The following is a 42388-nucleotide window of genomic DNA, read 5'->3' as shown; positions in this document are numbered from 1 at the left end:
CCGAGGAATCTTCGGGGAAGAACTGAAAACATCCATTCCTAAAGATTCCTCGGCACGGGCCGCCCCGCTTCGTCGGAATGACAAAAAATCATTATTTATATCCTTTCGCTTCGCGGATCAGTGATTTATACTGGCCAATAGCCAGGGCTTTCTTGTAATTTATTCTGGCCTTGTTCCGGTCATTCGTGCGGGCGGCAATACGCGCCAGACCCGCATAGGCAAAGGCGTGATATTCTTTTGTATAAGGGTCATTGAAGGGTAACCGAAGGGCCACTTCGTACGCTTCTTCCGCTTCTTTATCATCCTTATCGGCATATTCGGCCAGCATTCCCGTGAACGTATGTATGGCCATCGGCAGCAGTTTATTGGGCATCTGCTTCAACCGTTGTACGTAGGGTCGGGCTTCGGCATAGCGTCCCGCCAACAGGAGCGACTCGGCGCAGGTCATGCCGAATAACGGATTTTTCGGGTACTTGTCCGCCAGATATTTCGCGTAAACAACGGCCTTGGCCGGATCCATTTCGTGTTTCAGCAAAATGTGAGCCAGGTAATAATTGGCGACGGGCCGCATGAAAAGCCCTTTTTTAGTCGCGATCTCCATTTGTTTGAGTCCCTTCGGCATGTCGCCATCTTCGAAAAAAAGCATAAACGGCTTCACAATCGAATGGTCCATTGGGTAACGTTCGATATAGTAGTTGTACAGACCGGTGGTGAAATAAAAATCAGGGTTTTTCCCCATCAACACAAAGCCATCCCGAAGGTAATTGTACGCCTTTTTCGACTCCCCAACCGCTTTTAGCGACTCCCCTTTGTTGTTGTACAGCGAAGCCAGGTAGCTATGGGCCGTTAGTGCAAAAAACACCCCTTCGGGGTCATCTTCATCCTTCTCGAGCATCTTCCTGGCCAACGCTAATCCTTGATCTGCCGCCTGTATGAACTGCGCCGTAGCCGCCTTATTCTCGTGCAGTGGTAGGTACTGAAGTTCCAGTTGGGTGGCGCGCAAAATGGGACCAATCGGGTGCTGGGGATACTGAGTCTGAAGCTGCCGTATTTGCGTATCGGCATCCGGAAAATCCATGTTATAAATAGCGTCCAGTGTTTTCAGAACGGTTTGCTGAGTGGTGGGATCCGTAAGTACCTGGGCCGGAGCAAGGAGCGGCAAAAGCAGGCAGCTTACAACCAGAAAGGTATTTTTGAGAATAGACAAAGTAGTTGTTGACGTTACATCGTTTGATTCTATACGACCAGAACCTTACTTTTGTTCAATGCGTAGTATAGAATGAAGGCTATACGAAACTGCTTTTTCCATGATTGCATACGAAAAATTTGTCTTAGATAACGGCTTGCAGGTATTCGTCCACGAAGACGCATCGACACCGATGGCCGCTGTCAATATTTTGTATAATGTTGGGTCGCGCGATGAAGATCCGACCAAAACCGGCTTTGCCCATTTATTTGAGCATTTGATGTTCGGTGGCTCGCAACATATCACGAGTTACGATGAACCGCTGCAGAAGGTCGGCGGGGAGAACAATGCCTTTACCAGCCCCGACATTACCAATTACTACATTACCCTCCCGGCGGCTAACCTGGAGACGGCCTTCTGGCTGGAGTCGGATCGGATGCTGAGCCTCTCGTTCGATCCGCAAGTGCTGGATGTTCAGCAAAAAGTCGTGATTGAAGAATTCAAGCAACGCTACCTGAACCAGCCCTACGGCGATGTCTGGCTCAAGCTTCGTCCATTGGCCTACCAGCAGCACCCCTATCGCTGGGCAACGATTGGCAAAGACATCAGCCACATCGAAAATGCGACGCTGGATGATGTGAAGTCATTTTTCTTCAAGTACTATTTGCCCAACAATGCCATTCTGGTCGTAGCAGGCAACGTGACCGTCGAGCAGGTGAAGCAGTTATGCGCCAAGTGGTTCGCCCCTATTCAGGCGGGTGCTCCCTACGTGCGCCAGCTACCAACCGAACCGAAGCAGACCCAAGCCCGAACGATTGAAACATCGGCCAAAGTGCCGTTGGATAGTCTGTACAAAGCCTACCATATGCCGGGTCGTTTCGATGCCAATTTCCAGACTACTGACTTGCTGGGCGATATGTTGGGACGCAGCAAATCGTCCCGACTCTATCAGCAACTCCTCCGGACAAACCCCTTATTCAGCAGTGTGAACGCCTACATTACCGCTTCCATTGACCCCGGCTTGCTGGTGGTTCAGGGAAACTTAAACAAGGGCATTTCTCTGGAAGAAGCCGATGCCGCCGTTGAGTCGATTGTGCAGGAATTCATCGACCAGTCGGTACCTGACGAAGAGCTGGCGAAAGTAAAAAATCAGGCCGAAGCTACCCTGGCATTTTCGGAAGTTGAACTACTGAACCGAGCCATGAACCTCGCTTACGCGGCCAACGCAGGTAACCCGGACTTAGTCAATCAGGAAGCCGCCCAGATTCAGGCCGTCACACCCGACGGTATTCAGACGATGGCTCGGCAGGTATTACGAAAAGACAACTGCTCGACTCTTTATTATCGGCGGGCTGACTAAGTTATCCTATACGCTTATGCAAACGACCTATCAACCCAAAGCACTTTCGAGCGATCAGCTTCAGGCTTTATCTCAGGAGGTTAAGCAGGCACTCACCGAGCTATATGGCGAGCGCCTGGATCGGGTTATTCTGTATGGGTCGTACGCACGGGGTGATTTTCATGCCGAATCGGATGTGGACTATTTGGTCGTACTGAATGATGATGAAGTCAAGGCTGGAAAAGAAATCAGGTATATGATTGATATAGCTTATGACCTATCTGATAAATACCGTACGCTGGTTTCCGTTAAACCGACACCATTAAGGAAATATATGCAATCAAATCTATTTCTGTACAGAGATGTTCGCCGGGAAGGGAAAGCTATATGAACGAAAATGTATTTGCCTATATGCTACTGGCAGAAGAATGTTTGCGGGACTCCCGGTATTTACTACAGAACAAAAGCTTTCGAAGTGCTGCCGGACGAGCCTACTACGTTTACTTTGATGCCGTCAGAGCCTTACTTGCCAGTAAAAACATCGCGATAAAATCACATTCAGCCATAAAAATGCTGTTTGGCGAACATTTTATTCAGCCAGGATTATTTGATAAGACAGATGCTAAAGACTTCCATAGACTATTCTTGTTGCGTCAAAACAGCGACTATGAAATAGATGAAGATGTCTCTGAAATCGACGCAGTTGATGCAGTCGATACAGCCTCTGAATTTCTCCTCCAGGTTGAAGCTTACCTCCGCGAAAACGGAATTACCTCATGAAAATACGAGTAGGGCAAGGCTATGACGTTCATCGCCTTGAAGAAGGCCGGGCGTTCTGGCTGGGTGGTATTCAGATTCCAAGTTTATTCGGGCCAGTCGGCCACTCCGACGCCGATGTGGTCTGCCATGTGCTATGCGATGCACTATTGGGGGCCGCCAACATGCGAAACATTGGCTACCACTTTTCGGATAAGGACCCACGCTGGAAAGGCGTCGACAGCAAGTTACTCCTGGCCGAAGTACTCCGGATGGTGCGCGGGGCAGGCTACGAAATCTCGAATGTAGACGTAACGGTCGTGCTGCAGGAGCCCAAACTCAATCCGCACATCCCCGCGATGAAAACCTGTCTGGCCGGAGTAATGGCGATTCCGGAAGACGATATTTCCATTAAAGCCACCACCTCCGAGCACCTTGGCTTCGTGGGGCGTGGCGAAGGCATCGCAGCTCATTGTGTGGCGCTGATTATCAAATCCGAAGTTTAACTGATGTATATGATGACGATGACTTCTTCTTTGCGACCGTTGCGTTTTGCCCTTGTGCTTCTTGCCTTTAGTTCTTCGGTTATGGCCCAGCAAAAGCCGCCCGAACCGTTAGGCTTTGAAGAATATGATCCCGTCTCGACCCTTAAAGTGCCGGAACACAAGCTGACTCGTTCCAAATATCCCTTCATCGATGTGCATAACCACCAGTGGGATATGGATAAGGCTAACCTGAGTGGCCTGCTGACCCAAATGGATAGTCTGAATATGGGGATTATGGTCAACCTAAGCGGCCGTGGCTGGGGAAGTGTTCAGGAAGGAACGCAGTTTTTCGATAGATCCTTAGCCAATGCAGCCAAGTCGGCCCCGAAACGACTGGCCTTATTTACCAACCTTAATTTCGACGAGGTCGGTCGGAAAGGCTGGACGGAAGACGCGGTCAAATTGCTGGAAGAGGATGTAAAAAAAGGCGCAAGAGGGCTAAAAATCTTTAAAAATCTTGGCCTGAACAGCAAAGATGAATCGGGACAGCGTATTCGGGTCGATGACCCTCGTCTTGATCCAATCTGGGCAAAATGTGGCGAACTGGGTGTCCCGGTTCTGATTCACACGGCCGACCCCAAGTCCTTTTGGGACCCGATGGACCGCTACAACGAACGCTGGCTCGAACTCAAATTACACGGTGGTCGCAAACGAGCCGCCAACGATCCTGTTCCCTGGGAGCAACTCATCGCCGAGCAGCACAACGTGTTCCGTAAGCACCCGAAAACAACGTTTATTGCGGCACACATGGGGTGGTATCCCAACGATCTAAAAAAGCTCGACAGCCTGATGACAGTTTTCCCGAATATGAATGTCGAAATCGGGGCGGTCATTGCCGAACTGGGCCGTCAGCCAAGAGCCAGCCGTGCGTTTTTCGAGAAGTACCAGGACCGGATTCTGTTCGGCAAAGACAGTTGGGTTCCTTCTGAATACGCTACGTATTTCCGCGTGCTCGAAACGGATGACGAGTACTTTCCCTACCACAAAAAATACCACGCATTCTGGCGAATGTACGGCATGGGATTACCCGATGAGGTTCTGAAAAAAGTATACTATAAAAACGCACTCCGGTTAATTCCAGGTCTGGATAAGAGCCAGTTTCCAAAGTAGTTGCGTATCCGCCCCCTTATGAAAATCACCCAGATTACCCTTTATCGCTACGACATTCCGCTGAAGGCCCCCATCTCCATCTCGCTCGGAACGATTGACAACGCCCGGAATATACTGGTCGAAATTCAAACCGATGAACACCTTACGGGCTGGGGAGAAGGATCACCTTTCTGGATGATCGTTGGCGAAACGCAGGCATCTTCGCTGGCGGCTGCCAATGACATGGCACGGCTCCTGATTGGCCGAGACCCACTCGATATTGAAGGGTGTGTAACGGCGCTGACACGGTATCTGCCCGGTCACCCGACTACCCGATCGGCCTTCGATATGGCGCTTTACGACCTGGCCGCCAAGGCCGCCCGGATGCCACTTTACCAGTTCCTGGGTGGCGCAAAACGTGCGCTGGTTACAGACGAAACAATCTACATCAACACCCCCGGGCGGATGGTGGAAGATGCCTTACGGATTCAGGAAAAAGGTGCCGAAGCCATCAAGGTAAAACTCGGCACAAATCTGCACGACGACATCGACCGTATTGCGGCCATTCGAAAAGCCATTGGTGATAAAACGCCCATCCGTACCGATGCGAACCAGGGCTGGGATGTTGTAACCGCTTCGGGGGTGCTGCGGGCCATCGGCGACTGGAACGTGCAATATTGCGAACAGCCCATCAAACGACACGACATTACGGGGTTACGGCAAATTCGCCGGAGCGCGACTGTACCCATCATGGCCGACGAAAGTCTATTCGATGCCACCGATGCCATTCGGTTAGTACGTGAGGAAGCCGTCGATTACTTTAACATCAAATTATCGAAGAGTGGGGGAATTTTTGAGGCTCTCAAGATCAATGCGATTGCCGAAGCCGCCGGAATTCCCTGCATGATCGGTTGTATGTCGGAGTCGAGATTGGCCCTTACGGCGAACGCCCATTTTGCGGCCGCTCGTCAGAACGTACGTTTCTGCGATCTGGATGGCTGCTTTGAACATGCCGAAGACCCGGTTTACGGAGGTATTACCTACCACGGGTATCAGATCGAACTACCCGATGCTCCGGGTATTGGAGCAGACGTAGACGCAGCATTTCTGGAAAAAGCGGAGCGCATCACACTTGTATGCTAATTACTACCGTTCAGTCAGAGGCCGATGTTCGGGGAATTCTTGCCCTGCAACAGGCCAATCTCCGTAAAAATGTCTCTGTTGACGTGCAACTTGCCCAGGGGTTTGTCACGGTGGAGCATGACCCGGCTGTTCTTATGCGAATGAATCAGGCTGCTCCGAGTATCATTGCCAAAGATGGTGACCGGGTGGTGGGCTACGCCCTGACGATGTTGCCCGAGTTTGGTGCCGATGTACCAGAGCTACTACCCCTCTTTTCGCTGATAAACTCGCTTAGCTACGCCGGTAAGCCGCTGTCGAGCCACGCCTACTACGTGATGGGGCAGGTTTGCGTAGCCGATGGATACCGGGGACAACAGGTATTTGACCGGATGTATAGGCACCACCAGGAGGTTTATGGAGACCGATTCAGACTCTTGATAACGGATATTTCGGCAAACAACACCCGCTCACTGCGTGCTCATGCCCGTGTAGGTTTCCAGGAACTACACTCATTCTACGATTCAACGATTGGCGAGACCTGGGTCGTCGTCGTGTGGGATTGGCAAGTATAAGCGGCTTTTGGTTTCCAGTAGGCAGGCTATCTGGTTTGCCTATCCGTTCCCTACTTTTGTGCTGAATAATTCCAACCAATGGTCAAAAAAATTGCTCTTGTTCTCGTAGGTATTCTGATCGGCCTGGCTGTCTGGCAGTGGGAACTGGTCAGCTACGGGTGGATGCAGGCAAAGGGACAACTGCGGATTTTATGGAACACAAAACCCATAAGTGAGGTGCTGGCGGATCCGGCCTACCCCGATTCGTTGAAGAAAAAAATAGAACTAATCGTAGAAATAAAGCGTTTTGCTTTAGATTCGCTCGGTTTGGATAAGTCGGGCAGTTACGAATCGATCTACGATCAACAGGGTAAACCAATTTTATGGGTAGTTACGGCCGCACAGCCGTACCAGCTTGTGGCCAGGCAGTGGCATTTCCCAATTATTGGCACGTTCTCGTACAAAGGCTTTTTTGAAGAAGACCGTGCTGACTCGACCCAGGCTGAGTTGAAACGGGAAGGACTGGACACCCGCATTGGCGAAGTGTCGGCCTGGTCGACTTTAGGCTTTTTGAATGATCCGATCCTGTCCAGTTTTCTGGACAGGCCCGAAGGAAGCCTGGCTGAGTTGATTATTCATGAGCTGACTCACGGCACATTATTTGTGAAGAACAGCTTGGAGTACAACGAAAACCTAGCTGATTTTGTCGGCGAATATGGGGCTCTACGGTTTCTGGCTCAAAAGTACGGTACGAACTCGACACCTTACCGGGACTATTTGGCGACGAAAGTATTTTATGAGCATTACGACGAACATATTTTGCGCGGTGCCCGAATGCTCGATAGTTTGTATCGAACATTTAAACCCAGCACACAAACGGTAGTCAAAGAGTCGTTGAAGTGGCAAACCATCCGGCAAATCGTCGTGTCATCAGACACAATTACCGACCAACGAAGTACAAACGGTAGACGATCGATAAAAAAGCGGTCACTCGGAAAACTAAACCTACCGAATAATGCGTATTTCATTGGTTACCTTACCTATCGAAAACAGCAGAACCGTTTTCGGCAGGAATTTGAAAATCAGTTTGGGGGAAATTTCAGTCGGTATCTGACCTACCTCAAACAAACCTATCCATCGTTCTAATCGAAGCCCGGCAGGCGGGCAGTTGTGCGTATGAAGAAGTTATTAATTGGCATTGGTATCTTATCCATTTTGAGCACGGGTTTTGTTGCCATGAACGCCTATAGGCGGGTGACAAATACTAGCTTTGGACCAGGTGAACACCTCGAATACCGCGTACACTATGGCTTTTTGAACGCAGCTGAAGCTGTAGTCGATGTCAGCCCGTCGCTCTATAAAGTAAACGAGCGTCCCTGCTATCGGGTCAATGTTGACGCTCGTACGCTGGGGGCCTTTGACCTCGTGACGCGGATTCGCGATACGTGGCGGTCCTACATTGATACATCGGCGATTCTGCCACAGAAGTTTTACACTAATCTTCAGGAAAATAGCTTTCGCAAGGAAGAAAACATTACGTTCAACCACGAAACTAATACGGTAAAAGCTGAAGAGCGTACGGAGAAAGACGTATTTAAAGTGCCCGATAATGTGCACGATCTCATCAGTGGCTATTATTTCCTGCGCACCATTGATTTCAGCAAATTAGCTAGCGGACAGGTTATTGAGGTCCCGGCCTTTTATGACGATACCATTTATAACATGAAGGTTCGGTACCGGGGCAAAGATGTGGTAAAAACCAAACGCGGCAAGGTCAATGTGATCAAACTGAATCCTGTATTGCCTCAGAATAAGCTGATTAAGGAGGAAGAATCTATCCGTATTTTCGTTTCCGACGATGCGAATAAAGTGCCCATTAAAGTGGAAGTCGATTTCTTCGTTGGTTCGATGGAAATGGATCTCAAACGCGATGCAGGCTTAAAACAACCGATAAAATATTTTTAAGGAAAAGACTTTAGGTAAACAAAGCGTGCCGCGGTTGAAACCGTGGCACGCTTTGTTTACACACCTGTTATTTGCCAGCATTCATTTCAGCCCTATGTGCCAACCGTTTATCATCCTCTGCCTGTCTGCCCTATTGACTGTCAGTGCCAATGCTCAAAATCCGCCTTCAGTGCAGGTCATGCTCGTTGGTTTTGATCACTTTAACCAACTGTATAACCAACAGCCCGAGTCTGATGTCTATAACCCTAAAAAACAGTCGGAGATTAAACAGCTCGTCACCTGCTTTCAGGCCTATGCCCCCGATATGATTATGGTTGAAGTTGACCCCAGCGAACAACCCCGGATTGACAGTTTGTTTGCTCTTTATTCGGCAGGCAAACTGGCGTTAGATGCCCTTCCTTCAGGGCGTGGAGAAACCTATCAGGTTGGGTTTGCGCTGGCTAAACGATTAAGACATCAGCGGGTTTATTGCGTTGACCACTACGAAGCGACTTCGCAGTCGCTGTTAACCGAGGGCAGCAATATTGAACTGTATCAGCAAGCATTACAGCAGTTTCAGGGACTAACCCGTCCGTTGAAAAAACAGGTGCAGCACGATAGCTTGTCGGTGTACGAGTACATACGTAAAATTAACCAGCCAGACATGATCACACTGTCGCATCGCCTGTTCTACAACTTACCGGCTTTGGTTGTTAATGGCAATTTCTCCAAGACCGCAACGAATACCATGGATGTCAGTAAAATTGATAAGCGCTACATCGGTGCCGAATTCATCAGCCTATTCTACAATCGGAATCTAAAAATTTACAGCAATGCCTTACTAAGTCAGCGTCAGTATCGGGGAAAGAAACTGCTGCTGCTCTTTGGACAGACCCATATTGGTGTGCTACAGGAACTCTTCAAGGCAAATCTCGACTATAGTCTGGTATCTCCTTTAACCTATTGCAACTAGATGAGAACCCTATCGTAATAGCCTCCGGCCGGTACGTAACAGGTTCTCGATCAGGCTCAACCGATTCCAGCGAAGTTCATAAAACGACTCTTCAGTTGCGCCAAAGCTTTGGTAGAATTCACGAATGGAGGGCTTTATAGGGCTTTCGAAATCAACTATCAGCTCCATTCCGGCTCTTTCCTGAATCATCTGATCGATCAGTAGCGTGCGCGCGTTTCCCGAACGTCCGGCCTCCGACGCTGCATTGAATAGATAAATGATTCGATTTCCCTCGCAGGCGAACAAGGCACCTGACTCGATACGTCCATTCTGGCAGGCATAGCGCAGGGTCATCAGTTTACGTTCACTTAATTCTTTGGTCAGGTTCCTGAGTATGTCATAAGCCCAATCGGCTACTCCTCCATCAATGCCAGCCGTGTGATTCTTCTGAAAAAGCGTGATTAATGGCTCTGGATCGGCTGATTCCATGATCGTCCAGTTAGCCGACAACGCTCGTTTCAGGTTTTGTTTTCGGTCACGGCTGTAGCCTTGATACAGGGCATTGTATCCTACGGACAACGTCAAAACCTGAGTACTTTGGGTATCAACTCGTTCAAATGGAAGTGATCCTCCAGGCGGCAGATGAATACGGAACAGGGAGCCATAGCGAAAATGCCGCTGCATGAGCCGTATGAAGGGGATTGGATCGCGCGTTTGGTCAGGACTGAAAACGCCCAGAAACTGGCAGAAAAATGGCTGGTGAACAATCCAGCTACAAGGGACTCCGAGAACCCGCTTCTGTCGCAGGGGGATTGGCATAACTGCCAGGTAATTACCTGCTTCGTCCGTAACGACTAAGCCCACCCATTTCCAGAATGGGGCGGGCAACACTAGATCCAGATACCAACTGTATGCGTATAGAATGCGGTGCGAGGAACCGGTAACACAGGCATCCCAGGCCAGGTCGTTAATTTGATGTCGGGCTAGCATTCGTATGATGGTCAGGTTGCCCTTTCGTCACCGGGCCGTCATTAGAGAGGACCGGATTTACTTGAACATGGCTTTCAGTTTCTCAACCGTATCGCGGGTTTCAGCATGTTTCGCCACCTGATCACTGATGGTTTGTACGGCATGAATAACCGTGCTGTGATCACGGCCGCCAAAGTGATAGCCGATGGACTTGAGCGACAGATCCGTTTTTTCCTTGGCCAGATACATAGCCACCTGACGGGGATGAACCAGTTCGCGCTTGCGGCTTTTCGCTTTCAGGTCGGCGATGGTGACGTTGAAATAATTAGCTACCGCTTCCTGCACCGTATCGATGGTCACTTCCCGTTCGGAGTCGACAACGATATTGCGCAGGGTTTGCTTAGCTAATTCGAGGTCAATTTCCCGGCGATTCAGGGAGGCCTGCGCCATCAGCGACACAATGACCCCCTCCAGTTCCCGAACGTTGGTATTGACGCTGTGAGCCAGGTATTCGATCACCGTATCATCAATGTAGATCCCTTCGGCCTGAAGTTTTTTCTGGATAATGGCAATACGCGTTTCGAGGTCAGGCGTTTGTAAATCCGCCGACAATCCCCATTTGAAGCGCGACAACAGACGATCCTCCAGGCCATCCAGGGCTCTCGGTGCCCGGTCCGAAGTCATGATAATTTGCTTACCCGACTGATGCAGATGGTTGAAAATATGGAAGAAAATTTCCTGCGTTTTTTCCTTTTTCTGCAAAAACTGCACATCATCGATCACCAGCACATCCACCTGCATGTAAAACGCGGTAAAGTCCCGAATACCGTCAGACCGAACCGCGTTCAAAAACTGGTTGGTAAACTTTTCCGACGTAACATACAGCACAAACTTGGTCTGGTTGTTATTCTTGATAAAGTTACCGATAGCCTGCACCAGATGCGTTTTGCCCAGGCCAACACCTCCATAAATCATGAGCGGATTAAAGGAGGTCACACCCGGGCGTTCGGCCACGGCATAACCCGCTGAACGGGCCAGTCGATTGCAGTCGCCTTCGACGTAGTTATCGAACGTATAACTTGGGTTCAGGTAGGAGTCGAGGGTAAGTGAATCGAGGTCTTTGAGCTGAAACGGGCTTTTCAGGATGTCGGGATTGACATTGTCGGGCTTCGAGGTATGGGTCGATTTGGTTGTCGGCACATTTACCGTCAAGGGCCGGTTTTGTTCGTTACCCTTATCGACAATGATCGAGTACTCCAACTGACCATTGCGCCCGATGGCCGTATCCAGCGCTTTGCGCAGGGCGTGAACGAAATTTTCTTCAAGCCATTCGTAAAAAAACTCACTGGGAACCTGAATGGTCAGCACATTACCATTCAACTTGAGCGGAACGATGGGCTCGAACCAGGTATTGAAGCTCTGCTCGGGTACAATCTCTCGTATAACACTCAGACAGCGATTCCACACCGTCGTTATTTCGCGCTGCATGCCAGTCTGAGGAGTTAGATTCACGTTTACGTTACGTTGGGGTGTCAAAAAAGGGAGACAAATGTATGAAAATATCTAACCTACCGTACAGAACAAAGCACGTTTTTTAGACGAATTTATCGCTCATGTGTTAACAGTTAGCTAAAATTAAGGTATTCGGGCGGAAGGCCAAGGTCCCGCGACAATCCCTTTGAATAATGCAATTGTGTTGTTGCCGAATCAGTTATATCCTTGCTTTTACCGCGCTTACAGAAAAAGATTACTTTTACCTGTCCTTTAGCCTAAATGCATCTGATGGTACCTTTTTTCTTACCGTTATTTCCTGCCACAGATAAATCAGCCTGGTTAACCCAGGTTCTGAACGAATCAAAAACTACGCAACGTAGTGATGATGAGTATGAACGATTACGCTGGCATACCGAAGAAGGCTTTTCGGTAGAACCTTATTATACTGCCAGCGAGCTTGTCCAAGGTCCACTAACCGCGGTACAACTAGCCACAATTCAGGCGGCTCAGAAACAAATTCCAGGCTGGCTGAACACCCCGGTATACAACGTAACTGACGAAAAATCAGACAATATCATCCTGCGGGATGCACTTGCCCGCGGTGCCGATGCATTTGTCATCAATCCTTCTACGTCGGCAACGGACCTGAACGATCCGTTAGCCTACCTGCTGAATGGCATCAAGCTAAGCGATACCCCCATCTTTTTTCGGCCGACTTCCGATCGTGCCAGCGATCTGGTTGTTGCCCTGAAAAAGGTTGCGCCCTACAAACTCAAAGGTGGCTTACTGACCAACGCTGGCGCATCAATAGCCGAAGTCACTCGTCTAACGGCCGATTCACCCCAGTTCCGTACGGTATGTGTCGCTAGTCATGCTTTCCATAATGCGGGTGGCACCGCAACGCAGGAGTTGGCGTTCACCCTGGCTTCTTTAGCCGATACCTACGATCAACTCACCGAGAGTGGTCTTACTATTGATCAACTTGTCTCTAAAACAATACTCTCGGTATCTGTCGGGACGAGTTACTTCATGGAAATTGCCAAACTCAGGGCGCTTCGTGTACTCATAGCGCGTTTCATTTCAGCGTATTCATCGGCTCCCTTTCCCCCTCTCTTCATCCACGGCCAAACGTCTACATTCTATGATGCTAAAGCAACGTCGAACACAAACCTACTCCGGGCAACGACCGAAGCGATGGCGGCTGTGATCGGCGGTTGCGATGCCCTGACGGTTTATCCGTTTGATAGCGTGCTGGGTACGCCCACATCGGCGGATCACTCTACATCGGCAACTGATCTTTCGGCCCGTATTGCCCGAAATGTGTCGATTTTACTTAAACAGGAAAGTTATTTCGATAAGGTTGCCGACCCTTCTGCCGGGTCATATTATGTTGAAGTGCTGACTCATTCGCTAGTAGAAGCGGCCTGGGAACTGTTTCTTACGGTAGAGCAACAGGGTGGTTTTGCTAGCGCATTGGCCAGCGGATTTATACAGACTGAACTTGATAAGGCGTATCAGGCGAAGGTTCAGGCGGTTCGACATGGAAAGGTGTTGGTAGGCGTCACGAAGTTTCGCTTCGATGAACCTACCCCCCAAACCTACACAGCCCCCAAAGGTGTTACAGGTGTATTGCCTGACCGACGACTGGCTGAAGAATTTGAGTAAACCTGTTTTAGGATCAACAAACATGAGACCTTCCTTTTCAACTGTATCAACTACATCAATACCGGGTAATAAACCCGTAGCACCGTCTCAGGCTCCGGCAGTTACCCCCTTCCTGACCGCCGAAGGTATTAAGTTAAAACCTCGTTTTACGATTGCGGATAGTGCGACAACTGATCACCTGAATTACTCGGCCGGAATCCCCCCATTTCTTCGGGGTCCTTATGCCAGCATGTATGTTCGGCAACCGTGGACCATCCGTCAGTATGCGGGCTTTTCAACGGCCGAAGAGTCGAATGCGTTTTATCGGCGCAATCTGGCGGGTGGTCAAAAAGGGCTATCCGTAGCGTTCGATCTGGCTACGCACCGGGGTTACGACTCCGACCACCCGCGTGTGGTTGGCGATGTCGGGAAAGCAGGGGTAGCCATCGATTCGGTTGAGGACATGAAAATCCTTTTCGACCAGATTCCCCTCGACCAGATGTCGGTGTCGATGACCATGAACGGGGCGGTACTCCCAATTATGGCCTTTTTTATCGTTGCGGCCGAAGAACAGGGCGTGCCCCCCGAGAAGTTATCGGGTACCATACAAAACGATATTCTGAAAGAGTTTATGGTTCGGAATACGTACATCTATCCACCGGAGCCATCCATGCGCATAGTGGGGGATATTTTCTCGTATACGGCCCAGCACATGCCAAAGTTCAACTCGATCAGCATTAGCGGCTATCATATGCACGAAGCGGGTGCTCCGGCGCATCTCGAACTTGCCTATACCCTGGCCGATGGACTCGAATACATCCGGACGGGTCTCCGAGCGGGTATGGCGATCGATACCTTTGCACCGCGCCTTTCGTTTTTCTGGGGTATCGGCATGAACCACTTTATGGAGATTGCCAAACTCCGGGCAGGACGGCTCCTGTGGGCTAAAATTGTAAAGCAATTTGACCCTAAAAATGCCAAATCGTTAGCCCTGCGGACCCATTGCCAAACATCGGGCTACAGCTTAACGGAACAGGACCCTTTCAACAATGTAGCACGCACAACGATTGAAGCGCTGGCGGCTGTATTGGGCGGTACGCAAAGTTTGCATACGAATTCACTGGACGAAGCCATTGCCCTACCAACCGACTTTTCGGCGCGTATTGCCCGGAATACGCAACTTTACCTCCAGCACGAGACCGATATAACCCGCGCCGTCGACCCTTGGGGCGGCTCGTACTACGTCGAATTTTTGACGAAAGAACTCGTCGAGAAAGCCTGGGCCTTGCTGGAAGAAGTAGAAGAACTGGGCGGCATGACGAAGGCTATCGAAACGGGTCTTCCCAAGCTTCGGATCGAAGAAGCGGCTGCCCGCAAACAGGCACGTATCGATTCGGGTAAAGACATAATTGTGGGCGTAAACCGGTACAGACCCGCTTCAGAAACCGTTATAGAACTGCTCGATATCGACAATCAGGCCGTACGTGAAAACCAGTTAAAACGCTTGAATGATGTAAAGAAAACCCGAAATCAAGAGGAGGTCGACCAGGCGCTGGCTGCTATTACAGCCGCAGCTTTGGCCCCCTCTCAACCCCAGAATCTTTTAGCACTTGCCGTGGAAGCGGCCCGCCACCGCGCCACCCTTGGTGAAATCTCCGACGCTATGGAAAAAGCATTTGGCCGTCATAAGGCCACTATTCGAGCGGTATCGGGCATCTATTCGGCTGAAGTTTCGGATGATGAGAACTTTCGTTTAGCCCGCGAAATGAGTGATCAGTTTGCCGAACTCGACGGCCGTCGGCCCCGGATACTGGTCGCGAAAATGGGACAGGATGGCCACGACCGGGGCGCGAAAATTATTGCGACAAGCTTTGCCGATCTTGGCTTCGATGTGGACATGGGGCCTCTGTTTCAGACCCCGGAGGAAGTAGCCCGACAAGCGGCCGAGAACGATGTGCATATTGTGGGCGTATCGAGTCTGGCAGCGGGGCATAAAACCCTGGTTCCGCAACTTATTGACGAACTCCGGAAAATTGGCCGTGATGACATCATGGTCATTGCCGGTGGGGTCATTCCGGCGGGCGACTATCAGTACCTGTACGATGCAGGCGTCAAAGGCATCTTTGGCCCCGGTACCGTCATTTCAATAGCGGCTCAGAAGATTCTTAAAGAGTTGATGCAAGACTAGTCTTTTCTTATAATGCAGAACGGGCCGATCGTTATTACGATCGGCCCGTTCTGTAATGAAGCTTATTGTTCCCTGGCGGCCAGGCTAGTTCTCGTGTCGGCCACTCACTGAATTACGCTAATACTTATTGATAATCGAATCAGGTAGAATCTGTACGTCGATACCCGTTGCTTTCATCAGGTTGGCCCTGTTGTTCTGTCCATCCACGTAGGCAGGATTGACCACCATCGAGCGATTATAGTAGTAAGAAGCCAGTTCCAGTTTCTGGCGGTTATTCTGTGCAAGACCCTCACCTTGATAAATCACGCCCAGGTTGTTGTAGGCAGGTGCATAGGCATTAGCTGCCCGAATAGTCTGTTTATAATAATACTTAGCGGAATCGACGTTAGGCGTGATTTTCTGAAACACATAGGCCATCGAGAAATAGGCTTCGCCAAAATTCGGATAAATCCGGGTCGATTCCTGCAAATGATCAATCGCCCAGCGCCCGTGTTTGTTGGCATGGGCAATATTGGTATCAATCAGCGCCTGCGCCTTTTTAATCTGCTCAGGCGTTGGCCTCGGCTTAATGGCATTCGTGGCATTGGCGATTGAGTCAGCTTTTGCACGATCTTTCACGCCTTTTTCAATCCATTCATTGGCTACGTGCCGTTGCACCTGGCAGCTGTTCGGTGCATATGGCAATGCCGAATTGAAGAGCACAAAGTTGTTTTCCCAATCGCGGTTGCGCTCTACTGTCTTAAATGAGTACAAACCGGTTATAACAGCCATCAGACCAAGCAACGGAGCATACCGGACCAGTGCAGACTGACTGGTGGTTTCGCCCGACTCCGTTGGTTTACGGACCAGGAATTTCTGGAGCGCCCAGATCAACACGAAGCCAAAGCCCATGACAGCTGCGTAGGAGAAACGTTCGGCAAAGATGCCGCCCCGAATCCAGATAAAGCCTAACCCAGGCGCCATCGTAACGAAGAACCAGAAGATGCCAAAACCCCAAAGCGTGCGCTTGACAAAGCCTTTCCAAGCCAACCAGAGCAGGCCCAGCAATGTAAAAAAACCGGCCCAGGTTAGTAAGTCGCCCTTCCCTCCCGATGGAATTACATTGTACGAATAGTCATAAACAAGCGGATGAGGCAAAATCAGCAACCGGATGTAATATTCCAGAAACTTAAACGTGGTTGATTTCTGGGTCTTCTCGATGGCATATGGGTAGTTGGCCCAGTCAACGGGTGGGGTGCCACTCAGCGTGCCAATCATCTTCTGTTTCTGGTAAAAGAACAGAGCGGCAACAATCAAAAACGGCCAGAGGCTAATTAGCGACTGCCATACATTCCGGCGGGCAAACCAGTATTGCATAGCCGGAATCAGGGCCAGACTGACAATCGACGACTCTTTTGATAGGAAGGCCAGGTAAAGCGACACGCAGGCTCCCGCAATCCAGCCCCATTGATTGGTTTCCAGATACCGCCAGTACGACAATAGCATCAGGGCAATAAACAGGAAACTCAGGATTTCATCGCGCCCCTTAATGTTGGCAACAATTTCAGTATGCAGCGGATGCGCGATAAAAACTAAACCTATCAGGAAAGCGGTAAGGGTTTGATTAGCCAGCCATTTCTGAAGCAAAACACCGATAACCAGTCCCGTAAGGCCATACAGGCCAGCGTTAATCATGTGACTGATGTTCGGATTGTCTTTAAAATATTCCTGTTCAAGTGCGAAGGTGATCAGCGACAAAGGGCGATAGTAACCCAGCGAGATATTGCTGAAGTGCCAGAATTCGGTGCGCAGCAGGTCTGGAATACCCGCAATCCCCCGTTTCACGAATAAGTTTTGGCTGACTGCCGCAATATCGTCGAGGGCATACTGATGGCCAAACGTGTTAATGTATAAAGCAAATCCAAGCAGCGCCAGTACAGCGGGCGGCCACCATTCCACGGAACGCTTGCTGATAGGTAAATCGGACGAGGGTTCCTCACTAACCGCCTTCATAGTTACGGGCCGCGCCAGAGGGCGTTGAACGGAATCGGTCGGGCGAGCCGAACCAGGCCGACCGGAAACATTGGTAGTAGTTAACGGAGATTTAGGAGCAACTGGCCTTTCTGAGGCCGGGCGAGAATTCTCAGCGCCTGATGATTGCTTTTTTTTAGCCATAACAGCAGATAGATCGTCTATTTTAGGTCAGTTTTATTCTTTAGTCAATTTCAACGGTAGACTGTCTCGGGAATCGTTACTTTTATACTCTGTCAAAGTTCCGTAAGAATGTCAGCAAAATCAATGAAAGGGTTCAATCAACTCAAAACTATTGTTTTAGCCGTTGGCCTGGGTATTTTTTTAAATGGGTGTTTACCCGCCCGCATCCCTAAATCTACCGTCCCGGCAGGTTCAGGCTCTACCGAACCCTCCCGCGATGATAATCTGGCGCTGGGTAATCCGAGTGCAGCCTCGGTCGATAACCCTAATAATTACCTGATGGTCAAGTCAGGGTATGTGCTATCCTACAACCGAAGCCGGGGTATCGCCAACTGGGTAAGCTGGCACTTGAGCTCGGCCTGGAAAGGCGACAGTCGCCGAACCAATGACTTTCGTCCTGATGCCTCGCTGCCTTCGGGCTGGTACGCGGCTAAACCGTCGGATTACACCAATACCGGCTTTGATCGGGGTCACCTCTGCCCATCTGACGACCGCGATGCTACGCCGGAGGAAAATGCGGTTACATTTCTCCTAACCAACATCGTGCCACAAGCTCCCAAACACAACCGGGAGGTATGGAAAAATTTGGAAGACTACGAACGGCAATTAACAACAACTGGCAACGAAGTATATGTGATTGCTGGCACATGGGGCGTTGGCGGCACGGGTCAAAATGGCTACGCCAGTACACTGGCCAATGGAAAACTAACCGTTCCGTCTACCCTATGGAAAATCATTGTGGTGTTACCGACCGGCTCCGATGATGCCGCCCGCATATCCCCTAACACCCGAATTATTGCCGTCAATATTCCAAATAACCAATCGGCGGCCGATAAGCCCTGGCGTGCCTACATAACGAGTGTCGACGATCTGGAAAACCTTACCGGCTACGATTTCCTGTCGAATGTGCCCGTTGATATTCAACGTATCATAGAACGGCGAATTGACGGCGGCAACAGTTAACAAAAAGCTACCCGTTCCCCAGAAATCACTCATATCCGGGAACGGGTAGCTTTCATTCTTTGATCAACAACTTAGGCAGTGGCTACCACTACCCGAGACCTAACCGGTACACCCGGCTTTTGCTCTGCCGGGGCCTGAATGCGTTGTGTTCGGCGACGTAATAGGGCCATGGCATCGTTGTCATCGGTAAAAGCGCCATTGACGTTAACCATGTGCCTGGCCAGTACATCGTATTTTTTGCCCATCAGCAGGAAAAAAACCTGCCCAAAATCTAACCCATCAAAGATGATGGCTTTGTTCTGAGCGTATTTATCAATCGTTTTCATAAAAAACGTTGGATGCTCTGTCCAGTGCATGGCTGGCCGTACGTGGTGGCTGATGTGATAGCCATCATTCCAGCACTTTCTGTTGTACTTTACGTTGATACAGGTAAGGCTGTTTTTGTAAGCATTACCCGGATCTTCGCCATCCACAAAGGCGTGTTGCGTCCAGTTGCCCACCATGGCGATCAGCCGATACACGAACAAAGGAAAAACAAACACAACGATCACGGCAGGCCAGCTTACAAAGCAAAGACCAATACAAACCGCGGCAAAGACAAGCTCACCCGTCATGGCCCGAACCGCTAATTTAGGGCGGTTTTTCCGGCGTAGGTAGCTTAACAGGTTTCGCACCCCTATCACAAAGAATCGACCGAAGTAAGCCATGAAACTCCGAACGCTATCGCGCTGAAATGTCATCGTACTGCTATCATCGTCTTCAAGATTATTCTCCGGATGGTGCATACCGATATGATGGCTGTAGTATGTCTCGGGTGTATGACCAAAAAACGGAGCCAAGACCCAGGGCAGGTAGTAATTCATCCAATTGTACTCGGACTTAAAAAACTGCCGATGGCTTGTGCAGTGAAGCATAAGGCCAAAAGGCCCTTTTACACCGAAATTACTAAAACCAAAATGCAGGACAGCAACTGCCCACCAGGCCCAGCCCGTCAGGAAGGGCATAAACAGCAGGACGCTTAAAGGAATCAGGGTTAGACTAATTCGTAGGGTAAGATAGATAAAGGGCAGGTCACGCTCATCTTTGATATACTGGAGAAAGAATCGGTCAAGCCGACTGTAATCACGGTCCGTGAAAGTGGGGTCGTGTAGGGTGCTCAGTACCTTCATGTATACGTATTAAGTAAGGTTAAAGGAAGTTAAGGAATATAAATAAAAAGGTTCAGACCGTTTCAATTTCGCTTTGGACGACAATAGAAACCGTCTGAACCCTATTAGTATGTTAACGAAATTAAAGGGTTCGAATTGAATTTCACCTCTTTAAATTAATTTTATTTTTAACGGACCGGTATAACGGCTCAGCGCATCTTCCGGTGATACACAGAAAAGTTGATACTGACGTACGAAGCAGTTACGGCGGCTAACTTACTCACTAATTAGCTTGCGACTAATACTATCTACTATCTTTTGAGCGATAGGTACCAGGAGTGCACCCAGTACGACCCCAATACTATCGGCAAAAAGATCGGCCCAGTCGGCGCTGCGGTTGATTGGCAACAGGTACTGAAGAACTTCGATAAGCGCCCCAAACCCAACGCCAACAACAACTGCCGTAACCAATTTGAGCCCGGCCAGCCGCCAGAGAAGGGTGAATAAAGCGAATATGGCAAGGTGCTGCATCTTATCATTCCAGTTCACCAATTCGTCCGGTAATTCGGAATGAGGAGTCAGACAGCCAATCAGCATGATCACTGTCCAGACAATGGCCAGCCAGCGGAATAGGGTTGGAGTTAGTTTCATTTGGTCGATTTCAGCCCATTGGCTGTGAGGAAGAGAAAGAAAAGAATAAGACTAAGCAAATAAATAACGTTCCGCGAGTCGACAATGCCCCGGCCCAGTGCCCGATATTGCTCATCGAGTGCCACCAGCGATAAGTAGTAGGATAGGCTTCCTACGGCTGACAGTCCCGCCAGCGCGCTGAGCCCTACGTAGAGCAAGAAACAAAAAAAGACGCCCAGCACAAAGGCAACGACCTGATTGTCATTGAGCGAGGAGGCCCATAACCCGATGGCCACGAATACGCCAGCCAACAGGATCAACCCAATATAAGAGCCAAATACACCCGCAGAGTCGATATTACCAACGGGCAAGCCGAGCTGATACAAGGTCACATAATACACCAACGTTGGGAGGAGGGTCAGGAGGACGAGCAACCAGCTCGCCAGAAATTTTCCGCCTACCACGCCCCATCGGCTCACCGGTTTGGTCAATAACCATTCGAGCGTACCCGATCGTACCTCATCTGCAATGGAGCGCATGGTAACGGCAGGCACCAGAAATAGCATAACATACGGCGTCAGGTTAAAGAACGTCCCCAGATCGGCATAGCCGTTTTCCAGCAGGCTCGTATCCGGAAAAACCCAGAGCAACAAGCCAACCGCCGTCAGAAACACGCCCATAATGATGTAGGCGATGGGCGACGAGAAAAATTGGTTAATTTCTTTACGGAAGATAGCCAGCACGAAAGGACAATTTATGGTAGTCGGTTTTGGGTCGTCAGTTACGGGTTTCGGCAGTTACTAAACCAACAGGAACAGCCGAAAACCGTAAGACCCACTTACTCAAACGGATTTGCTTTGTTCCGGCGTATGAAGGCGGCCACAATTAGCGACAGCAGAAAGCCAACGATTATCGTCCCAAAAACACCAGCCATGAACGTAAAGCCAGGCGACTGAAGCTTCGCTGACCATTCCATCGCCTGATCAATTGATTCATCCGACATCGTCCCCTGGGCTTCCAGCTTTTCGCGCGCTTTTTCCATCGCCCGCTCCTGAACAGTAGGGTCGATAACCACATTATAAAACGTACTGAAAGCAGATGACAATATACCCGCCACCGCCGAGAGAAGAGCACCAATGCCCAATCCTTCGCTGTAGCTCATGTATCCGCTGTTAAGCGTTCGGTAATCCCGCATCGACAGGATCAAAAGAGCCACCATTGCGCCGAGGGTAAGCCCGGTGAACAACGGATTGGTCGACTGGTCAGTCAGGTACATCACCAGCGTGATGGCCATCAACACAAGGCCCAGAATAGCGCCCCATTTCAGAGCAGTACGAGCGGTAGAGGGTTGGTCATTCATAGTCGATTAGGTTATTGCATGATGCTATAGTCCTGCTTACGGAAAATAAGCGAGATAACGAGTACCGGGAGTACAGCCAGCGCTGTTTTTTTGGTCAGTTCGTCGGGGAGCAAAACACCGGGTTCCATCGTTGATACCTTTTCCCACTGCTGGGCGAACGTTTCGGGGCCAAACTGGTCGGTAATCTGCTTCTTACCTTCCAGCAGAAGCTTTTTGGAATTCGTCACGTATTCGGCAAAAACACCCGGATCGATCTGTGTGACAAATAGATAAATAAGCCATCCTGTTACCAGAGCCGCTACCGTATTGAGCACGTAGCCAATCGTCAGCCCTTCCCACAAATGCAGTTGCCCGTGTCCTACATATTTCCGGTAATACCAGATCGTGGCGAGTATCGTGATAATATGAATGCCGTAATCAAGCACCCGGATATTGCCCAAAGCCGGTACGCCGATAGCGTATAGACCGAGAAAGTAAAGAAAACAGAGAACACCCGTGGCCAACCCGGAGAGCAACGGGATTTTCAACAACGGGTGCGAAAAATAAGCAAGGATACTGTTCATACGGTAGGAGTAAATTGGCCCCGATGCACCGTGCCAATGACGCGGCCAGTGAGCGTCTGGCCCAGAAACGGTGAGTTTTTTGATTTAGAGTGTGTCCGGTCGTATGTCCAGGTGCCGGTTGGATCGAATAAGGTCAGGCTGCCGGGTTGCCCTTCTGCAATGCTTAAGGCCGGAAGGCGCAAAATATGCCGGGGCCGGGCAGCCAGTTTATCGATCAGTTGCGCCAGAGTCAACCCTCGGTTGTGGGTGATGGTGCTGGCGAAGACCGTTTCGAGTCCCGTTATGCCAAAGTCAGCCTGATCGAATTCCAGGTTCTTGCTTTCGGCATCCTGTGGTGTATGATCCGACACAATGGCATCGATGGTCCCATCGGCCAAACCTACCCACAAGGCCGCCACGTCGTCCGGCGACCGAAACGGCGGATTGACTTTCAGGTTTGTGTCGAAGCCCGCCAGCGCCGAATCATCGAAAACGAGCTGGTGAGCTGCCACATCGCAACTAACAGGCTTACCCTTTGCTTTCGCCTGCCGAATCAGCTCAACCGATCGAGCGGTGGAAATGGTGGAGAAATGCAAGGCTGGTGGCGTCGCGCCGGGCGCGGTTGTTTCCAGGCCATCGGTATTCGACTCCTCACTCGTTACGTAATCCAGCAACCGCAGGTCGCGCTCAATCATCAATTCCTCGGCTACAGCGGGGATGCCCTTTAAGCCAAGCAACGTACTCTGAATCCCTTCATGCATCTGACCAAACTTAGTCAGGAGCGTTTCTTCCGGGCGATTCATGAGCAAACCATTGACAGGTTGCAGATACTGCAGGGTTTTGAGCAGCAGATCCGGGTTCTGGAGCGGATGATTACCATCCGAAAACGCAACGGCCCCACCGTGGTGCAAGTCGAGCATTTCCGTAAAATCTTCTCCGGCGGCTTTTTTGGTCACCGCAGCAATGACGTGAATGCTAACGGGCTGGCCTTCGGCCATGCGCTGAACATAGCCCAACGTTCCTTTGGCATCAACAACAGGCTGCGTATTGGGCAAAACGGCAATATCGGTGAATCCACCGGCGGCTGCGGCCCGGCAGACGCTCGTCAGGTCTTCCTTGTGTTCGTAACCAGGGTCTTGCGTCGACACACGCATATCAACCCAACCCGAGGAAACATGCAGGTTATCCGCTTCGATCACCCGGACAGTAGCATCGACAGAAATTTCTTCACCAATTTGACGAATCAGGCCATTCTCAACCAGAATATCACGCACCTGTCCATCGAACGGTGAAGCAGCATCAACAATATGGGCAGAACGAATCAGGAGTTGCATGAGGAACTCCCCTCCTCTTTTTTCAAGTGAAGGGGCCGAAGTAAAAAGATAGTTTAAAAAAAAGGCCCCTTACGGAGCCTTCTGGTATTCAATACGTGTAATCAGGCACCCACTAACTCCGCATACGTGTCGGCGGTTAATAAGCCATCCTTCTGCGATGCGTCAGCGGGTTTCAGGCGAATAATCCAGCCTTCTCCGTACGGATCGCTGTTGAGCAATTCGGGCGATTTTTCAATGGCCGGATTCAATTCAATAATTTCACCTTCGAGTGGCAAAAACAAATCTGATACGGTTTTGACAGCTTCGACCGCGCCAAATACATCACCTTTGGCAAGCGATTGGCCAACGGTAGTTACGTCGATGAAGATAATGTCGCCCAGTTCATTTTGTGCGAATTCCGTAATTCCAACCACGGCGGTACCGTCAGCTTCGATCCGAATCCATTCGTGATCCTCCGTATAGCTTAGTTCTGCAGGAAAAGTCATTGTAGGGGAATTGATTTATGACCACAAAATACGGTAGATGGGGCCGGATTTGCAAACCGGATTTGGTGACGAAGCCGCTCCCTATCGGTTTTGTCCGTTTACAACGTTACTTGGCGGCTACCGTCGACTGGTTCGGCGAGAAATTGGCAACCCCTAACCGATCACCACCCTGCCGCTGAATCATCCATTGCGGATAAGGCATGGGCGTGGCACTGATCTCATCCAGTTGATCCAGTTGTTCAGTGGTTAAGCTTACGTCCACAGCCTTGATATTGTCCAGCAGTTGATCCGTATTTTTAGCCCCGATAATGACACTGGTTACACCCGGCTTTGCCAACACCCAGGCCAGCGCAATGCGCGCTACCGAAACCCCATGTGCGTCGGCAATGGGTTTCATCGCGTCGATAATATCGTACGCACGCTCCTGGTTGACGGGCGGAAAATCGAAACCTAACCGACGCGAATCCCCGTCGGGTTTGTTATCGCGGGTGTATTTGCCGGACAGGAAACCACCCGCCAGCGGGCTCCAGGGCAGAATCGCCATCTGCTGATCCAGTACCATCGGCACGATCTCATTTTCGAGATCCCGGCCCGCAATGGAGTAGTAGTTTTGGGTAGAAATAAATTTCGACCAGCCGTACTTATCCGCAATGCCATTGGCTTTCATGACCTGCCAGGCAGCGAGATTCGAGCAGCCGATGTAGCGTACTTTCCCGCTTCTGACGACGTCTTCCAGGCCGCGCATGGTTTCCTCCAGGGGCGTTATCGGATCAAAACCATGAATTTGGTATAGATCAACATGGTCTACCTGCATCCGTTTCAGGCTGCCTTCCAGTTGCTGCATGATTTGCAGACGACCCAGCCCCACCTGATTTTTACCTTCGCCCATCCGGCCCCGTACTTTGGTGGCAATCACGAGTTCATCCCGCGACAGTCCCAACGATTTGATTGACTGTCCTAACAAACGTTCCGACTCACCGAATGAATAGACATTGGCCGTATCGATGAAATTAATGCCATTGTCCAGCGCGGTTTTAACAATATCATTGACGGCGTTCTGCTGAAGTTCGCCCATGGCTTTCCAGTAGCCATTGCCGCCAAACGTCATAGTACCAAGGCAAATTTCGGAGACCAGTACACCCGTATTACCAAGCGAATTATAATTCATAGTATGTTGGTTAATTTGTCTTGAATCAACCGGCAAATGAGCGGGATTGTTAATCGACGACTTAATTAACCAGCTACCCTACTCCGCCAGGTTGAACTTCACCTGCACACCACCCGAGGTAGTAGCCCGACGGAATGAGTTCGACACGAGCGGATCGTTGAAGGTCCGGTCGAAGTAGAAATTGAAGTTCAGACGACGGCTGACGATGTAGCTGACTTGTGGACGCAACTGAAAATTCACGTTCCCCGCCGTAATGATCTGCTCGGCATCTAGTTTCCGCTGAATGGCCCGCGTGTCGCGCAATGTCAGGTTGCAGGAAAAAGTCAGGTCATTTTTCAGCTTCTTATAGGCACCGTTTATTTTGAACGGGATGCGCATATTCTGCCGGGTAAACCCAACCGAGGCCGTCAGATCCTTGTTGCTCAGTTCGGCTACCTGCGAGTTGGAGAGGCTCATCGCAATATCGCGGCTCTGGTTGTACTCCAGCCGCCCGCTGATCCGGTTTTTCGTCTGGAACTGTACCCCAAGCATCGGCGCAAATTTTTCCGACATAGTTATGGTACTCATCGCAAAGACGGGAACGTACTGCCCTAGCTGATTGATGGAAGAGGCCATTTGATATCCTTGCACAGCCAGATTGACGTAGGCAGCCCCGTAATCCAGATTGGAAATAAAATTCCCGACACTGTACGTCGATGAATAGCTATGATTGATGGTGAACGAGCTGAACCGCTTCCGAATAAATCCTAAGCCCGACAAACCGTTGTACGCAACCTGCCAGTTTGGAAGCGGAAAGTTATAGAAGGGCGACAATTGTGCTTTCTCCTTCGGTTGTCCGCTGTAGGCGGCAAAAAAAGCGGGTATCAACACATCCTGCGAGGTTTTGTCATAATGCCCTGTCTTCTCCGGATTGGCAGCCGTTAGCTTATCGATAAAGTATTGTCGGTATTCCTCAAATTTATCGAAAATGGGCGACGTGCTGTTGCCGCGCAAGCCAATAAAGGCGGTTCGGAACGACCAGAACGACATGCTGAACTGCCCGTTACGCACCGCCGAGAACGTCTCAAACGGACCGCCCTGTGCGCCTGGCCGGTAGTATTCCTGATACGCATCCGTACGGTCCAGGCGCCAGTTGATTTGCATCCGGAAATCCTTAAATGGCTCCAGAGTCGTGCTGGCCGTAAACTTTTTGGTAATGTTTTGCTGGAAAGCGGTATTGAGTATGGTGCTCGGCGACAGCCAGCCTTTTTCAGCGGCTTTGTAAGCGATATTATGATCCTGGCTTCCCAGCACAAATCCCAGTCCGGGGGCGTTTTCGGAACTTAACCCAAACAGTTTGGGCGTGGGCAGAAACCCGGGCAAAATCGTTGATTCCTGTAAAGAGTACGAGAAGTTGATACCCCGCACCGTAAGCAGCGCCCGCGTAAAGTTTTTCAACACTTTGCTTTCCCCCCGAACAATATCTTCAATATCGCCGGGGTTGCGGGCGAAGTTTTTGCGAATGGGCGCGGGTGTATTGGCAAAGCGCAGGTACCTAATTTTATTATATAGTCGAATCAGGTCGACTCGGCCAGTAATGCCCCGTTCGCGGTCGTTGCGGAGTATGTTTCCGAACGGCACGCCCAGCGAATCGACAACGCCGAAAGAGTTGGCCTGAAACTGGAAGCCCACACGATACACCGCATCGGCAGCCACCCAGTCGAGAAGCGGAATCTTGTCCAGCGGCAACCGGTACGTGGCCCGAATGTCCTGCACGAAATTTTTCATCCGACCCAGGTGTTTAATGCTGTTGATGATCGAGTCCCGTTTCGCCTGGGTATTAATGTCTCCCGCGGGTTCGTCGATAATGGCATTGGCCTGCGCATGATAGGTCAGCACCAGGCTGCGGGTCAGGTTCCAGGTAAGGTCGTAATAGCGATTGAACAGGAAATACTTCTCGTACTGCGGCACTATACCGTTGGTTGTCAGGTCCGATGAGCGGAGTTGTGTTTTAATAAAGCTCCGGTCCATATCCGTTCGGATAGATACCAGCGTAGGCAGCAATGTCAGGTTAAAATCCTTTAGCCAGCGCAGGTACGGAGCCTCGAACGAGGCCACATTCCGGAAGGGCTCAAACGCCCTGGGCTGCCCGCTGAAGGTGTATGCAATACCACCCCGATGCTGTTGCTGGAGGTATTCCTGGGTAAGAATATTGGTTCGTTTGGCATCGTTGAACGCATAGGTGAACGCAAAATTTTCGAAATCCCAGAAGTGCGACTTGGCATTTGGGTTAGTCTTCACTTTTCGCACGTTCGAAAAATTATACCCCCGGCGCGTCGTATTGTCCTGAACCAACTGCCGGTAGCTATCCCGCTCATTGTCGGCTTTGGTCGACAGGGATGTTTCCAAAGGCGTATCGGGATCCAGCGGATCAAAGTGTGGATTTACATTCCGGTGATCATAGCTGACGTACAGCGGAATGCGTAGCCCCCAACTGGCTGGGAGAAATTTATCGATCGACAGCGCCGATGAGAACCCGAATTCGGAGGTGGTTTCGAGAGCCCGGTCACCAATGCGCGTCTGTACGCCCCCGAAGCCAAAGGTCGTAATTCGGCCCGAAGCCGTCAGCGTACCAATGTCGGCCAGTTTCATATTCAGCGCGCCAATAGCGGCCATGCCCGAATGCTGGTCATAGCCATAGGCCCGGAACTCATCGACCCAAACGGTAAAGGATAGGGGCCGTTCACCGTCACCCGCAATTTTTGGATTCCGTACGCCAATCATAATGGACTGCACCGAACTCAGATCAGGGTTGCCCACCACGGTCAGTATATAACGCTGGTCCGCCGATGGTTCGGAGTAAGGCAGTGATGTCCGGCGAGTGAGGAAACGGTTGCGGTTGGCTTTCAGGTTAATCAATTCCTCCAGTGCCAAGTCCAGTTCATTGGCCGCAGGCCATACCGTTTCAGGATCAGAATTATTGGGGGGAGTTGCCGTCAGATCCCGAATCTCGATTTCGTAATAGTTGTCCGTATAATCGGTGCCAATCCGCACGAATGTCGATACCCCTGGCTTACTTACGTTATCGGGGTTGTGCATGTGCACGAACATCCGGATACGCTCCCGGAATAGCAGATTGAAATTGGTATTCTTGAACGCACCACGCGAATCGCCATCCCGCAGATTCGTCACGCTTAAACGCATCGACTGCTCGTTCAACTCGACAACGTTTGGCTGCGTGTAATCGCGGTCACGCTGGTAACCCGGAGGTACCGAATAAATGTATTTATCACCACCGGCGGCTGACGTCTGCGTACTGCTGTTCTCTTCCACGTTAACCGTAGAAACGGTGAAGTTGGCGTCGTATGGCTCCGGAACTTCCTGCAAACCGCGCTGTGTCAGATCGCCGGTGTACTTACGATACTGGTTAGCTTCCATCTGCAACTCAGCAAACCGGAGTACGACGGGTTCGGCAAAATCGGTCAGGTACATCCGCATAAAACGCATCGACTTGAATCCGTTGATGCTCCCCACTTTTCGCAGCGGTTCGCGAATCGGAATCCGAAACTGGTACCAGGTGACAACGCCCCCCGGCGCGCCCTTTGTCGGCACAGATACTTTATCGACAATGTATTTCTGACCAACTTCCAGTTTGCCCTGACGCAGGTCTACTTCATATTCATAATAGGCCTCGTTGTCATTGATCGTATTATCGATGTTCAGATCTTCAATATCGGGAAGTGTAGACGAAGCTGGGGTTAGGAACTGATTGGTGGTGGTGTTTTCGGGCGAGTTGTTTTCCATACCCATAAACCGCTTGTAGCGCGCCACGAGGTATTTCTGCTGGTCGGCTTCTTCACCCAGGTAGAACTTAAAGTCATCACCCGAGGGATCCGCCTGGATATCGGCCAGCGCCTGTGGGTCCGTTACCCGCAATTGAATGGCCCGCAGGTAATTCTGAAAAAACTCCTGCTCAGATGTAACGCCTGCTGGAATGGTAGGCTGGCTGCTGAGTCCATCCAGACCGATATCCTGGCGATCACGAACCCCGCTCTGAAACGCATTGGTAACGAATTGCTGGGTAGGTGCCTTTCCCCAGTTCGTGGTTTGAACCGTACCATAGCGCGAATCGGTGTTTTCGGCGCTGGCAGGAAATCCGTTTTCAAATTCGTAACGACCATCTTTTATAACGTCTTCCGAAATATCGCCGAGGTTAAACACCAGTTTACCACCCGTCGTGTTGTTTGTGTTTTTGGCGTCGACATTGCTACCTCGTATCACCCCGGCTGATCCCGGAACAAAAGGGTCCATAAGCCAGAACGTGACGTTCTCGATATTGGCATTATCGAAATCAATATCCGAAGCGATAGCCCGTGTTACAGCCCCGAAATTCTGTCTTGGGTTCGGCAGGTTTCCGCTGGCATCCAGGTTCGTATTGTAGTTATACATTCCCCGTTCGCTCGGGAAATAAGCTACGTCCAGAATACTTTCGGGCAACTGCACCACTCTGGCCGACCGACCCGGAAACAAATCCTGTGGCAAAAACGGACGCTCATACACGTGAGCATTTACGTCGTCCAGGTCAATGTTTGACGTGACGCCCAGCGTACCCGTTGAGCCGAAAATACTGGGGTCTACGGTATAGACCGAGATACGGGCGCGGTTATACGCAAACGGCAACGGATCGGCAAATGTCCCCTGCGGAAACTGTTGCGGAGTGGCGCCTAATCGCCAGCGGGTTGGTTGACGGGTCAGGTCATAAATGGTCCGGGCTGCTTCAAAATCATCCAGGTAGCTCTCGTTCCGTGCCTTCTGGTTCGTGCCGGGGAAGAGTTGCGCGACTTCGGCCGTTAGCTGAATCGTCGATAGCTCCTTAGTCTGCACGCCCGGCAGCGCATCCAGAAAACGCGTTAAGCCCGGCGAATCCTTTCGGATAGTTGCATTCAGCCCCAGGATGGTATTGTTGACGGGCTCATTACCCAGTGCGACGCGGGTTAGGAAACCAGCGGGCGTTTCTTTCATGTGCATGGCCGTCAGGCCAACGCTTACATCCCGATTGATGGCGTAATCCAGACGCGTACCGATCAGCGTTCTGATCTGATTCTGGAACAAATCCGGTTGCTCGTAACTGATCCGAATCTCGCGGCCAGAATTGGTTACACTCTCATTGATAATTCGCAACCGCCCCGTTTGTGCTTCAAAAACATAATCCTGGGAGGCCATCAGCGGCACGCCACCCGCTGTAACGGTGATCGACTGCTCATTTACACCGAATGGCAATTGCACCTCTGCTCCATTACCCGATTGAAACGACCCTTTCAGAAAGAACTTGTTTTTATCCGCAATCTGCTGGGCATCGGTCTGGGTCGTGCGGTAAAGCTGATCAAAAACGTACTTGGCTCTTAACGATGGATCGTTGCCAAGTCGGGTGGCCAGGTACGCGCCGAAGGGCTCCAGAGTCGGAAAAATGATTTTCCCATACCGGCTATCGATGGTAAGATTCTCGACGTAGTCAAAGTTACCATCGGGCTGAGCGTCCAGTTGCTGGTTGAGTCGGTCCATGCCAAATACCTGTACCAAGGGTATATTCTGGATGGCTCCTTCCTGTAAGTTCGGGTTATCGATACCCGTTACGTCGTCTTTGTAGATGATGCGTAGCTGAAACCCTTGCCGGGTGATTTGCGCCGTAGGCAGGGAATAGATATTTTTCATCATCAAATTCCACATCGGCAATTGCAGGTTGTTGCGCAGCGTAGCCGACTTCAACAACTTCAACACCAGCACTTCTTCGGGTCGGCGGGACTGATAATCTTCCGTCAATTCACCCACTTTATAACGTCGGCCCTGGTAGGTGTACTCGTAGGCTACAGCCAGAATTTCATCGTTACGAAGGGGCGTTACCAGCGAGATATAACCCAGGTCGGGCTGGAGTTTAAACTCGCGATCGGTCAGGCGTTTAGCCCCCCGAAGCAGGTCGTAGTCCGTACCTTTGGCCAGTTGATACTGGCCGGTCAGAACGTCGTTTGTCCGATCTACCTGCCGGAGTGGATTGGCGCCATCAGCTGTCAGTTTGTTGTACAGACTGTTCGCGGTATTGTCCGACGGCGTTCGGTTATTTCGGGAAAACGGTGGTAGGTTCGGATTGGTCTGACTGTAGGGGTTTCCTTCTCCTAAATCCTGAAAACCAACAATGTTACGCAGCGACTCGGTCGTGTTGGTCCGGTTCGTTACATACACCTCCACACGGGTCACGTTTACCCCCGAGGTTACCTGCGGCAACGTCTTCAGCGAGGCTTCGTAGTTGGCCCGAAAAAACTGCGACAGGAAGAAATGTCGGTTTTCGTCGTATTGATCGGCCCTTATTTCGTAGGGTCGGTTGGAGGTGCCTCCCCGCAAAACAATCTCATTCTTACGCGACCGTTGCTGGGAGGCAACCAGTGTCGCATTCAGTTTACCGAACCGCAATTGGGTTTTTATACCAAACAGATTCTGTACACCCGGAATCAGCTGACTGTTGACTGCCCAACTGATGTTGCCGACTTCAAGCCCTTGGAGAATGCTTTCGTTCTGGGGCGTAAAGGTGGGCGTCGAACCCGTCATTCCTGGCAAACTGGGTGCGCCCGGCAGATTAGGAACACTCGGCAGGTTAGGCATACCGGGCAATCCCTGTCCTGTACCAAAAGCCGGCAAACCGCCACCCGGTTTGTAATTGAGTTTGAGCGCGTTCTCAAAGTTGAAACTGGCCTTCGTATCGAAGTTAGCCAGCACACCCAGCTTCTCCCCAATCTTGCCGTTGAAGTTGATATTGATCTGCTCATTGAACAGGAAGTTCCCATTCCGGCGTTGCCGCACGGGAAGAACCGGATTGTCGATAAATTGATAGAGGTACCCGAAGTCGAGCGTGACAAATCCGTTGGGTTTAAAATCAACCTGGCTACCCCCGAAAAGCCGGTCGATAACGGGCGGCAGTTCAAGCTTAGGCGACAACCCCCGCCCGCTTAAAGCACTCTGTCCATCGCGTTTGGCGCTATACTCCCGCAGGATATTCTGTCCAACGCGCTGGTTCTGAAGCTGATTATAGGTCGAAAAGGGAATTGTTTCGGCGGGGCGGTATGGTAAGCCGAACTGTGAGGGGGGCAAAATTGACACAGGCTGGCTGGTAGTGGTTGTGCCTGCTCCGCCGGTACCCGATACAGGAGCAACCGACGTGGCCGTATTGCTCATGGGTGCCCCCGACAATGACACGCCCGTGCGGACGCGTTCCGTTACGGCAATGCCGCCATCCGGTCCAAGCCGAAAATCGGTCGATACACCTTTCGGATCACGAAGTATAAAAGGTGATTTAGACGGTCGTTCCGAGAAACGCGTGGCACGCCGGTCAGGCCAGTTTACGGTTGGCCGTCGGTTGGCACTCCGCAAGGCACGAATGCTATCATTTCGATCCTGAATGGCCTGCTTCGCCGAATCAGCCCGGGCAATTGCCCGGCGACGTGCGTCGGCACGAGCCGAGTCAGTTAGCGCCTGTTGCCGGCGGGCTGCAGCACCGCGTCGGGCGGGCGCAGGTTGGTCCTGCCCTACGCTTACGCTCAGCCCAATAAGTAGCCAGCATCCCAGCATCAACCACCCGTTTGGCATAAACAGGAATCGACTGACAATAGGAATGAGGTGGCTAACGACAGAACTGTGAACAAAGTAGGGGTTCACCATTGAAGACACTGTAAGGTTCAGAATTAGTAGCGAATGGGACGTTCTTCTATCAAACGGCCAGCAACAGACCAATCGTCTGTTGCCAGAGAGATTTTTTAACTAGCCGTTTTGTTTAGATTCAGCATAAATAATAAACAAAAGTAAGAATTAAGAAGATGTCATACGAACAGATAGCCCATCGTTTCGGAATTTTCCGCCACAACGATGAGCTTGTTCACGACAAAATCCTACAATTACCACGCCAGAATATGCCGGTAATTACTTGTCCTTAGCTGAATGAATACTGTATGTCGAGGTTGGCTTAGACAGGCATTGGTGCCGAGCGATTTACGGCCTGAATCAATGAGTAGATGGTGACCATGCCAAAGCCAACCATGAGCATGATGTGAAGAAAAAACATACGGTAGTCGTGGATATAAATAGCCAGCGCTAGACCGCCTAAAAAATAAACTGCCAGTAATCCTTCCACCACCGTTAACCAGCTTATCCGGCGACTGATGTATTTATTGGCCGCCCAGCTATCGGCCGCCGTTTTAACATTGAATTTTGGCGTTCGTACGAAGGGCGTTTTCCGGCCCATGTATCCTTCGATAACGGCAATCGTGTTGTGCAGCGACAGCCCCATCATGAGCGACGAATACATGGGAAAATACCAGGCTAGTTTACGCTTCGAGGCTCCTTTCAGGAACCAGACGGGAATTCCGTAAAACGTAATCAAAATCAACAGGTTGAACTGGAATAGGTTGATAACCACAAACACCCACTCCCACTCGGGATGCTGGCTGCGGATGTAAATCAGCGGCACGCTCATTACGCCCAATAACAGTACCAGAATAAAGGTGGCACTACTGAACAGGTGAAAAAACGCGTGTAGTTTCATCGAGAGAGAGACTCCCGGCGATTTGAGGACGTTCAGGAAAAGCTTGCGGGCGCATTCGGCGGCTCCTTTCATCCAGCGGTATTGCTGCGACTTGAGGGCGTTCATGGCAACGGGCAATTCGGCTGGCGAACCAACGTCTTCCCGATAAACAAACTTCCAGCCCCGCAGCTGAGCCCGGTAGCTCAGGTCCAGATCTTCGGTCAGGGTATCGCTATGCCAGCCGCCCGCATCAACGATGGCCGCTTTTCGCCAAACGCCCCCCGTACCGTTAAAGTTGGCCAGTAACCCGGCAGCATACCGGCCACTCTGCTCAACCGTAAAGTGCGCGTTCAGGCCAAATGCCTGTAATTGGGTTATCAGCGAGAAATCTTCATTTAAGTGTTCCCAGCGCGTTTGCACGATCGCCACTTTCGGATCAGTAAAGTGGGGGACGGTTTTCAGCAGAAACTCCGGATCGGGCACAAAATCGGCGTCAAAAATGGCCAGTAGCTCGCCTTTAGCGATCGTTAGTCCGTAGGCCAGCGCTCCCGCTTTGAAGCCGTTGCGTTCGGGTCGGCGAATGTGCTCGATGGCATAACCCTGCTGTTTGTAGTCCGCTATTTTGCGGGCAATGATTCCGACGGTTTCGTCGGTCGAATCATCCAGTAACTGTATGTCGAGTTTATCCTTGGGGTAATGAAGCTGCACAACGGCGTCGATGAGCCGTTCCACAACATACAGTTCATTGTAAACCGGCAGTTGAATCGTTACTGAGGGTAATCTGTCTAACGAAATCGTGCTAACTGATTGAGCGAGTGCCCGACGCTGCTTCTCTGATCGTAAATACTTAACTATCAAACTTAATTGACCACAGTTATATACGAACAGCAAAAGTAAGGCCATTGCATATACGATCAGGACCAGGATTTCCATATGGGTGAAGGCGAGACTTGTCTGTTTGTGCTTCTTAACCTAATAGCTTAGTAGATTAATCAAGGTAGGTAACTAGTTGATGAGCCAAATGGTTGACAAATGACGAACCTAATTAGGAAACGCCACCGGCTAAAAAGCCTGTCGAACGTTTTACATTGGATAGACAAAGACCCAAGTACCGCTTCGATTCCAGTAAAATAGCCTATACTTGAGCATGGAAATTTCATTTATTGGCGCAGGCAATCTGGCCTGGCACCTGGCTCCGGCTCTCGAAAACGCGGGGCATCACATCAATGAAGTGTATAGTCACCAGCTTAAGCACGCCCGTCAGTTAGTCAGCAATCTTTACGATGCCCGCACTCACTCCGAATTAAATTTCGCCGATAGTCCGTCGCAGCTTTTCGTACTGGCCGTTCCCGACGATGCTCTCGAAAGCGTTTGTTCCCAATTGGTGCTGCCCGAAACCGCCATTCTTGTACACACATCGGGGGGCCGCCCCCTTAGTTCCCTGGAAAACTGGATGGCCATCTACAGCGATGTTCCCGTTCGAACGGGCGTTTTTTATCCGCTCCAGACGTTCACCAAAGGACAATCTTTTATGCTCTTCGATGAGATTCCACTCTGTATCGAAGCCACTGACAGCGCGACCGAAGACAGCCTGGTTCAGCTAGGGCAGGATATTAGCGATACCGTTTACCTTATCACCTCCGAGGAACGCCGAACGTTGCACGTGGCCGCTGTTTTTGCCTGTAATTTCACCAACCATCTGCTTACCATTGCACACGACTTGACGGTTCAGGACGGGCTGGATTTCGACTTACTGCGACCGCTCATTACCGAAACGTTTCGCAAAGGGCTGGACGCTCCGGATCCGGCGACTGTTCAAACGGGTCCGGCCCGCCGGGGTGACCTGACAACCATCGACACGCACTTAACTTATCTGAGTAGTCAGCCAAAACTGGCCGAAATTTATCAACTACTGACGAAAAGCATTCGGCATAAATACAGCTGATAGTATCATTCTATTTCCGTTATAATCTATTTACATTAAAGGACGATTAAAAGCCATATGGGCCATTTTATCAATATATGTTTACGATTTTTTTGTTTTCAATACAAAATTCCTGATGTTTAAATAAATTTTATGTCATATGACGGGCTTTTATTAACCAATAAGCCTATTAGTAAACTTACAGGTATATCCTTTAAAATGACTGGCAATAAAAACTGGTCATCCTATCTTATTAATTATAGTGGTGGGAGTGGAATGAAACAGGTAGAAAAAGCACAAACTTCCCAGGAAGTTATAAGACATGCAGACCATTTAACGTTGTATGATCAGTACAGTTCGATGGCATATGGCATTATCTTACGGATTATTCCAGAACCCGAACGAGCACAGGCGGTATTAATCGATTTGTTTTCATCGCCCCAGTTAAACGAATGCGCTGACATTCCGGCCCATACAGCTGGTGAGATCATTCGTCTGGCCAGATTAAAAGCACTCGCGGCTAAATCTGCAGATCCGGTTTCCTCACCAATTTTATCAACTTCTGATACGAACGGTCATTTTAATACGAACGATAACCTCGAGAACACCGTTTTCGATTTATCGTTTTTTCAGGGATATTCACTCGAAACTGTTGCGGAAAAACTGCACCTGTCCCGAACAAACGTATTAAAATTCATTTACGCATATTTCAAACATCTCCGTTCGTCTTAATAGCAAAACCACCTTGAAGACCTTTAATTATTTAAAAGACGGTATTCTGGAAGCGTATCTGTTAGGCTTAACTACAGAGAAGGAAAAGGAAGAAGTAGAGCAACTTCTGGCCAAGGATGATGACGTGCGGACCGCCTTGAACGAACTCGAAGCGGATATGGAAGCGTACTTCCTGCGCAATGGGGTGCCCCCACCACCCAGCATTCGGGAAGCAGTTATGTTGCGCATCAGCGAAACTGAAATCAAAAAATGGGAAGAAGAACCCTCTACACAAACTGCCCAGGAATCGACGGAAACTCGCTCGAACGAGCAATCGTACGTACACGTTGAAGTCGATGATACGCATATACGGGTTCATAAATACTGGCGTCCTGCGTTCATCGCCGTCTTCGTTCTGTCGAAAATTTTCCTGATTCTTGGACTCTATTATTATTTCAAAGCCAGTAGCCAGGCGGAAGAAATCATTCGCCTTAAAGCTGCCACTCCGCAAACAGCGCCAGCCCCTCAACCGGGCGGTTTGAACCCCTGACGTGATATAGTTGATTAATGGACTGGCTTTCCCGGCAAAATTTGCCACTTTGCAGTCAATTGATCCTTCATGAAACAACTCCTTGGTATCCTCGTGGGTGCACTATCGCTCAGTGCACCCGCTTTTTCGCAGTGGCAACCTCAATCCGTTGGAACCGATGCCAGCTTCCGGGCCGTTAGTGTGGCAGGGGCGGATGTGGCCTGGATCGGTGGAACAAAAGGCACCTTTCTTCATACCGCCGATGGCGGCAAGACCTGGCAGACAGGCACGGTTCCCGATGCCCAAACCTGCGACTTCCGCGACGTTCAGGCGATCGATGCCCAGACGGCTTACCTGATGAGCGCTGGGCCTGCTGAAAAAGGACAGGCTCGGCTATACAAAACGACCGATGGCGGTCAGCACTGGACACGTCAATATGAAACCCTGCAAGAGGGTGTATTTTTCGACGGAATTGATTTCTGGGACGATCAGCATGGCATTGTTTTCAGCGATCCCCTGACCGATGCGGCTGTTGGACGCCGGTGGTTTATTTTGACCACCGACGATGGCGGCAAGACCTGGCAGCCCATACCACCAGCCAATCTGCCCGTTATGGAACCGAACGAAGCCGCTTTTGCCGCCAGCGGTACCAGCATCGTTGTGCAAGGCAAGCGAAACGTCTGGATCGCGTCGGGTGGCGGTGTGTTTGGCCGCGTATTTCGGTCCAAGGACCGGGGTCGAACCTGGGCAGTCAGTAATACGCCATTGCCCGCCGGCGAAGCCACGGGGCTATTCGGGATGCATTTTTTCACCGAAAAAATCGGTGTAGTCGTCGGTGGCAATTACAAACAGGAACAGCAGCCCGGCCAGAATGGCGCCATCACCCGCGATGGTGGGCAAACCTGGACGCTCCTCACCCCAACTGATCCGCCCGGACTGAAAGAAGCCGTTGCTTTACTTCCCGGCGACCGATTACTCACCGTTGGCCCATCGGGTACGAGCCTCTCGGCCGATCAGGGTCAAACCTGGCAGCGGCTCGATACGGACGGTTTTCACTCGGTAGCCTGCGCCAAGGGCACCTGTTATGCGGTGGGAGCCAAAGGGAAAGTGGCCATACAGCGGTTTAAGTAAATGAGCCCGAAAACTTTCCTGCTCGCGACTTAAAATAGCCAGCCTGCTTCCGTCGTTATTCTGCCGTGTTGAACGATTAACCCCACCCGGTTATGCCTGTGAGAGCGGCTTTATGTTTACCTGCCCTTTTGTTAAGTACGGCCCTTGCTGGCCCCCTGTTTGCCCAGACCAATACGTTGCCCTTAGGATCTGGCGTCTTTATCTGTAGCTATACGGGTGGTAAGATTGGCTCGCAGGTCGTCTGCTCCCCAACCACAGCCTCGAACGGCCATGCCGAAAAAGTAGTTGATCGAATTCTAAGACCCATCGGCCTGATTCGGAATTTCAAAGTCATTGAGTGCTCCAATACTGACAACTGTTTTGCGACGGTGCTCAAAGGCCAACGGTTTATCGTTTATGACGGTGCCTTCATGCAGCAAATTGAAGAAGAGACCGAAACGGATTGGTCGGCGATAAGCATCATGGCGCACGAAATTGGGCACCATTTGCAGGGACACACGATTGACGGTCGCGGTGGTCAGCCAATAAAAGAAATTGAAGCCGATAAGTTCTCTGGCTTTGTGCTGCACCAGCTAGGCTCTTCCCTGGATGAGGCAACCGTAGCCGTACGGGCCCTTGGCGACGAACATGCTACATCGACACACCCGGCCAAACCGGCTCGTATCGAGGCAATTCGGAAAGGGTGGCTGGAAGCGGAAGCAATGTACCCCAAGAGCAGAACAGCCATCAAAACCCCGGTAGCCATGGCCCCAAAGGCCATCACGCCAACCCATACGCCCACGGTTGCTGCACGGCCAGTTGTGGCCCCAAAGGCCCCGACTCGTAGTTCAGCCACTGTTGGTTGTGTCTCCGGCGATTGTGAAGACGGGACGGGTACCTTTGTTTACCCTACCCGCGAACGCTACGTTGGCGAATTTGAGGAAGGTGACAAGCACGGTGAAGGCGTGGAATATTATGCCGATGGCAAGCTGAAATACAAAGGTAATTTCCGCGATAACCTCCGCTCCGATTATGGAGTGTACTATTACCGAAACGGCGATAAATATGCGGGCTGGTTCCAGAAAAATATCCCTAATGGAAAAGGAACCTACTATTTTGCCGATGGCGACAAATTAGTGGCTACCTTCAAAAACGGGCAGCCGGTGCAGTAGGCAGAGCCGAATAACCAAGGGAGCTTTACACGTGTAAAGCTCCCTTGGTCAATATCAGTCAAATCAGGCGTTTTACTTAGGCAATTTTATCAGGTTATGGCTAGGCAATGGCCCGCCAAACTGCTGTAATTTCCCACCTGATATAAGCCCGCCAAGATCAATACCGGCAAAGCCAATGGCCTTGATCAGGTCACCGACTGCTTTTTTGGCATCGTTATCATCACCCGAAAAGAAGAGCACCCGTTGCCCGCCCGCTTCGTGCGGATCTGCCGCCAAGATGGCCGCATCGAGTGTATTGAAGGCTTTCACAACCCGAGCACCCGGCACCAGTTCGGATACGACCTCGCTCGATGTCCGGTCGCCAAGGTCAGCCGGCTTGAACTCCGGAAAAACAATAAAATTCGTGGCATCGATAACAATACGGCCATTCCAGGCGGGTAAACCGGCAAGCCCTTCCTCCAAATGTTGCCACGGTAATGCCAGCAGAACGATATCCGCCTGCGCGGCCTCCGTTACTGTACCCGCCCTGACACCAGCGCCAAGGGTTGTGGCCAGGTCAGTTAGCGATTCCGGTCCCCGGCTGTTACTGATCATTACGGAATAGCCAGCGTTGGCCACGTGCCTGGCAAAGCCCTGAGCAATGTTCCCCGCGCCTATAATGCCAATACTAGTTGTGTTGGTTTCGCTCATTGTTCGTGTCGTTAACGTTGATGCTATGTCGACTGGCACGTCTTTGCACCCATTGATCGTGCCTAAACGTTAAAAGGCAAGGATCGTCTTCTCGATGATGTCACAGGCTTCGTGCATTTGCTCTTCGTTGATGACGAGCGGGGGCGCAAACCGAATCTTATCGCCGTGCGTTGGCTTGGTCAGCAGGCCATTGTCTTTTAGCTTCAGGCAGATTTCCCAGGCCGTTTCCGCACCGAGATCCGGGCGCTCCTGTATCACGATGGCGTTCAATAAACCCCGGCCCCGTACTGATTTGACAAGTTCCGTTTTCTGACTCAGGTCCGTCATGCGGGCACGGAAGATTTCGCCCATAGCTGCGGCATTTTCCGTCAGGTTTTCGTCTTCTACGACCTGCAGGGCTTCCATCGTGACAACGCAGGCCAGTGGATTACCGCCATAGGTTGAGCCGTGTTCGCCGGGTTTGATGGTCAGCATGACTTCATCGGATGTCATAACGGCCGATACCGGCATGGTACCACCCGAGAGGGCTTTACCCAACACGAGCAAATCAGGTTTTACGCCTTCATGATCACAGGCGACACGTTTACCGGTTCGCCCAATACCCGTTTGCACTTCATCCGCAATAAACAGCACATTGTATTTTGTACACAAGTCCCGCACACCGCGCAGGTAGCCTTCATGCGGTACCACAACGCCCGCTTCGCCCTGAATGGGCTCAACCATAAACCCAGCGATGTTCGGATCGCTCTTTAGTGTCGCTTCCAGCGCGTCAAGGTCATCGTAGGGAATAATTATGTAACCCGGTAGCAACGGTCCGAAATCGTTGGTGCTGCTGGGATCGGTTGATGATGAAATGGCCGCCAGCGTCCGTCCCCAGAAATTTCCGGCGGCAAAGACCACCTTGGCCTGATCCTGCGGAATCCCCTTGACTTTATAAGCCCATTTCCGGGTCAGTTTGAGCGCCGTTTCGCCCCCTTCGGCACCAGAGTTCATAATCAGGGCTTTGTCGAAGCCGAAGTAGTCACAAAGGTATTTTTCGCAAAGGCCGGTTTTGTCATTATAAAAAGCCCGCGACGTTAGGGTCAGGCGCTGAGCCTGCTGCATCATGGCGTTAATAATGCGCGGATGGCAATGCCCCTGACTAACCGCGCTGTAGGCTGACAGAAAATCAAAATAACGTTTGTCATCTACGTCCCATACAAAAATGCCTTCACCCCGTGTCAGCACTGCCGGAATGGGATGATAGTTGTGGGCACCATACTTCCATTCCAGTTGCATGGCTTTATCGGCAGACGAGACGGGCGTTGTTGGTTCGTGTATCATAAGGAAAGGCGGTTAAATGAGTTTGTTGACCGGGCTGACAACTTTATGCAACTAAGTGGTCCGATATCCCGTTGGCTTCCAAAAATACAGCTTCTTAAACAGACGCCCAAAACCAGGCCCGTGCAACCCGATAAGAAAAAAAATCCCGGTTTAGCCGACAACGACTTCTACTATACCCCCGAAGGGTTTGTGGTTTTCACGGCTGCTTATCACCTCAAACGTGGCTATTGCTGTCAGAACGGATGCCGTCATTGCCCCTACGGATTCAAAAAAAAGGGACAATGACTTGCAGATTATGAATTATTTAGCCAATTTTGCGCCCTCAAACGGAAAACGAGTACGGTAATGGCCAGAGTTTGTCAAATCACAGGAAAGCGCACACGCACGGGAAACAACGTTTCTCACGCTAACAATAAAACCAAGCGTAAATTTTTCCCGAACCTGCAGAAAAAGCGGTTCTTCGTCGAATCAACCGGCGAATGGATAACCTTAAGAGTGGCTACATCGGCCATTAAGACCATCAACAAAAATGGTCTGGAAGCAACCCTTCAAAAGGCTTACGAGCGCGGTACGCTGACAGTATAGTCTTTAGCAAGATAGTTTACTCTGAGCCTCTTCCGACTGGGAGGAGGCTTTTTGTGTTTGTTTCAGGCGCCCGGCTTACCGTGCGCCATCGACTATAAACCGCCCATTACTTTACATCAGGCACCGTAAATCCATTGCCATGAAATTAGTCTTTGAAGACCTCATCGTTTTTGAAAATGAGGATTATATAGTCATCA

The 42388-nt window shown here is 50.6% G+C and carries 37 protein-coding genes (1 of these 37 running past the window's edge); 21 read left to right on the top strand and 16 right to left on the bottom strand.

The window, feature by feature from the left end:
* Window positions 1-91 precede the first annotated feature (91 nt).
* Window positions 92-1207 (bottom strand): tetratricopeptide repeat protein, encoded by a 1116-nt coding sequence (locus tag ACYU8Y_RS23330; protein WP_460940553.1) that lies wholly within the window; start codon window positions 1205-1207, stop codon window positions 92-94.
* Between the two features lie 100 nt (window positions 1208-1307).
* Between ACYU8Y_RS23330 and ACYU8Y_RS23325 the strand changes: the two genes are divergently transcribed.
* The 10 genes from ACYU8Y_RS23325 (at window position 1308) to ACYU8Y_RS23280 (ending at window position 9505) form a co-directional block, all read left to right on the top strand.
* The gene (locus ACYU8Y_RS23325) at window positions 1308-2546 is read left to right on the top strand and encodes a M16 family metallopeptidase (RefSeq protein ID WP_460940552.1); all 1239 of its coding nucleotides are present in this window, start codon (window positions 1308-1310) and stop codon (window positions 2544-2546) included.
* A gap of 16 nt (window positions 2547-2562) precedes the next feature.
* A complete protein-coding gene (locus ACYU8Y_RS23320) occupies window positions 2563-2916 on the top strand; it encodes a nucleotidyltransferase domain-containing protein (protein WP_460940551.1) in 354 nt (117 codons plus the stop codon).
* Window positions 2913-3305 carry a HEPN domain-containing protein gene (locus ACYU8Y_RS23315; RefSeq protein ID WP_460940550.1) on the top strand — a complete coding sequence of 131 codons (393 nt, stop codon included), beginning with the start codon at window positions 2913-2915 and terminating at the stop codon, window positions 3303-3305. Before ACYU8Y_RS23320 ends, ACYU8Y_RS23315 begins: the two co-directional genes overlap by 4 nt.
* On the top strand, window positions 3302-3787 hold the full coding sequence (gene ispF, locus ACYU8Y_RS23310) for a 2-C-methyl-D-erythritol 2,4-cyclodiphosphate synthase (RefSeq protein WP_460940549.1): 486 nt from the start codon (window positions 3302-3304) through the stop codon (window positions 3785-3787). Before ACYU8Y_RS23315 ends, ispF begins: the two co-directional genes overlap by 4 nt.
* Window positions 3788-3868: 81 nt before the next feature.
* Window positions 3869-4936: an amidohydrolase family protein gene (locus tag ACYU8Y_RS23305; protein WP_460940548.1), complete on the top strand. Its 1068-nt coding sequence runs from the start codon at window positions 3869-3871 to the stop codon at window positions 4934-4936.
* A gap of 18 nt (window positions 4937-4954) precedes the next feature.
* The gene (locus ACYU8Y_RS23300) at window positions 4955-6058 is read left to right on the top strand and encodes a mandelate racemase/muconate lactonizing enzyme family protein (protein ID WP_460940547.1); all 1104 of its coding nucleotides are present in this window, start codon (window positions 4955-4957) and stop codon (window positions 6056-6058) included.
* Entirely contained in the window at window positions 6052-6609 is a 558-nt protein-coding gene (locus ACYU8Y_RS23295; RefSeq protein ID WP_460940546.1) for a GNAT family N-acetyltransferase, read from the top strand. Before ACYU8Y_RS23300 ends, ACYU8Y_RS23295 begins: the two co-directional genes overlap by 7 nt.
* A gap of 78 nt (window positions 6610-6687) precedes the next feature.
* On the top strand, window positions 6688-7734 hold the full coding sequence (locus tag ACYU8Y_RS23290; protein ID WP_460940545.1) for an aminopeptidase: 1047 nt from the start codon (window positions 6688-6690) through the stop codon (window positions 7732-7734).
* Window positions 7735-7764: 30 nt separating this feature from the next.
* The gene (locus ACYU8Y_RS23285; RefSeq protein WP_460940544.1) at window positions 7765-8553 is read left to right on the top strand and encodes a DUF3108 domain-containing protein; all 789 of its coding nucleotides are present in this window, start codon (window positions 7765-7767) and stop codon (window positions 8551-8553) included.
* A 94-nt stretch (window positions 8554-8647) separates the two neighbouring features.
* Window positions 8648-9505 (top strand): DUF5694 domain-containing protein, encoded by an 858-nt coding sequence (locus ACYU8Y_RS23280; protein WP_460940543.1) that lies wholly within the window; start codon window positions 8648-8650, stop codon window positions 9503-9505.
* Window positions 9506-9514: 9 nt separating this feature from the next.
* Here the strand turns inward: ACYU8Y_RS23280 and ACYU8Y_RS23275 are convergent, their stop codons facing one another.
* A complete protein-coding gene (locus tag ACYU8Y_RS23275) occupies window positions 9515-10474 on the bottom strand; it encodes a GNAT family N-acetyltransferase (protein WP_460940542.1) in 960 nt (319 codons plus the stop codon).
* A 57-nt stretch (window positions 10475-10531) separates the two neighbouring features.
* Window positions 10532-11941, bottom strand: a complete 1410-nt coding sequence (dnaA, locus tag ACYU8Y_RS23270; protein WP_460940541.1) for a chromosomal replication initiator protein DnaA — start codon at window positions 11939-11941, stop codon at window positions 10532-10534.
* A gap of 294 nt (window positions 11942-12235) precedes the next feature.
* Here dnaA and ACYU8Y_RS23265 point away from each other — a divergent pair, with 294 nt between their 5' ends.
* Together ACYU8Y_RS23265 and scpA are read left to right on the top strand one after the other, a co-directional pair.
* Window positions 12236-13612 carry a methylmalonyl-CoA mutase family protein gene (locus ACYU8Y_RS23265; protein ID WP_460940540.1) on the top strand — a complete coding sequence of 459 codons (1377 nt, stop codon included), beginning with the start codon at window positions 12236-12238 and terminating at the stop codon, window positions 13610-13612.
* A 22-nt stretch (window positions 13613-13634) separates the two neighbouring features.
* Window positions 13635-15779 (top strand): methylmalonyl-CoA mutase, encoded by a 2145-nt coding sequence (gene scpA, locus ACYU8Y_RS23260; RefSeq protein WP_460940539.1) that lies wholly within the window; start codon window positions 13635-13637, stop codon window positions 15777-15779.
* A 117-nt stretch (window positions 15780-15896) separates the two neighbouring features.
* On the opposite strand, the gene ACYU8Y_RS23255 is transcribed toward scpA, so the two are convergent.
* The gene (locus ACYU8Y_RS23255) at window positions 15897-17771 is read right to left on the bottom strand and encodes a tetratricopeptide repeat protein (RefSeq protein WP_460940538.1); all 1875 of its coding nucleotides are present in this window, start codon (window positions 17769-17771) and stop codon (window positions 15897-15899) included.
* Between the two features lie 270 nt (window positions 17772-18041).
* Between ACYU8Y_RS23255 and ACYU8Y_RS23250 the strand changes: the two genes are divergently transcribed.
* Window positions 18042-18935 carry a DNA/RNA non-specific endonuclease gene (locus ACYU8Y_RS23250; RefSeq protein ID WP_460940537.1) on the top strand — a complete coding sequence of 298 codons (894 nt, stop codon included), beginning with the start codon at window positions 18042-18044 and terminating at the stop codon, window positions 18933-18935.
* A 71-nt stretch (window positions 18936-19006) separates the two neighbouring features.
* On the opposite strand, the gene ACYU8Y_RS23245 is transcribed toward ACYU8Y_RS23250, so the two are convergent.
* From ACYU8Y_RS23245 to ACYU8Y_RS23200, 10 genes are all read right to left on the bottom strand, one after another.
* The gene (locus tag ACYU8Y_RS23245; protein WP_460940536.1) at window positions 19007-20104 is read right to left on the bottom strand and encodes a fatty acid desaturase family protein; all 1098 of its coding nucleotides are present in this window, start codon (window positions 20102-20104) and stop codon (window positions 19007-19009) included.
* A 255-nt stretch (window positions 20105-20359) separates the two neighbouring features.
* Complete coding sequence (locus tag ACYU8Y_RS23240) at window positions 20360-20734, bottom strand: VanZ family protein (protein WP_460940535.1); 375 nt, start codon at window positions 20732-20734, stop codon at window positions 20360-20362.
* Window positions 20731-21456 carry a gliding motility-associated ABC transporter permease subunit GldF gene (gene gldF / locus ACYU8Y_RS23235; protein WP_460940534.1) on the bottom strand — a complete coding sequence of 242 codons (726 nt, stop codon included), beginning with the start codon at window positions 21454-21456 and terminating at the stop codon, window positions 20731-20733. The genes ACYU8Y_RS23240 and gldF overlap by 4 nt, the downstream gene beginning before the upstream one ends.
* Before the next feature lie 95 nt (window positions 21457-21551).
* Window positions 21552-22073, bottom strand: coding sequence for a DUF4199 domain-containing protein (locus ACYU8Y_RS23230; RefSeq protein WP_460940533.1), 522 nt, complete (start codon window positions 22071-22073; stop codon window positions 21552-21554).
* A gap of 11 nt (window positions 22074-22084) precedes the next feature.
* Window positions 22085-22636: a DUF4199 domain-containing protein gene (locus ACYU8Y_RS23225; RefSeq protein ID WP_460940532.1), complete on the bottom strand. Its 552-nt coding sequence runs from the start codon at window positions 22634-22636 to the stop codon at window positions 22085-22087.
* Window positions 22633-23949, bottom strand: coding sequence for a dihydroorotase (locus tag ACYU8Y_RS23220; protein ID WP_460940530.1), 1317 nt, complete (start codon window positions 23947-23949; stop codon window positions 22633-22635). The genes ACYU8Y_RS23225 and ACYU8Y_RS23220 overlap by 4 nt, the downstream gene beginning before the upstream one ends.
* A 101-nt stretch (window positions 23950-24050) precedes the next feature.
* A complete protein-coding gene (gcvH, locus tag ACYU8Y_RS23215; protein WP_460940528.1) occupies window positions 24051-24434 on the bottom strand; it encodes a glycine cleavage system protein GcvH in 384 nt (127 codons plus the stop codon).
* A 106-nt stretch (window positions 24435-24540) separates the two neighbouring features.
* Complete coding sequence (locus ACYU8Y_RS23210) at window positions 24541-25602, bottom strand: aldo/keto reductase (protein WP_460940527.1); 1062 nt, start codon at window positions 25600-25602, stop codon at window positions 24541-24543.
* Window positions 25603-25680: 78 nt separating this feature from the next.
* Complete coding sequence (gene sov, locus ACYU8Y_RS23205) at window positions 25681-33288, bottom strand: T9SS outer membrane translocon Sov/SprA (protein ID WP_460940526.1); 7608 nt, start codon at window positions 33286-33288, stop codon at window positions 25681-25683.
* A 301-nt stretch (window positions 33289-33589) separates the two neighbouring features.
* Window positions 33590-35080, bottom strand: coding sequence for a cellulose synthase family protein (locus tag ACYU8Y_RS23200; protein WP_460940525.1), 1491 nt, complete (start codon window positions 35078-35080; stop codon window positions 33590-33592).
* A 214-nt stretch (window positions 35081-35294) separates the two neighbouring features.
* On the opposite strand from ACYU8Y_RS23200, the gene ACYU8Y_RS23195 reads away from it, so the two are divergent.
* From ACYU8Y_RS23195 to ACYU8Y_RS23175, 5 genes are all read left to right on the top strand, one after another.
* A complete protein-coding gene (locus ACYU8Y_RS23195) occupies window positions 35295-36092 on the top strand; it encodes a Rossmann-like and DUF2520 domain-containing protein (RefSeq protein WP_460940524.1) in 798 nt (265 codons plus the stop codon).
* A 255-nt stretch (window positions 36093-36347) separates the two neighbouring features.
* A complete protein-coding gene (locus ACYU8Y_RS23190) occupies window positions 36348-36803 on the top strand; it encodes an RNA polymerase sigma factor sigma-70 region 4 domain-containing protein (protein ID WP_460940523.1) in 456 nt (151 codons plus the stop codon).
* 13 nt (window positions 36804-36816) lie between these two features.
* Entirely contained in the window at window positions 36817-37332 is a 516-nt protein-coding gene (locus ACYU8Y_RS23185) for a hypothetical protein (RefSeq protein WP_460940522.1), read from the top strand.
* A 69-nt stretch (window positions 37333-37401) separates the two neighbouring features.
* Entirely contained in the window at window positions 37402-38442 is a 1041-nt protein-coding gene (locus tag ACYU8Y_RS23180) for a WD40/YVTN/BNR-like repeat-containing protein (RefSeq protein WP_460940521.1), read from the top strand.
* Between the two features lie 92 nt (window positions 38443-38534).
* Entirely contained in the window at window positions 38535-39593 is a 1059-nt protein-coding gene (locus ACYU8Y_RS23175) for a M48 family metalloprotease (protein WP_460940520.1), read from the top strand.
* Between the two features lie 72 nt (window positions 39594-39665).
* Here the strand turns inward: ACYU8Y_RS23175 and ACYU8Y_RS23170 are convergent, their stop codons facing one another.
* Entirely contained in the window at window positions 39666-40283 is a 618-nt protein-coding gene (locus ACYU8Y_RS23170) for an NADPH-dependent F420 reductase (protein ID WP_460940519.1), read from the bottom strand.
* Between the two features lie 69 nt (window positions 40284-40352).
* Window positions 40353-41606, bottom strand: a complete 1254-nt coding sequence (gene rocD / locus ACYU8Y_RS23165) for an ornithine--oxo-acid transaminase (protein WP_460940518.1) — start codon at window positions 41604-41606, stop codon at window positions 40353-40355.
* Here rocD and ACYU8Y_RS23160 point away from each other — a divergent pair.
* The 3 genes from ACYU8Y_RS23160 to ACYU8Y_RS23150 form a co-directional block, all read left to right on the top strand.
* Window positions 41523-41891: a DUF5522 domain-containing protein gene (locus tag ACYU8Y_RS23160; RefSeq protein ID WP_460940517.1), complete on the top strand. Its 369-nt coding sequence runs from the start codon at window positions 41523-41525 to the stop codon at window positions 41889-41891. The two genes, rocD and ACYU8Y_RS23160, sit on opposite strands and share 84 nt — an antisense overlap.
* Before the next feature lie 60 nt (window positions 41892-41951).
* Window positions 41952-42191: a 50S ribosomal protein L28 gene (rpmB, locus tag ACYU8Y_RS23155; protein ID WP_046375705.1), complete on the top strand. Its 240-nt coding sequence runs from the start codon at window positions 41952-41954 to the stop codon at window positions 42189-42191.
* 139 nt (window positions 42192-42330) lie between these two features.
* Window positions 42331-42388, top strand: the start of a protein-coding gene (locus ACYU8Y_RS23150) for an RluA family pseudouridine synthase (RefSeq protein WP_460940516.1). It continues 665 nt past the right edge of the window; only the first 58 of its 723 coding nucleotides appear in the window; its start codon is at window positions 42331-42333; the stop codon falls past the right edge of the window.

The organism is Spirosoma humi (assembly GCF_054776575.1).
The sequence above is the reverse complement of the archived record's forward strand: the minus strand, read 5'-3'. Positions and strand labels throughout refer to the sequence as shown.

Excerpts from the sequence above, each read along its gene's own strand:
- ACYU8Y_RS23240 (WP_460940535.1), bottom strand. The coding sequence starts at position 20,734 with ATGAAACTAACTCCAACCCTATTCCGCTGGCTGGCCATTGTCTGGACA.
- ACYU8Y_RS23220 (WP_460940530.1), bottom strand. The coding sequence starts at position 23,949 with ATGCAACTCCTGATTCGTTCTGCCCATATTGTTGATGCTGCTTCACCG.
- ACYU8Y_RS23230 (WP_460940533.1), bottom strand. The coding sequence starts at position 22,073 with ATGAATGACCAACCCTCTACCGCTCGTACTGCTCTGAAATGGGGCGCT.
- rocD (WP_460940518.1), bottom strand. The coding sequence starts at position 41,606 with ATGATACACGAACCAACAACGCCCGTCTCGTCTGCCGATAAAGCCATG.
- ACYU8Y_RS23190 (WP_460940523.1), top strand. The coding sequence starts at position 36,348 with ATGAAACAGGTAGAAAAAGCACAAACTTCCCAGGAAGTTATAAGACAT.
- rpmB (WP_046375705.1), top strand. The coding sequence starts at position 41,952 with ATGGCCAGAGTTTGTCAAATCACAGGAAAGCGCACACGCACGGGAAAC.
- ACYU8Y_RS23325 (WP_460940552.1), top strand. The coding sequence starts at position 1,308 with ATGATTGCATACGAAAAATTTGTCTTAGATAACGGCTTGCAGGTATTC.
- ACYU8Y_RS23285 (WP_460940544.1), top strand. The coding sequence starts at position 7,765 with ATGAAGAAGTTATTAATTGGCATTGGTATCTTATCCATTTTGAGCACG.
- scpA (WP_460940539.1), top strand. The coding sequence starts at position 13,635 with ATGAGACCTTCCTTTTCAACTGTATCAACTACATCAATACCGGGTAAT.
- ACYU8Y_RS23180 (WP_460940521.1), top strand. The coding sequence starts at position 37,402 with ATGAAACAACTCCTTGGTATCCTCGTGGGTGCACTATCGCTCAGTGCA.
- ACYU8Y_RS23175 (WP_460940520.1), top strand. The coding sequence starts at position 38,535 with ATGCCTGTGAGAGCGGCTTTATGTTTACCTGCCCTTTTGTTAAGTACG.
- sov (WP_460940526.1), bottom strand. The coding sequence starts at position 33,288 with ATGGTGAACCCCTACTTTGTTCACAGTTCTGTCGTTAGCCACCTCATT.
- ACYU8Y_RS23315 (WP_460940550.1), top strand. The coding sequence starts at position 2,913 with ATGAACGAAAATGTATTTGCCTATATGCTACTGGCAGAAGAATGTTTG.
- ACYU8Y_RS23300 (WP_460940547.1), top strand. The coding sequence starts at position 4,955 with ATGAAAATCACCCAGATTACCCTTTATCGCTACGACATTCCGCTGAAG.
- ACYU8Y_RS23290 (WP_460940545.1), top strand. The coding sequence starts at position 6,688 with ATGGTCAAAAAAATTGCTCTTGTTCTCGTAGGTATTCTGATCGGCCTG.
- ACYU8Y_RS23195 (WP_460940524.1), top strand. The coding sequence starts at position 35,295 with ATGGAAATTTCATTTATTGGCGCAGGCAATCTGGCCTGGCACCTGGCT.
- ispF (WP_460940549.1), top strand. The coding sequence starts at position 3,302 with ATGAAAATACGAGTAGGGCAAGGCTATGACGTTCATCGCCTTGAAGAA.
- ACYU8Y_RS23280 (WP_460940543.1), top strand. The coding sequence starts at position 8,648 with ATGTGCCAACCGTTTATCATCCTCTGCCTGTCTGCCCTATTGACTGTC.
- ACYU8Y_RS23170 (WP_460940519.1), bottom strand. The coding sequence starts at position 40,283 with ATGAGCGAAACCAACACAACTAGTATTGGCATTATAGGCGCGGGGAAC.
- ACYU8Y_RS23295 (WP_460940546.1), top strand. The coding sequence starts at position 6,052 with ATGCTAATTACTACCGTTCAGTCAGAGGCCGATGTTCGGGGAATTCTT.
- ACYU8Y_RS23320 (WP_460940551.1), top strand. The coding sequence starts at position 2,563 with ATGCAAACGACCTATCAACCCAAAGCACTTTCGAGCGATCAGCTTCAG.
- ACYU8Y_RS23245 (WP_460940536.1), bottom strand. The coding sequence starts at position 20,104 with ATGAAGGTACTGAGCACCCTACACGACCCCACTTTCACGGACCGTGAT.
- ACYU8Y_RS23225 (WP_460940532.1), bottom strand. The coding sequence starts at position 22,636 with ATGAACAGTATCCTTGCTTATTTTTCGCACCCGTTGTTGAAAATCCCG.
- ACYU8Y_RS23265 (WP_460940540.1), top strand. The coding sequence starts at position 12,236 with ATGGTACCTTTTTTCTTACCGTTATTTCCTGCCACAGATAAATCAGCC.
- gcvH (WP_460940528.1), bottom strand. The coding sequence starts at position 24,434 with ATGACTTTTCCTGCAGAACTAAGCTATACGGAGGATCACGAATGGATT.
- ACYU8Y_RS23305 (WP_460940548.1), top strand. The coding sequence starts at position 3,869 with ATGGCCCAGCAAAAGCCGCCCGAACCGTTAGGCTTTGAAGAATATGAT.
- ACYU8Y_RS23255 (WP_460940538.1), bottom strand. The coding sequence starts at position 17,771 with ATGAAGGCGGTTAGTGAGGAACCCTCGTCCGATTTACCTATCAGCAAG.
- ACYU8Y_RS23160 (WP_460940517.1), top strand. The coding sequence starts at position 41,523 with ATGATAGTTGTGGGCACCATACTTCCATTCCAGTTGCATGGCTTTATC.
- ACYU8Y_RS23210 (WP_460940527.1), bottom strand. The coding sequence starts at position 25,602 with ATGAATTATAATTCGCTTGGTAATACGGGTGTACTGGTCTCCGAAATT.
- dnaA (WP_460940541.1), bottom strand. The coding sequence starts at position 11,941 with ATGCAGCGCGAAATAACGACGGTGTGGAATCGCTGTCTGAGTGTTATA.
- ACYU8Y_RS23250 (WP_460940537.1), top strand. The coding sequence starts at position 18,042 with ATGTCAGCAAAATCAATGAAAGGGTTCAATCAACTCAAAACTATTGTT.
- ACYU8Y_RS23200 (WP_460940525.1), bottom strand. The coding sequence starts at position 35,080 with ATGGAAATCCTGGTCCTGATCGTATATGCAATGGCCTTACTTTTGCTG.
- ACYU8Y_RS23275 (WP_460940542.1), bottom strand. The coding sequence starts at position 10,474 with ATGCTAGCCCGACATCAAATTAACGACCTGGCCTGGGATGCCTGTGTT.